Source organism: Microcoleus sp. S28C3, assembly GCF_036700785.1.
Classification (GTDB): domain Bacteria; phylum Cyanobacteriota; class Cyanobacteriia; order Cyanobacteriales; family Microcoleaceae; genus Microcoleus; species Microcoleus asticus.
Genome location: NZ_JAUBPO010000053.1, coordinates 13087 through 54295, shown reverse-complemented (window position 1 = coordinate 54295; position 41209 = coordinate 13087). Strand labels below are relative to the sequence as shown.

General features: G+C 45.2%; 39 protein-coding genes, 1 tRNA gene and 1 pseudogene. 13 read left to right on the top strand and 28 right to left on the bottom strand.

Translation table 11 applies throughout. The annotated features are described in order from the left end of the window. The 3 genes from QUA13_RS17120 to QUA13_RS17110 all read left to right on the top strand — a co-directional run. The coding region (locus QUA13_RS17120) for a hybrid sensor histidine kinase/response regulator (RefSeq protein ID WP_333200338.1) at positions 1-1948 on the top strand (1948 nt) is incomplete at its 5' end. Between the two features lie 193 nt (positions 1949-2141). Beyond that, the gene (locus QUA13_RS17115; RefSeq protein ID WP_333200337.1) at positions 2142-2618 is read left to right on the top strand and encodes a chemotaxis protein CheW; all 477 of its coding nucleotides are present in this window, start codon (positions 2142-2144) and stop codon (positions 2616-2618) included. A 62-nt stretch (positions 2619-2680) separates the two neighbouring features. Further along, a complete protein-coding gene (locus QUA13_RS17110) occupies positions 2681-3421 on the top strand; it encodes a pentapeptide repeat-containing protein (RefSeq protein WP_333200335.1) in 741 nt (246 codons plus the stop codon). A 5-nt stretch (positions 3422-3426) separates the two neighbouring features. Here QUA13_RS17110 and QUA13_RS17105 read toward each other — a convergent pair whose 3' ends face one another. The 7 genes from QUA13_RS17105 to QUA13_RS17075 all read right to left on the bottom strand — a co-directional run bounded on the left by QUA13_RS17105 (position 3427) and on the right by QUA13_RS17075 (position 8631). Continuing rightward, on the bottom strand, positions 3427-3651 hold the full coding sequence (locus tag QUA13_RS17105) for a hypothetical protein (protein WP_333200333.1): 225 nt from the start codon (positions 3649-3651) through the stop codon (positions 3427-3429). Further along, entirely contained in the window at positions 3648-4346 is a 699-nt protein-coding gene (urtE, locus tag QUA13_RS17100) for an urea ABC transporter ATP-binding subunit UrtE (RefSeq protein ID WP_333200331.1), read from the bottom strand. The genes QUA13_RS17105 and urtE overlap by 4 nt, the downstream gene beginning before the upstream one ends. A 4-nt stretch (positions 4347-4350) precedes the next feature. Beyond that, complete coding sequence (locus tag QUA13_RS17095; RefSeq protein WP_333200329.1) at positions 4351-4494, bottom strand: hypothetical protein; 144 nt, start codon at positions 4492-4494, stop codon at positions 4351-4353. A 23-nt stretch (positions 4495-4517) separates the two neighbouring features. Then, complete coding sequence (gene urtD, locus QUA13_RS17090) at positions 4518-5264, bottom strand: urea ABC transporter ATP-binding protein UrtD (protein ID WP_333191054.1); 747 nt, start codon at positions 5262-5264, stop codon at positions 4518-4520. A gap of 128 nt (positions 5265-5392) precedes the next feature. Continuing rightward, a complete protein-coding gene (locus QUA13_RS17085) occupies positions 5393-6121 on the bottom strand; it encodes a TIGR00266 family protein (protein ID WP_172188197.1) in 729 nt (242 codons plus the stop codon). A 185-nt stretch (positions 6122-6306) separates the two neighbouring features. Continuing rightward, positions 6307-7449: an urea ABC transporter permease subunit UrtC gene (urtC, locus tag QUA13_RS17080; protein WP_333200327.1), complete on the bottom strand. Its 1143-nt coding sequence runs from the start codon at positions 7447-7449 to the stop codon at positions 6307-6309. 27 nt (positions 7450-7476) lie between these two features. Beyond that, the gene (locus QUA13_RS17075; protein WP_333200342.1) at positions 7477-8631 is read right to left on the bottom strand and encodes an ABC transporter permease subunit; all 1155 of its coding nucleotides are present in this window, start codon (positions 8629-8631) and stop codon (positions 7477-7479) included. Positions 8632-8837: 206 nt separating this feature from the next. Here QUA13_RS17075 and QUA13_RS17070 point away from each other — a divergent pair, with 206 nt between their 5' ends. Beyond that, positions 8838-9032, top strand: a complete 195-nt coding sequence (locus tag QUA13_RS17070; RefSeq protein ID WP_333200325.1) for a hypothetical protein — start codon at positions 8838-8840, stop codon at positions 9030-9032. Positions 9033-9044: 12 nt separating this feature from the next. Here the strand turns inward: QUA13_RS17070 and urtA are convergent, their stop codons facing one another. The 14 genes from urtA to QUA13_RS17000 all read right to left on the bottom strand — a co-directional run bounded on the left by urtA (position 9045) and on the right by QUA13_RS17000 (position 23070). Beyond that, positions 9045-10364, bottom strand: coding sequence for an urea ABC transporter substrate-binding protein (gene urtA / locus QUA13_RS17065; protein WP_333200323.1), 1320 nt, complete (start codon positions 10362-10364; stop codon positions 9045-9047). 556 nt (positions 10365-10920) lie between these two features. Beyond that, positions 10921-10993: transfer RNA gene (locus QUA13_RS17060), tRNA-Ala, on the bottom strand. A gap of 120 nt (positions 10994-11113) precedes the next feature. After that, positions 11114-11842, bottom strand: a complete 729-nt coding sequence (locus tag QUA13_RS17055; RefSeq protein ID WP_333200321.1) for an HAD family phosphatase — start codon at positions 11840-11842, stop codon at positions 11114-11116. 230 nt (positions 11843-12072) lie between these two features. Further along, positions 12073-12972 (bottom strand): methyltransferase domain-containing protein, encoded by a 900-nt coding sequence (locus tag QUA13_RS17050; protein ID WP_333200320.1) that lies wholly within the window; start codon positions 12970-12972, stop codon positions 12073-12075. Between the two features lie 261 nt (positions 12973-13233). Then, complete coding sequence (locus tag QUA13_RS17045) at positions 13234-15657, bottom strand: ATP-binding protein (RefSeq protein ID WP_333200318.1); 2424 nt, start codon at positions 15655-15657, stop codon at positions 13234-13236. A gap of 440 nt (positions 15658-16097) precedes the next feature. Next, entirely contained in the window at positions 16098-16823 is a 726-nt protein-coding gene (locus QUA13_RS17040; protein WP_333200316.1) for a TVP38/TMEM64 family protein, read from the bottom strand. A 120-nt stretch (positions 16824-16943) separates the two neighbouring features. Next, positions 16944-17930 carry an arsenosugar biosynthesis radical SAM (seleno)protein ArsS gene (gene arsS, locus QUA13_RS17035; protein WP_333200314.1) on the bottom strand — a complete coding sequence of 329 codons (987 nt, stop codon included), beginning with the start codon at positions 17928-17930 and terminating at the stop codon, positions 16944-16946. 295 nt (positions 17931-18225) lie between these two features. Continuing rightward, the gene (gene arsC / locus QUA13_RS17030) at positions 18226-18621 is read right to left on the bottom strand and encodes an arsenate reductase, glutathione/glutaredoxin type (RefSeq protein WP_333200312.1); all 396 of its coding nucleotides are present in this window, start codon (positions 18619-18621) and stop codon (positions 18226-18228) included. 36 nt (positions 18622-18657) lie between these two features. Further along, entirely contained in the window at positions 18658-19314 is a 657-nt protein-coding gene (arsH, locus tag QUA13_RS17025) for an arsenical resistance protein ArsH (protein WP_333200310.1), read from the bottom strand. Positions 19315-19321: 7 nt separating this feature from the next. Continuing rightward, a complete protein-coding gene (locus QUA13_RS17020; RefSeq protein ID WP_333200307.1) occupies positions 19322-20026 on the bottom strand; it encodes an MIP/aquaporin family protein in 705 nt (234 codons plus the stop codon). 104 nt (positions 20027-20130) lie between these two features. After that, positions 20131-20472, bottom strand: coding sequence for a metalloregulator ArsR/SmtB family transcription factor (locus QUA13_RS17015; protein ID WP_333200306.1), 342 nt, complete (start codon positions 20470-20472; stop codon positions 20131-20133). Positions 20473-20610: 138 nt separating this feature from the next. After that, on the bottom strand, positions 20611-21726 hold the full coding sequence (locus QUA13_RS17010) for an inorganic phosphate transporter (protein ID WP_333200304.1): 1116 nt from the start codon (positions 21724-21726) through the stop codon (positions 20611-20613). 237 nt (positions 21727-21963) lie between these two features. Further along, positions 21964-22218: a hypothetical protein gene (locus QUA13_RS17005; protein WP_172188171.1), complete on the bottom strand. Its 255-nt coding sequence runs from the start codon at positions 22216-22218 to the stop codon at positions 21964-21966. A 177-nt stretch (positions 22219-22395) separates the two neighbouring features. Beyond that, positions 22396-23070, bottom strand: coding sequence for a HEAT repeat domain-containing protein (locus QUA13_RS17000; RefSeq protein WP_333200302.1), 675 nt, complete (start codon positions 23068-23070; stop codon positions 22396-22398). A 268-nt stretch (positions 23071-23338) separates the two neighbouring features. On the opposite strand from QUA13_RS17000, the gene QUA13_RS16995 reads away from it, so the two are divergent. Beyond that, positions 23339-25798 (top strand): CBS domain-containing protein, encoded by a 2460-nt coding sequence (locus QUA13_RS16995; RefSeq protein WP_333200300.1) that lies wholly within the window; start codon positions 23339-23341, stop codon positions 25796-25798. 229 nt (positions 25799-26027) lie between these two features. Here QUA13_RS16995 and QUA13_RS16990 read toward each other — a convergent pair whose 3' ends face one another. From QUA13_RS16990 to QUA13_RS16965, 6 genes and pseudogenes are all read right to left on the bottom strand, one after another. Then, positions 26028-28385 carry a polysaccharide biosynthesis tyrosine autokinase gene (locus tag QUA13_RS16990; RefSeq protein ID WP_333200298.1) on the bottom strand — a complete coding sequence of 786 codons (2358 nt, stop codon included), beginning with the start codon at positions 28383-28385 and terminating at the stop codon, positions 26028-26030. Positions 28386-29423: 1038 nt separating this feature from the next. Next, positions 29424-30848 (bottom strand): MFS transporter, encoded by a 1425-nt coding sequence (locus QUA13_RS16985; RefSeq protein WP_333200296.1) that lies wholly within the window; start codon positions 30846-30848, stop codon positions 29424-29426. Between the two features lie 246 nt (positions 30849-31094). Further along, positions 31095-31652: pseudogene (locus tag QUA13_RS16980) on the bottom strand (Uma2 family endonuclease). A 63-nt stretch (positions 31653-31715) separates the two neighbouring features. Further along, a complete protein-coding gene (locus tag QUA13_RS16975; RefSeq protein ID WP_333200294.1) occupies positions 31716-32267 on the bottom strand; it encodes a hypothetical protein in 552 nt (183 codons plus the stop codon). A gap of 118 nt (positions 32268-32385) precedes the next feature. Then, complete coding sequence (locus QUA13_RS16970; RefSeq protein WP_333200292.1) at positions 32386-33063, bottom strand: ATP-dependent Zn protease; 678 nt, start codon at positions 33061-33063, stop codon at positions 32386-32388. Positions 33064-33103: 40 nt separating this feature from the next. Next, positions 33104-33229: a hypothetical protein gene (locus tag QUA13_RS16965; protein ID WP_333200290.1), complete on the bottom strand. Its 126-nt coding sequence runs from the start codon at positions 33227-33229 to the stop codon at positions 33104-33106. Positions 33230-33289: 60 nt separating this feature from the next. Here QUA13_RS16965 and rseP point away from each other — a divergent pair, with 60 nt between their 5' ends. The 6 genes from rseP (at position 33290) to rpsN (ending at position 37289) form a co-directional block, all read left to right on the top strand. Beyond that, the gene (rseP, locus tag QUA13_RS16960; RefSeq protein ID WP_333191076.1) at positions 33290-34390 is read left to right on the top strand and encodes an RIP metalloprotease RseP; all 1101 of its coding nucleotides are present in this window, start codon (positions 33290-33292) and stop codon (positions 34388-34390) included. 223 nt (positions 34391-34613) lie between these two features. Beyond that, positions 34614-35372: a Uma2 family endonuclease gene (locus tag QUA13_RS16955; RefSeq protein ID WP_333200340.1), complete on the top strand. Its 759-nt coding sequence runs from the start codon at positions 34614-34616 to the stop codon at positions 35370-35372. 42 nt (positions 35373-35414) lie between these two features. Then, a complete protein-coding gene (nth, locus tag QUA13_RS16950) occupies positions 35415-36062 on the top strand; it encodes an endonuclease III (RefSeq protein ID WP_333200288.1) in 648 nt (215 codons plus the stop codon). A gap of 160 nt (positions 36063-36222) precedes the next feature. After that, positions 36223-36474 (top strand): hypothetical protein, encoded by a 252-nt coding sequence (locus tag QUA13_RS16945; protein WP_333200286.1) that lies wholly within the window; start codon positions 36223-36225, stop codon positions 36472-36474. After that, the gene (locus QUA13_RS16940) at positions 36474-36806 is read left to right on the top strand and encodes a type II toxin-antitoxin system RelE/ParE family toxin (protein WP_333200284.1); all 333 of its coding nucleotides are present in this window, start codon (positions 36474-36476) and stop codon (positions 36804-36806) included. Before QUA13_RS16945 ends, QUA13_RS16940 begins: the two co-directional genes overlap by 1 nt. A 180-nt stretch (positions 36807-36986) precedes the next feature. Further along, on the top strand, positions 36987-37289 hold the full coding sequence (rpsN, locus tag QUA13_RS16935) for a 30S ribosomal protein S14 (protein WP_006633844.1): 303 nt from the start codon (positions 36987-36989) through the stop codon (positions 37287-37289). A 139-nt stretch (positions 37290-37428) separates the two neighbouring features. Here rpsN and QUA13_RS16930 read toward each other — a convergent pair whose 3' ends face one another. Then, positions 37429-37758: a hypothetical protein gene (locus QUA13_RS16930; RefSeq protein ID WP_006633845.1), complete on the bottom strand. Its 330-nt coding sequence runs from the start codon at positions 37756-37758 to the stop codon at positions 37429-37431. A gap of 46 nt (positions 37759-37804) precedes the next feature. Between QUA13_RS16930 and aat the strand changes: the two genes are divergently transcribed. Both aat and QUA13_RS16920 read left to right on the top strand, forming a co-directional pair. Continuing rightward, positions 37805-38401, top strand: a complete 597-nt coding sequence (gene aat, locus QUA13_RS16925) for a leucyl/phenylalanyl-tRNA--protein transferase (RefSeq protein ID WP_425487376.1) — start codon at positions 37805-37807, stop codon at positions 38399-38401. 115 nt (positions 38402-38516) lie between these two features. Further along, on the top strand, positions 38517-41209 hold a 2693-nt coding region (locus tag QUA13_RS16920), incomplete at its 3' end, for a HEAT repeat domain-containing protein (RefSeq protein ID WP_333200281.1).

Here is a 41209-nt window from a genome sequence, read left to right as displayed (position 1 = left end):
CCCCTCTCCCCCAGCCCCCAACCCGCAAAGGCCGACAATCCGCGTAGACTTAGAACGCTTAAATGAATTGGTGAATCTAGTCGGAGAATTAGTCATCAACCGTACAAATTTAGAACTTCAAGAATCCGAACTGCGCGGCGAAGTCAAGCGCATCCGCCGCAGTATCCTAGATTTGAACCAATTCGGCGGTCAGTTGCGAGAAGAATACGACAGGCTGAGTTTTGCAGACTGGAGAGGGGGAAACGGTTCGTCTGGATTGGGAAAACTTGCAGCAGCAGAAACAGAATTCCCAATGATTGCTAACGGCAAATCCTCTGTACCCCATGCTCACTTCGATATCTTAGAGATGGATCGTTATACAGAGTTCCACTCGACAGCCGCAGAAGTCATCGAAACTGCCCAAGCAATTTCTCAATCCGCCACCAAATTAGACACCTTAGCCATGAAATTCGAGCGCAGTACGGACCAACTGCGCCGCATAACCGACCAACTGCGCAGCCGCGTCATGCAGTTGCGAGTCGTGAATTTCAGCCGCGCCGTCGATCACTTGCCCAGAGCGCTCCGGGATATGTGCCTCACATACGATAAAGATGTCAACCTGCTGCTAGTGGGAAGAGATACCAAAATAGACGAAAGTTTGCTCGACGCTTTGCGCGACCCCTTAATACACTTAGTGAGAAACGCTTTCGACCACGGCATCGAAATGCCCGAAGTTCGGCAAGCAACCGGCAAGCCCGCCAGCGGTCAAATTGAAATAGAAGCCCGCCACCAAGGCGGCCAAACTATTATTACTGTCGCCGATGACGGCAGAGGCATTGACCCGGAAATCATTCGCCGTAAAATTGTCACAAAGGGTTTGGCGACGGAGGAACAAGCTCAAGAATTTTCCATTGCCGAACTCTACGATTTTCTGTTTTGGCCGGGTTTCAGCACTGCAGAAGGGGTCAGCGACCTTTCGGGGCGGGGAGTCGGGCTCGACGTGGTGCGAACAAATTTGCGGACTGTGCGGGGGACTGTGAAGGTAGACTCTCGCCTGGGAAAAGGTACGAGTTTTATCATCAAACTGCCGCTGCTGCTGTCGATTACTGATGCTTTGATGGTGAAGACCGATCACAATAAAATAGCGGTGCCGCTGGATGCAGTCGAGGAAATTCTGCACATTAAAGCCTCGGAAGTTCACCTTGCCGGCAATCAGCCGATGCTTTGGTGGCGGGAGGAATTTATTCGTTTGGTGAGGATGCAAGATTTGCTCGAATACAGCGTCGTCGCCCCGGATGCCCCCTCTCCTGACCCTTTGACCCTAGAGGAAATTCCCGTCCTGGTTTTGGCTTCTACCGAAGGAATGCTGGCGGTGGCCGTGGAACGGCTGATCGGCCAGCAGGAAATTGTGGTTAAACCTTTGCCGCCACCTCTATCCAAGCCTCGCGGGGTTTTGGGGACTACGATTTTGGGGGACGGGCGCGTGGTGAATATTCTGGATGTGGACGATTTGGTGAGTCAACCTTCGGCAAATAGTTCGATCGCCGCTGTGTCCGGTAAAGTGCAGGAGATTGCGCCGAGTTCGAGTCAGTCACCGCTGATTTTGATAGTGGACGATTCCTATACAATTCGCCAGTTGCTGTCTCTGACGCTGACTCGTGCTCGCTACCGGGTGGTACAGGCTAAAGACGGAGTGGATGCCCTGGAACAGTTGCAAAATGGTCTTGATTGCAGTTTGGCGATCGTGGATATTGAAATGCCCCGGATGGATGGATTTGAATTGTTGCGATCGATCAGATCGACCCAGCAGTTTGCTAATATTCCCGTAGCCATGCTGACATCCCGCAGCGGCGAAAAACATCGGCAAATGGCAATGGAATTAGGCGCAAATCAATACTTCACCAAACCTTACAGCGAGGCCCAACTTTTACAAGCCATCCCCAAATTGCTCCACCACTCAATAATTTAATCCAAAATCTCAAATCTCCACTCAAAGAATCCCTAATCTCAAACAAAACTTATGCAAAAAGTAATTGAGTACGCGAATTATAGAGGGAAGCTACGCAGCAGACGCACCTACTAAAATCAAATAATCTTCAATCTTCAATCTTCAATCAAATAATTTTTCAATCTAAAATCTAAAATCTAAAATCTAAAATCGAATGACTCACGCCAATTACAATCGTCGCTTCCGGAGCCAGAAACAAGGCACTGTTAGAATTACTCCTAAAAAATTTGTTTCCTTTGAACTAGGAAATGTTTACTATGCTGTTCCTATTGAACGAGTGGAGCGGATTGTTAAAAACTTTAATCCCTACGGTCTTTTACCGGGCGGTAATAGTTTAGTGCGACATCAAGAAGAACTGATTACGCTGATTAATTTATCTAAAATATTTCCCAGTGACGGCTCTAGACAGGACTCGAACTACCTAATTGTTTGCATTTTAAATAAGAACGCTCTGTTGGGGATTCCCATTCCTGATATGCCAAAAATTTTGGAAATTTCCCAAGAAAGCTTCTGCGAGATTCCCCAATTGTACCGTCAACAGCAACTGCCTCCGGTAATAGAAAAGTTAATTCGCGCACCTGACGGTTCCGAAGTTTTTTATCTGAATGTGGATTTATTTAGCGAAATGTAGGGTGTTCACTTTTCCAGGTACTATACAATATAAATCGTATTTTAGCCAAAAGTTATTTATTTATGAAAAAACTCACAATAATGTCGATCGCCCTGCTAATTCTTGCAGCAACTGTTGAATTGCCGAAGGTGGGGCTACAACTAAGTGCGATCGGGCAAATAGAAACACCCCAACAAATCCCAACACCCCAACCCATCCAAACACCCCAACCCATCCCAACACCCCAACCAATCCCAACACCCCAACCACAAACACCCCAACCCATCCAAACACCCCAACAAATCCAAACACCCCCAATCCAAACACCCCAACCAAAAGCAGACGACCCCAAAAAGCTCGGCTACGTCTCCCCAGAATTTGCCGAAAATTTCTCCCAGCAACAAATCGACCTAATCAACGCCAACGTCGAAACCCTGCTGCTAACTCAAAGCTGCTCCCGCTGCGACCTCCGAGCCGTAAAATTAGTTAACATTAACTTAAAAAATCCCATCCTTACAGGAGCAGATTTATCAGATGCCAACCTCAGCGGTAGTCGCTTCGAGATATCAGATTTTGTCAACACCAATCTAGCTCGCACAAACTTAAGCGGAGCCGAATTAGTGGGAGCGAGAATCAGCAACGCTAACCTCAGAAAAGCTAACTTGACAAAGACAAATTTAGACGGTGCAGACCTGCGATTTTCCGACTTGAGGGATGCCAATCTTTCCGATGCCAACCTCCGCAATGCTAATATAGATGGCGCTAGTATCGATCGAGCAAGTATGGCCGGAACCACAATGCCCGACGGCCGGAAAAATCAGTAATAGCCTCATTTCCTGGGCGATTGAAATCGCTTCTTATCAAACAAAGTGCGGATGGTGCGCGGACTGAATCCCTTGTTCCCAGGCTCTGCCTCCTTGTTCCCAGGCTCTGCCTGGGAATCAATATCTAGAGGCTCTGCCTCGTTTCCTCGTTTCCTCGTTTCCTCGTTTCCAGTTTCCCTCTTCCGTCTTCCTTCTTCCGTCTTCCTTCTTCCGTCTTCCTTCTGAATCAAACAGCCAAAAACCTCTGAATCACCTCATCGCTTAATTCGCTAGTGCTTCCAGAAGCCACAATTCCGCCTTTTTGCATAGCATAATACCAGTCAGCCTGCCGCACAAAATGCAAATGTTGCTCCACCAACAAAACAGAAATTCCCCTAGTCGCAACTACGCGGCGTACCGCAGCTTCTATATCTAAAATAATAGACGGTTGAATCCCTTCCGTCGGTTCATCCAAAACCAGCAATTTCGGCTCTCCCATCAAAGCTCTAGCAATAGCTAACTGCTGCTGCTGTCCCCCGCTCAAATCACCTCCCAGACGATCGAGCATAGTTTTCAAAACAGGAAATAAATCAAAAATTTCATCAGGAACTTCAGGATTTTTGCTTTTGGTTGGTTTCGCTTCCAAACCTAACAAGAGATTTTCTTTTACCGTCAAACGGGGAATAATTTCGCGTCCTTGAGGCACGTAACCAATGCCCATTTTCGCCCGCTGGTGAGTCAACTTAGAAGCAATAGATTCGCCGCCAAAAGCAATAGTGCCGCCGCGCGGTTGCAGCAACCCCATAATCGTTTTTAGCATAGTAGTTTTGCCCACACCATTGCGACCGATCAAGCAAACCATTTGCCCTGCCATGACGCTTAAATCGACATCGCGCAAAATGTGACTTTCGCCGTAATAAACATTCAAATTAGAGACTTGCAGCATAGTTTTAAATTGGTAATGGGGCATGAGAATTGGTAGCAACTACCAAATAACTTCTTCCTTCTTCCTTCTTCCTGATATCCGTTACATCCGTTACACAATCCGTTGCCGAACTTCCTTCTTCCTGACATCCGTTACATCCGTTACACAATCCGTTGCCGAACTTCCTTCCTCTTACTCTTCCGGTTTTCCCAAATATACCTCAATTACCCGATCGTCATTTTGCACCTCATCCATAGTCCCCTCGCACAAAACCGCACCCTGATGCAACACCGTCACCTGCTGCGCAATTTGCCGCACAAACTCCATATCATGTTCAATTACCAACACCGAATGACTTTCGGCCAGCGAAATCAGCAAATCTCCAGTTAACACCGTTTCCTCATCCGTCAAACCCGCCACAGGTTCATCTACCAACAACAAATCAGGAGATTGAGCCACCAACATTCCAATTTCCAACCATTGCTTTTCCCCGTGAGAAAGCAAACCAGCCGAAACATCAGCTTTAGCAACTAAACCAATTGTTTCTAACAAACCGGCAACCGTGCGTTTTTCAGCAGTAGAAGCAGGCTTGAACAAAGTCGAAAAAACATTTTTAGGGCTGCTGCAAGACAATTCCAAATTTTCGCGTGGCGTTAAATTTAAGTAAACTCGCGGCGTCTGAAACTTGCGGCCAATTCCCAAGCGCGAAATCCTATCTTCCGACAACTTGCGCAAATTTTGTCCCTTAAATAACACCCTGCCCTCTGTTGGCTGCACCTTCCCGGTAATCGAATCGAGAAAAGTTGTTTTCCCCGCACCGTTGGGGCCAATGATAACTCGCAGTTCGCCCGCATCCATGCTGAAATTTAAACCGTTGATAGCTTTAAAACCATCAAAACTAACAGTCAAGTTTTCTATTTCTAATACTTTTCCATTCATAATTAGTAATTAACTCAGTAATGGACAACAACCGATACCCTTTGTAGGTGCGTAACGCAAATCTTCTCCTTATTAACCAGATTTTTTACCCTGCCGTGACACCATATTTTCTACTTTTTGCTGGCCGTTTACTCTAAACTAAAACTGCTAGAACTGCTCGAAATTGGAGGTGGAGTGGCAGCTAAAATGCGTTCAGCTAACTTCGAGAGTGGCAAACTTTGCACGTATACTTTTCCAGGCCCAGTCATCTTTGCCAAAAACAAGCCTTCACCTCCAAATAAAGCATTTTTAAACCCGCCAACAAATTGAATGTCGTAGTCTACTGTGGGAGCAAAAGCTACTAAACAGCCGGTGTCTACTCGCAACACTTCGCCAGCTCCCAAATTTTTCTCAACTATTGTTCCTCCCGCATGAACAAAAGCTAGCCCGTCACCCTGCAATTTTTGCAGAATAAAACCTTCTCCGCCAAAGAAACCGGCACCGAGCCGTTTGGTGAAAGCAACCTCAATTTCAATGCCGTTGGCCGCACAGAGAAATGAGTCTTTTTGACACAAAAATTTACCGCCAAGTTGACCTAAATCGAGGGGAATTACTTTACCTGGATAGGGGGCAGCAAAAGCGACGCGGGCTTTGCGATTTCCGGCGTTGACAAAGGTGGTAATGAAAAAACCCGCTCCTGTCAGCATCCGTTTGAAACCTTGAAATAAGCCGCCGCCTGTAGATGTTTGCATTTGGATGTCGCCTTCCATGTATGTCATGGTTCCAGCTTCAGCCCTGACGCCTTCTTTGGGGTCGAGTTCAATTTCGATGAGTTGCAAATCGTCGCCGTAAATTTTGTAGTCAATAATATCTGCCATATGTTTCCCCTCAAGTTAAAGAACGAAGCTGTTTGCTAAGGATATATAAGTAGGTGGACATATATATTGCGCCTCCTCAGAGAGAAACCCAGCTTTTCCTAAGTCTATTGCGATTGCTTCGTTCGTCGCTGGCTAGTGACATTTATGTATGTCCGCCTACTTATATATACACGATCTTTTTGCCCTCAATGTTCAAGTTCTTCTTTTTCGAGCTGCACTTCGGGGTCTTGTTCCAGCCTGGGGTAAGTAGAGGCGTACCTCGGTCTTCTGAACAGGATGCGGATTTGGTCAAAACCTTGATGTTGCAGCCATCCGACTAAGCCGTCGGGCAGCACTGTGACTACTATTAGGAATAGCGCACCTTGGAAAAATAGCCACACTTCGGGGAATTGTTCGCTCAAGAAACTCTTGCCAAAGTTGACTAGCAGCGCTCCCAGTATTGCTCCTGATAATGTGGCGCGACCTCCGACTGCGACCCAGATTACCATTTCAATTGAAAAGGCAATATCCATTGCTTTTGGTGAAATTATTCCGGTTTGTACGGTAAATAATGCGCCTGCAATCCCGGCTAAACCGGCGGAAATTGCAAAGACTAAAACTTTATATCCTGTGGGATTGTAACCTGAGAAACGCAGGCGCACTTCGTCGTCGCGAATTGCTACTAGCAGGCGGCCGAAGCGCCCGCTGGTCAGCCAGCGGCAGAGGGCGTAAGTTGCTGCTAGAAATAGTATGGTGAGAATATAGAAAATATATTGAGTATTTCGGTCATTTACTGTGGCTCCGAACAAGGTTTTAAAGTCTGTGAGTCCGTTGGTTCCGTTAATGAGTTTTTGCTGACCGTTAAAGAAGTTGAAAAATACTATGGTTGCTGCTTGGGTGAGAATTGAAAAGTAAACGCCTCGAATCCGATTTCGGAATACTAAATAACCCAAAAGTGCGCCCAAAATAGCGGGGATGAGAACTGTTGCTGCTGCTGAGAAGGGAAATGAATAAAATGGTTGCCAAAACCAGGGCAGTTCGGTGACGCCGTAGAGACCCATAAATTCGGGCAATTGGATGCTGGCGGTTGGGGGAATTTGCAGTTTTAGGTGCATGGCGAAGGCGTAGCCGCCGATCGCAAAAAATACGCCGTGTCCGAGACTCAGCAAACCCGTGTATCCCCAAATCAAGTCTATGCCGAGGGCTGCAATTGCTAGTGCTAAAAATCGCCCTAATTGATTGAGGCGAACGTCGGGGAGTATTCCTGGGATCAGCAATATGAATGTGAGGGCGATCGCGCTGACAATTGCCGCTTCTTTTAGCCAGGCTTTTTGATGTTTGTTCTGCATTTTTCGCTACCCTCGCAGGTGTAATTTTTAATTTTCTACCGTCCGCCCTTTTTGCGGGAAAATTCCTCCCGGCTTCACTTGCAGAAAAGCCATAATTAAGGCGAATACCATTACTTTTGCCATGCTGGTTGTGGCGAAAAATGTCAAGAAGTCGGCTAAAGGCTTGACAGGAGCGAACATTATTGCTAAGGTTCCCGAACCGATCAGGTAATTGGCAGTGCCGATCGCCATCGCAGCAACTACAGTCCCCACAATCTTGCCGACACCGCCCACAACCACCACCATAAAGGTATCGACTATATAATTTTGTCCGGTATTTGACCCTACCGAACCGATCAAACTAATCGCGCACCCAGCGACACCTGCCAGCCCCGAACCCAAAGCAAAAGTCAGCGCGTCTACTTGTTCCGTAGGAATGCCCAAACACGCGCTCATGCTGCGATTTTGCGTCACAGCGCGAATGCGAAGTCCCCACACAGAACGCTGCAAAAATAGGTAAATTCCCGCCAAACAAATTCCTGTCAGCGCAATAATAAAAAGTCGGGCGTAGGGCAACTGGAAATTGCCCAGCGGGATGCCGCCGCGCAGCCATGCAGGCGCAGTCACATCCACGTTTTGAGCGCCAAACCAAGGTTTAGTTACTGCGAGTTTGTAAGTTTGCCCTAAAAAGGCACTCACCGCCCAGGAAATACCCAAAGATAAAGGCAAAATTATGGCGATAATTTTGCTGCGAATGCGATCGAAATCCGGGCGCTGCTTCAGCAGTCGCAAACCGCCAAAAAACAGCAAACAAAACACCGCAATCCCAATTACCAGTACCCAACTGACGCTGCGGACAAACTGCTGCAAAATTAAACTTACGCCCCAAGTGGCCAGCAGAGTTTCTAGCGGCCGCCCGTAAAGATAGCGAATCACTCCGCGTTCGAGAATTAATCCTACCAATGCAGCTACTAAAAAAGCTAGGGGAATCGCAAATAAAATATAGGTTTCAAAAGCAAATCCTCCGATACCTTTGAAGACATTTTGCACCACGAAAGTTGTATAAGCCCCGAGCATCATCAACTCGCCATGAGCCATATTAATCACGCCCATCAGCCCGAAAATAATCGCTAGTCCCAGGGCGGCAATTAGTAAAACAGCGCCGATGCTAATGCCATTAAATAAACCGTCTAATAAGCCGATCGCCACTTTTTATCCTCCTATTTTCCTAGAATATTTGGTACAATTCTGTAATGGTAAGGTGGGCATTGCGCCACCAACAAACGCGAGTTTTTGTATAAGCGTAAGGTGGGCACCAGCGCACAGAGCGATGTTTTATGTGAGCTATTAAATCCGGTAAAGGTACGCATTGCGCACCCTAAAGATGCGAGTTTTTGTATGAGGGGAAGGTGCGCCCTAAGCACCAGGAGCGACGTTTTATAGCAGAAGGAAGAAGGAAGAAGGAAGTCGGAAGAAGGAAGAAGGAAGAAGCCGTAATAGCAATGGTTTCAGCGATTAAGAATGTCCTAACCGTCTTGGCGGTTGCTATATGTACACAGTTATGTAAGGGGAAAGGTGCGCGTTGCGCACCCGGAGAGAGTTGAAAATTTCCTTAATTATGTGCTCTTAAATTTGCCGCCTTTTGTGGGGTCTGACCAATCGCAAGAAAAGCCTTTTGTTTCAGCGACAAACTGATTCCAAGGAACCGGCTGCACTGCTTCTGGCGTAGCAAAAGCAATGTTAAACAAACCGTCGTCTCTCACTTCGCCCAAGCGCACAAATTTAGAGATGTGGTGGTTGTTTTCCATCGTAACTTTGCCCTCAGGCGCGTCAAAGGTTTGACCCAAAGCTGCTGCGCGCACTTTTTCCAAATCGTCGGCTGTCCCTGCTTTTTCGACCGCTTGCTTCCACAGGTAAACCATGATGTAAGCTGCTTCCATCGGGTCGTTAGTCACTCTATCGTTGCCGTATTTTGCTTTGAAAGCTTGCACAAATTTTGTATTGGCCGGAGATTCCACTGTCATGAAGTAATTCCAGGCGGCGTAATGACCTTTAAGATATTCTACGCCGATCGCCTTTACTTCTTCTTCAGCAATACTGACAGACATTGACGGATATTTGTCCGGTCCCAAACCTGCACCCTGCAACTGTTTGAAAAATGCTACGTTGCTGTCGCCGTTGAGGGAATTGAAAATGACGCCCCCGTCTGGCAAAGCTGCTTTTATTTTAGTAATAATTGGCGTGACTTCTGTCCCGCCCAAAGGAATGTAATCTTCCCCAACTAATTCGCCACCTTTGGCTGCTAGCTGTGCCTTGATAATGGTATTTGCCGTGCGGGGGAAAACATAGTCAGACCCGACTAAGAAGAATTTTTTGCCTTTATTTTCTAGCAGCCAGTCAACTGCTGGTTCGATTTGCTGGTTCGGCGCTGCCCCAGTATAAAAGATGTTCTTGGAACACTCTTGACCCTCGTATTGTACGGGATACCAGAGCATATGATTTTTTTCTTCAAATACTGGCAATACTGCTTTGCGGCTGGCGGATGTCCAGCATCCGAAGACGGTGACAACTTTATCTTGGTCGATCAATTTTTTGGCTTTTTCGGCAAAAGTCGGCCAGTCTGAGTTGCCATCTTCTACTACTGTTTCGATTTGTTTTCCTAGGACACCGCCAGCTTTATTAATTTCTTCGATCGCTAATTGTTCGGCATCGACAACGCTTTTTTCACTGATTGACATGGTGCCGCTCAAGGAATGCAAAATTCCTACTTTGATCGTGTTTCCACTGCCTGCTGCTGGTGTAGTTCCTGTTGATGTGGGAGAAGTGGCTGGAGTTGCGGTTGGAGTGGGAGTTCTACAAGCTTTGAGAAATAAACTTGATGTTAGGGTAGCAGAACCGTATAAAAGAAATTTCCGCCGATCGAATCGCTTTGCCATTTTTTCTGGTTACTCTTGAATAGATGAGTCAGATGATTGAGAATAATAACACATAGCGACTTGATATTAAGACTAGGCTCATAAGACTGTTGTATGTTTAGCTACAAAACTTATTGTTTTTTACAAAATGAATGCTTTGTGGGGATTGATGGCAACTGCGACAGAAACCCGGCTGATACCATGTTAGATGTAAGATTTTAGATTTGAGCTTCACTGATGAAATAAGGGTTTGGTGCACGGGCATACCGTTCCATTCTGTTCTGAAACCGGGTTTAGACACCAAAATACGTCTTTTCAGCAATTAGTGTGACATTAGAAAGCGGGTTTCTTTACATAAATTATCTTATTGATGCTACGAGTTAGTCAGAAACCGGGTCGATCGCACAACATAGAAACCCGGTTGCTCGCTCTCAACAGGTTATTGATGCTAGAACTTAGGCACCAACCGGGTCGATCATCGCCCAACATAGGCTTGTATCAAAGCAGGTGACGATCGCACTTCGCTTTGAGCTCAAAGCGAAGTGCGATCGTCACTTGTAGAAATGCCCCTGATTTATGGAGAATAGCGGACTCGAACCGCTGGCCTCTGCGGTGCGATCGCAGCGCTCTACCAACTGAGCTAATTCCCCTGATTGAGTTTTAATTTAGCATTCTAGATGCGGGATTGCCGAATCTAAAAGGCTTACAAGTTTTGCTCGCTCTCACGTTCGCAGACCGTCACCTACGTTAGCACGTAACTGCTAAAAACGTCAAGTGTTTTGCGCAGCCGGCTCAGTGGGGGCGATCGAGCAAAGTTCCGCCACTCTGTCCAACTCTAAATCAGCAAAATAGTCCACCGTCCAATTAGCTTGGCGCTGGATCATGTGAAATGGGTAAGTGTGAGTCACCCCCGCTACCTGAATCCCCGCTTTTTTCGCCGCTTCAATCCCTGCAAAAGTATCTTCTATCGCCAAACACTCGATCGGTTGCAGGTTAAATTCGGGATATTTCTGGTTGAGAAGTTCCACAGCCAATAGATAGCCGTCGGGTGCTGGTTTGCTCGCCTTCAAGTCGTCGCCTGCGACAATTAACTCAAAGTTTGCTGCCAAACCGGCCCGATCTAACACCAATTCTATATCCGATCGCATTGCCCCACTAACTACGGCCATTTTCAGTCCGGCGGCCCGAATTTTGGCAATAAATTCTGTCAAACCGGGATAAATCGGCAGTTTCTCCAAAGTATTTATTTGAACTTTGTAAGCTTCGGCCTTGCGCAGCAGCAGCCGAGCGAGGTATGTTTCTGTCAAAAATCGTCCCCGGCGCTCGAGCAGTGCGGTAATGCAAGCGCGATTGCTCCTTCCCAAACAAACTTCTCGAACCTCCCCACGTTTGAGCTGGAGATTTTCATCCAGCATCAATCGATCGATTATTTTCTCGTGAATCGGCTCGTCATTAACAATCACACCATTAAAATCAAATAAAACTGCTTTTAGAGTCATTAGAAGAGGGAAGAAGGAAGAAGGAAGAAGGAAGAAGGAAGAGGGAAGAAGGAGGAAGGAATAAATAAGTTCTACCAATTATTAAAAGTAACGTGACACATAAATTGTACGCGAGCATCTGTACGGACACGGCATTGCCGTGTCCTTACCGTCCGCTTCGACTGTTAATAATTGGTATAAGATTGAGGATTGTAGCAAGACTTTTTTAAATTGGTATTAGTAACAATAAATCAAGCGGGAGCTGGTATGCCTGGTAAATCGCCACCCAAATCAGGAGCTCGATCGATAGGATTCCACCCCGCCGCCACCCGCACCTGTTCCAAATCTTCCCCAGGCAAAGGTTTCACACCCTGCGTTACCTGATTTACCCACCAGTGTTCGTGAGTTTGCACCGCCGCGAATCCAGCCGCCCCCACCCAAGCATCGAGGCTGCCAGCGGCGTAAGACTTAATATAAGGCTCTTCAAAGATATCAGCCAGCCACTCTGTCTGGCGCAAAGTTTTTTGGTTTCCGTCCAAAATTGCCACTTGTCCCCCAACCTTCAGCAGTCGGAAGCTTTCTCGCAAAATTGCCCGCGATACAGCAGGTGGCGTTTCGTGAAACAGCAAGGAAGCTGCGACTAAATCGAAGCTGGCATCGGGAAAAGCAACGCTTTCGGCATTTCCGTGCAACCACTCGATTTTTAAGCCGGCTTTTTGGGCTTTAATTTCGGCAACTACCAGCATATAAGGCGACAAGTCCAGGCCGACAACTTCCGCTTCGGGAAAAGCCTGCTTGAGCATGAGTGTTGTCGAACCGGTGCCGCATCCCAAATCGATAATTCGGCGCGGTTTCACCCGCACAGCGTCTATTAAGCCTTGCCTGACTACTGTTTCGTGGGGAGGCAAAACATATTGCGTGATTGGATCGTAGGAAACGGCGGCACTGGGGTTGAGGTAGCCACCTTTAATGCCGTGAAAGTTTTGGCTGCTGTAATATTCGGGATAAACTAGGTCGGGTTGTCGGTAGCGATCGCCCGCTTTTTCCCAGTCGATACCTTCGTAGAGTCGTTTCAGTGCTTCTTCGTCGATCGCCAGTCGAATCAAGGGCGACAAAAAGCGCTCGAAAATTGTATCCTTGCCAACAGCCATAAAACTCCTTTAACAAAAACTATTCTAATTTTAGCCAAAGGCCGTCAACTTAGCATTCATTAAAACTGTTTGTCCCCTCTTCCCTCTTCCCTCGAACCTCTATCCCTTACCTCGGTTACAAACTCCGTGGGCTTCCCTTCCCACTTCCTCCTGATACCACTTTCCAAAAATAATGCAACTGTAGATAATATCCAAAACCTTGTATTATAGGCATTCTCAAATTTAAAATCTAAAATCTAAAATCTAAAATCTAAAATTATCTTACTTGCCGTTACTAATAGGAATTTTTACCAAAAACTCCGTGCCACCGCCCGGAGGTTTAGAAATTTCGATGCTGCCACCGTGTCCGTCCACTACAATTTTGTAGCTAATTGCTAACCCCAAACCAGTGCCTTTGCCCACGGGTTTGGTAGTAAAAAATGGGTTATAAATTTGGTCTTTAACGCTGTCTGGAATGCCGGGCCCGTTGTCTGCGATCGCCACTTTCAGAAATTTACCGCCATTTTCGCGAACTACTCCCGTGGAAATTGTAATGATTTTATCCAGGCGATCTATCTCGTTCAAGGCATCGATCGCATTGCTCAGCAAGTTCATAAACACCTGATTGAGCTGAGACGGATAGCACTCGACTAAAGGCACTTTTCCGTATTTCTTGACTATATAAATTCTATTTTTGAGGCGATTGGAGAGCAGCAACAAGGTATTTTCCATACCTTCGTTAATGTCCGCCAGCTTTTTGTCAGATTCATCGAGGCGAGAAAAGTTGCGCAAAGAAAGAACTATGCTGCGAATGCGTTCAGTTCCTATTTTCATAGAATCCAATATATGCGGCAAATCTTCCTCGATAAATTCTAACTCAATTTCTTCTACAAAATCTGCGATTTCCTGGGGAACCTCTGGGAAGGTTTGTTTGTATAAACTCACCAAGTCTAACAAATCTTTAGTATATTTGCTGGTGTGAGGCAAATTAGCGGAAATGAAGTTAACAGGGTTGTTGATTTCGTGGGCTATTCCGGCCACCATTTGACCTAATGATGACATTTTTTCGCTCTGCACTAAATGAGTTTGAGTTGTTTTCAGTTCATTTAAGGCACTATTGAGCCGTTTTATTTGGTCTTGGGTTTGACTGTAAAGGTGAGCTTGAGTAATTGCGATCGCCAATTGGTCTGCCACAGCTTTTAACAGTTGAATTTCCTCCTCGCTCCACAGCCAATGAGTAGCGTGGCTGCAAATTAAATAACCCTGCGGCTGGTTCTGAGTCTGAACAGGTACGGCTAAATAGCTATTAGCTTTAAATTCGATATGTTGAGCTGCACACTCCGCCAAAGTGTCGCTCGAAAGAATAATTGGTTCGCTTTGACCGCTCCGTACTAACACATTTTCGATAAAGTAAGGATCAAACTTTATGGCTGGTGTCGGAGAATCCGATTGGCAAGATTCCGACATAATTTTTAACATTTTGTTTTGCGGTTCGTACCAACCAAACGCCGCCCGTTCTAAATGCAGCAAACTTACTATTTCTTCGACTGTACTTTGCACGATTTTGTCTAATTCTAGGGAAGCCCGAATGCGTCCGGCAATCCGGTTGAGCATCGCTTCTCGCTCCGCTTGAGCGCGATTGTTTTCGGAAGAGTAAATTAGCCAAATTGCTGCTAGCATTGCCGGGCCGAGCAGTCCGGCGACTACAGATGTCAGCAAATTTAATGCTTGCAGTTGGGATTCAATATTTTCGCGGGGAATTACTAAAGCCATCGACCAGTTAACTTCCTTGAGGGGAGCATAGGCCACATACACCCATTTGTTATCTATTTTTACCAGTTCGATGTTCGTCTGGCGATCGATCATCTGCCGCGCAATTGTGGAGAGTGCGGGGTCTTGTGAGTGTAAAAAGCTTGGGGCCGGCCGATCGATATTTCCAATTAAGTTAGTGTTGGGATGAACAATTGGCACTCCTTGTGAATTTATCGCAAAAGCATAACTTTCGGAACCGTACTGCAAGCTGTTAGCCACAGATGCTACTCTGTCTAATTTTATAGCGCCTGCGAGCACTCCAATTACTTTATTGGAACCGGGAGGCAAGGGCCAAATAGGAGCTGAAATGATGATGGTCGAAACTTTTGTACTGCGGCCGATCAGCGGGTCGGAAACGTTGACATACCCTGCCATTGTTGTGCGAAAGTGTTGGCGGTCTTTGGTGTTTCCGCGGTTGCCTAAAGTGTTGATAAATGAGCCGTCGGATTGAGTTAATGACAGGATGAAATACTCTTTTAATCTGTATATTTCTCCTTGCAACCGGGGCTCGACTAATTGCCAATTGAGAGTCCGAACCGTAGGATCGTAAGCAATGGTTTCTATTTCTGCTTTGCGGCTGCTGAGCCAGCGGTCGATTTCGTCGGTGCCTTTTTCTAGTTTTAATAGTGCTATTTGCTTTAAATTGTCGAGGATTAGTCCGCGCACAAAAAAATAGCTGATGCAAGCAGTTGTGCTAATGGTTAAAGCCGTGGTGGCCAGAATTAGCAGGGTCAGCAAATGGCGGCGCTGCCGTCTGTGCTGCCAAAGACTGTGCGCTTGTTGCCACCCTGATTGAGCAGAACTGCTGATGTTGTCCCAAAAGCGGCGCAGCTTTTTTGTTGGGTGCGGCGGCGCAGACATAGATCTGGCTTGATTTGCTGGGTTTTGCATCATCAAATGTTCCCTCAGAGTCAAATTCATCAAACGGCATTCTTCCTTGGTCCTTCGGCAGAATTAATATCAGGCAAGTAGTGACACCAGTTTAAGAAAAGAATGCAACTGTAGCCGAGATAAAAACGCTAGTAGTGATTAGTTATTCCCAATTCTTCAATCCTTTAATCTCAAGTCTAAAATGGTATGATTTGCATTCCTGACTGCAAACTGTTTTTATTCTGGTAGGACACTCGCATTCTATTGTGGCATCAATTTTATATTTCGACCTTCGGTTTACCTACTTGAGGTGAGTGCTTTACGATATCTTTAATATCTATCTTGTTTGTATAACAAAATAATTGTAAATAACACAGAGAAAATACGGAGCTTTTTAAATTAGCAAGGTATTATAATGTATGGGCAAAACCCTCTTGACAATTTTACCAATTTGCGCTGCGGTTTTAAGGGGAAATTTTTTCCTCTAAAGCTTTTTTGGCGAAGCGGGTTGCATAAACGGTGAGGGCGATCGTTGCTAGCAAACCAATGCCGTAGAGAGTCCACTCAGCAGAAGTGCGCGATCGCCCTTGCGATCCGAGTGCAGCCAAACTCCCGGCCAGGGAACCGATATAAACATACATGACAGTTCCGGGAATCATGCCGATCCAAGATGCGAAAAAATAGTCTTTTAGAGATACCTGCGTGACTCCAAAAGCATAGTTAAGCAAATTAAACGGAAAAATTGGAGAAAGCCGCGTCAGCAAAACAATTTTCCATCCTTCAGAGGCAACTGCTGCATCGATCGCCTTAAATTTTTGATTGCCTTCGATCTGTTTGGAAACCCAGTCGCGAGTTAAATACCTTCCTGTTAAAAAAGCGCAAGTTGCACCTAAAACTGAGCCGATGGAAACGCAAACCGAACCGCCAACGACTCCGAACAAAACGCCAGAACCGAGAGTCAGCAAAGAACCGGGGATAAATAGAACCGTTGCTACAATGTAAATTAGAATAAAAGCTGCCGGGCCCCACGGGCCGAGACTCGCGATCGACTCCAGCGCATTTTTCACAATTCCTTGGAAGTTAAAAAACTTTGCCGCCACAATCAAAGCCACAGCTAAACCAATCCCTAAAATCAGCTTCCAACTGTTGGATGGCGGCGGATTTTCACCGGGCGATCGCGAATCATTCATTACCTAAACTCCCCAGTCTAAATTTCATACACCGTCGTTTCCAGAGTAGGGACACGGCACTGCCGTGTCCCTACTGTATTTCATCCGATTGATGATATAAAGCGCAACTTTTCCCTTAAATTAAATCAAACTACCGCCGCAGCTAGAACCTGAACCTGCCGTACAGCCGTAACAATAAGCAGCAGTTTGCACCTCTTGAATCAAATCTAAACTGCCAGATGCGAGCAATTTAGCAACAGTTATCTTTTCCCCGCTGCCAGTTTTTGCCGGCAGATTTTCCATCTGGTTAAAATCGCAGTCGTAGACATTGCCCAAATAGTCGATCGACAATTCGTTGCGGCACATTAAATGTTCCAGAGTACCGGGATTAAAATTATCCTCCAAAAACCCGAGATAAGGCTTGTGCAGTTTTTTATGTTCCAAATGAAACTTAGTCCGTCCCACCGGCAAATTAGTAATCGCGAACAATTGATTAAAACAAATCCCAAAATGTTCGGCTAAATAAACCTTGTAATCTTGCTCTAACTTGCCCTGTTCCGGTGTTAGCGAAAACTTGTCTGTTGCCGGCACTTGTGGATTGTACACCAAATCCAGAGTTAAATTTGGATTTTTCCCGTATCCCAACTGATTTAGCTTTTGCAGTGCCCGAATCGAACTGTCAAAAACACCGCTGCCGCGCATTTTATCCACATTGTCAGCTTGGTAGCAGGGAAGCGACGCCACAATTCTGAGTTGGTGTTCCGCGCAATATTCGGGAATATCTTCAAAACCTTTTTCAAAGTAAATCGTCAAATTAGAACGAACAATTACCTCTTTACCTGCCGCCCTGGCAGCTTCCGCCAGCGGTTTAAAACCGTAAAGTATTTCGGGAGCACCGCCAGTGAGGTCAACAGTTTGAATTTGAGGAAAACGGCGAATGATTTGAATTAATTGGTCGCAAATTTCCGGGGAAAGTTCTTCTGTTCGTGTCGGGCTAGCTTCTACGTGGCAGTGAGTGCAAGCGAGGTTGCAGCGTTTCCCTAGATTAATTTGTAAAACTGTAATCTGCTTTTTAGTTAAAGCTGAGTGAAGTTTGTTTTTGAAAGGCGTGAGTGCTGTCTGAATCATGTGCTAACCTTTTAGTCTCCGATCGCAACGAATGTAGAGGCGTTCGGCCGGAACGCCTCTCATAATTTAGCACTAATTATTTGGATGCGACAGCGACAAATTTTAACCGATCGCTACAAAGTTAATTGAACCTCACATCTTGCAACATTATTGAAAACAGGCAAGATGCCTGTTCTACAGGAGATTAATTTTTTTGTGGAACAGGCATCTTGCCTGTTCATAAAAGGCTTATTGACAATACTGCAAGAGCTGAGTTAAAACCGACAAGGCAAGAATTCTAATTTTGACACTAATCTTACTTTAGAGAGTCCACTAATTTCTCAACTCGTGCTTTAATTTCATCTCGAACGCGGTGAAAAGTTTCGATGGGTTGTCCGTCGGGATCGTCGAGTTGCCAATCTTGAAACACTTCTCGCAATACCCACGCTTCGGGTAAATTCACACCGCAGCCGCACAGAGAAATTACTGCGTCGTAGTCTTCTGCATTGAATTCGCTTAACGGGTTAGATGTTTGGTCGGTGATATCAATGCCGATTTCTGACATGACTTGAATTGCTGTTGGGTGAACTTTGCTTGATTCTAAACCGGAACTGGTGACTCCAATTTTGCCGTCTCCGATGGTTTTAGCGAATCCTTCTGCCATTTGCGATCGGCAGGAGTTTCTTTTGCAAACAAACATTACTTTTTTCATGGTTTTTGCTGGTTGTTGGTTGTTACTTATTAGTTGTTAGTTAGATGTTTCAAGGGCGCGATTTGCTACGTCGATCGCCTGTTTAGCGGCTTGTTCCTTGCGTTCGCTGTAGCGATCGGTCAAATAGTCCGTTTGCTCCCGCAACAGCAAGGTAAACTTGTACAGTTCCTCCATCACGTCGATCGCGCGATCGCGGTAAGGCGAATCCTTCATCGTCCCATCTTCATTAAATTCCTGATAAGCCTTAGCAACCGAAGACTGATTCGGAATCGTAAACATCCGCATCCAGCGACCCAAAATTCTCAAAGTATTGACAGCATTAAAAGACTGCGAACCGCCGCTGACTTGCATCACCGCCAAAGTTCGGCCTTGAGTCGGTCTGACAGCCCCAATACTTAAAGGAATCCAGTCAATTTGGTTTTTCAGAATACCCGTAATATTGCCGTGCATTTCTGGACTCGACCAGACTTGACCCTCCGACCACAGGCTCAATTCCCGTAATTCTTGAACCTTCGGATGCGTATCGGGAACGCTGCCGTAAATTGGCAATTCTAGAGGATTGAAAAATCGAACTTCGGCACCGAAACCCTCAATAATTCTCGCCGATTCTTCCGCCAACAAGCGGCTGTAAGAACGATCTCTTAAAGAGCCGTATAGAAACAAAATTCTCGGTTTGTGCGTAAAACTTGTCATGATACTTTTAATTAAAATCCCGAAATCCGTTAGATAGTTCTCGATAAACTGCGACTGCTAATTGCGCTCCCCAAATCGGAGCCACCCAGTAAACCCAATGGTCGTTCCAAATTCCGCCAACTAAAGCCGGGCCGAGCGATCGTGCCGGATTCATGCTCGCTCCGGTAATCGGCCCCATAAATGCAGCTTCTAAGCCGACAGTTAAGCCAATTGCTATCCCGGCAAAGCCGATGTGAGCGCGTCTATCTAATCCAGAACCGAGGATGACCAACATTAAGATAAAGGTCAAAACTGTTTCTAAAATTAGAGACTGCAACCAGTTACCTTTGAGAGGAATAGTTGCACCGAGATTTGCTACTTTACCTAGGGTAATTAGCAGCAATTGAGAAGCTGCGATCGCACCCGCACACTGCCCTAAAAGGTAAGGCAAAACTTTGTATTTTGGGAAAAAACCGCTCGCCCAAAACCCTAAAGTTACGGCCGGATTAAAGTGTGCGCCGCTGATGTGTCCTAGGGCGTAAATCATCGCACATACTACTGCCCCAAATACAAAACTGATGCCTAAATGAGTTACGGAACCAGCGCTAGTTTTGTTAACCATCACCGCACCGGTGCCTGCAAAAACCAAAATAAATGTACCTAGAAATTCCGCGATCGCCTCTCGCCTGCAATCGGGGCGAGCACAAGCTAACCTATGAGCTGTTGCATCCATCGCTCTGAACTAATTGTTGCCATCCCATCATATCAATAAAAATTGATATGTCAATTATCAAAAAAGCCATATCAGTATTTGAGTGATTAAGAAATATTGATGGGTTAACCCGCGTCGGAACAGGGGCGCGCCGGCAGGATCGGGCTGAAGCGCCGGTATTGGGCGAGATACTGTTCGAGGGCGACAAACTGGGTCAAATTGAGTCTGTAGTAAATCCAGCGGCTTTCTTGGCGGCTGCGGACTAAAGCTGCATCCTTCAAGGCTTTGAGGTGAAAAGAGAGTTTAGACTGAGGGACTCCAAGTCGATCGCACAAGTCGCACACGCACAACTCCTGTTCCCGCAGCAACTCCAAAATCTGAAGCCGCAGGGGGTCAGAAAGAGCGTGAAAGCCAGCAGCAATCAATTTATCTGCAACAGGTGGCGCGATCGGAGAATTTTTAACCATAAATTACCCTTAAAATTTTATTCAAAAACTCCCGGCGCGATTTCTTTTTTTACCGTTAGATTAGATCGGGTTATCCTTTGATGACAATCCCAAATCAACTGCCAACTCTTTCTCTTCTAGGACTAACGATTAATTCTCTTACCGATGCAACACCCAGTAAGCACAGCCGCTGATTAACGCAGCAATTGGCAAGGTCAAAATCCATGATAGTAGAATATGATAGAAAACGCGCACATTAGCTTTTTTTGAAATCAATCCGACACCAAAAATTGAACCTACCGAAACATGAGTAGTAGAAACTGGAAGTCCATAGCGACTGGCAGCAATAACTAAAAATCCCGTCACTAAGTTTGCCACCAGCCCTTGACCGGTATTCATTGCTGTCAGCTTTTTGCTCATTGTTTCGGCAACTTTTTTAGCATTCAATAAACCGCCGATCGCCATTCCCAAAGCTACTGCTAAACTTCCCCACTGAACTGATATTGATTGACCGACTAACATCAGCGAAACAATTTTCGGAGTATCGTTCAATCCTCTGGCAAAACTGACGATTCCCGCACTCATAAAATGGCAAACATCCACTAACTTTTGGCTGGGAATTTGTAAGAAATTTCCCAAGTACCTTTGCGTGCATTTATCTAGAGAATCGACCGCGACATCAGCGGTTGTAATGCACTTAAGTATGTTAGTTGCATCGGGCTGGGGAATGGGAATAATCTGTTGAGTTTGACCAGCGCAAATACACCATTCTTTCTGGATTCCTAAATAAACTCGCAGGTAGCGAGACAGCCCATAAATTAAAGCTGCTAATGGAATCGCAATCATGGGACTCAGCAACAAAGGCATTAGAAAAGTGTTCTGCAATGCTGTAAAATTAACTTCAGTAGCAATTGCTACTAAACCTGCACCAACAAGAGCACCTGTAAGACCGTGAGTTGTGGAAATAGGGAATCCAGTTAAGGTAGCAAGAATAACGGTTAAACCCGCAGCGATCGCGACTGCCAAATGAAAATCTGGGGCATTGGCGATCTCGTCTGGAACTAGCCCTTTTCCCGAAAAGCTTTTTACCAGCGTTTCTGCTAAAAAAATAGAAAATACTGAACCTGCAAAAGTTGTGATCGTTGCCCAAGTAATTGCTGTTTTATAGCTCGTCGTCTGACTGCCAAACAGTGTTGCCACGCCTTTAAAATTATCATTAGCACCATTGCAGTATGCTAAAAAAAACGTGGCGATAAATAGCGCAATAAGTAACATTTTATTACTCAGAACAAGTGTGGTTTTTTTGAAACAGTTTTTTGCCCAAGCCCCTACAGCCGCAAATTTGATTGTATAGACAGAGTTGCATCAAATAAAATAATTAAAATATTAAGATTTCTTTTGGGATTAGGCGAGCGATCGCGTCTTAATTTCGCGCAAGCAACATGGGCACGATATCGAACGATACTATAATTAAGGAGCGGCGATCGCTTCCGGTACATTCACCCCACCCATTCACTTAGGATTTTGTACCCTTGCTGGCACATCTGTCAATCCCGCCTTCTGCATCAGCGAAATCACCCCTATAGATAGAATTCCCCCAATAATTGCCCCGACAACTACCAGGATAATAAAGACTTTTTGCAGAGTTTTTTTAGTTGCCGGGTGGTACTGTCTCGGCAATGCTTCACCTTGCTCGTCAACTTCTTGCTCCAAGGGGTCTAGCGGATTGGAGGGATTTGAGTTAAAAGGATTGGGCGCTTGATTCATGGTTAGTTTGGGTTAAAGGAGATCGACAACTATTTTAACTTGCGATTTACCCTCGCAGCTTAAATAATACATTCTGGTTTTACTGAATACTCTATAAATTTTATTAAGCTTGCTAAAATAAGGATTAACCCGGTTTATTGAATAAACCGGGTTTCTCAACATACTAAAAGTTTTATGTCACGATTCTGCTTTTGACAAACGATCGAGAGAAATAGTTGCCGCCTCAGATACTTGAGAATTGCTATCTTTTTCTAAGTATTTTAAAGCCGAAACGCTCTTAACACTCGGCAGATTGCCCAAAGCTTCAGCCAGCCGCTGACGGATCAGCCAATCTTCCGACTGAGCAAAATCGAGGATGCGATCGATCGCCCCAAGATCTTTAATTTCCCCCAAAGCCGAAATTGCCGCCTGCTGGATCACCACTTGCTCGCTGTCGAGAGCTTTTAGCAGCACGTCGCGAGCCCGGGGATCTTTGAGATTCCCCAGAGAAACAGCAGCGCTGAAGCGCACCAGCCATTGAGTATCTTCGTAAAAAGCCCGCACCAAAGCCTCAAAAGCTCTGATATCTTCTAGATAGCCCAAAGCACCCGCAGCGTCAGCGCGAATGCCGTAATCAGGGTCAGTTTCTAGCAATTTGACTAGAATGGGATAGCACTCTGCTGTCGGTTTGACCCCAAGAGCAAACACAGCCATCGATCGCACTTGCAAACTTTCGTCGTTCAACACCTTTTTTATCAAAGGCACCGCCTCTGCAGCAGGCACGTTCCGCAAGTTGGCCAAAGCCACCATTCGATCCGCTGAATTTTGGCTTTCTAACTTGGCTGCAATTTGCTCTAAGCTTAAAGTTGTCATTATGAGTATATCTTGTAGTAAAACTTTACATTCGGGTTATTTTGATTATAGGGGAGTCTCAGGGGAAAAGCAGGCAGTAAAAACCGCCCAAGGATTTGAGATCGGTAAGATTGCGGATTAGTGAGACGATTAATCTAAAGCTCAGATTGCGTAAAAATAATTAATTAGAAAGTTTATTATTTAAATCCCAAGCACAGGCGAGGTGTTTCTGCCGTTCCCCAAGGCTTTGCCCGATAGTTAGCCGCCCTCTGACAACCTGCAATCAACTATGTCGTTTTACCACCCGCCCTTTTACTCCTCAGCCTTAGAACAAGCGATCGATCGCTACCCTCTCACTGCTGGGCCAGAAACTTCCTTAGCAGTGGCGATCGCCTTGATGAGTCAGTTGCAAAACAGTTGTCCCCTAGTCAAAACACCTTTACCCTCAGACCGGGGATCTGTGACCGAAACGTCCGCGCCGGACAAGGTGCGGGCCCGCTGCGTGTTCGTCGTGGAGAATCAGCAGACTTTGACCACAGGCAATTTATCCGAGAACCCCAGCCGCGGACTGTTAATCGGCATATTAACTCCCGCCGACCTTGTGAGGCTGATAGCTTCTGGCAAAATAGACAGTCAGCATAAAGTAGCCCTGCACAAAATACCAATTTCCGAAGTGATGTCCCCGGTGTCGGTCTCCCTCACAGAATCCGATGACCAAGACGTGTTTACTGCTTTATCCTTATTTCGCCAGCACAAGATTCGCTATTTGCCGATCGTCAATCAAGGGGGCCACTTGGTAGGAGTGCTGACGCGGGAAAGAATTCGCCAAGTATTGCAGCCTTCAAATATTCTCAAATTACGGCGAGTAGCAGAATTGATGACTACGCCAATTACAGCGCCCCACACCGCCTCGCTGAAGAGCATAACCGAACTGATGTCAGAGCATCAAGTCAGTTGTGTAGTCATTACAAAAAACAAAGAATTAACAATGGAGAAGCCCAAAGATGAGTATACCTCCATTTTTCACTATTCGTTTCACCAACCCCGGGGAATTCTCACCGAATATGACATCGTGCAGGCACAGTTTCTAGAACTAAATTTCGAGCAAACCCCAGCTCAAAAAGTCATGAGAACTCCCCTGCAATTTCTTCAACCTTCCGATTCCCTGTGGACGGCGCACAAAGAAATGCAGCAGCAACAAGTGCAGCGGTTGGTCGTGTGCGGGGGGCGCGGAGAACTGTTGGGAATTATTACTCAGACCAGCTTGCTCAGAGTCCTCGACCCCACCGAAATGTACCGAGTTGTCAAACAGTTGCAGCAGTCGGTTTATCAACTGCAAGCCGAAAAAGTGGAACTGCTGCAAAGCCGCAACGCCAAACTAGAACAGCAGGTGCGGGAACGGACTGCAAAACTCCACGAACAATTGCAGCGCGATCGGCTGTTAACTCACATTTCCTTGCGGATTCACCAATCCTTAAACCTCGAAGAAATTCTCCACGCCAGCGTCGATGAAGTCCGCCAAGTTTTGCAAGCCGATCGAGTAGCAATCCTGCATTTAGAGTCCAGCAATTACGGCATTGTAGTGGCCGAATCCGTTGCCGAAAATTGGCCTTCAATCTTGGGAGAAATCCTGCCAGATAATATTTGGCAAGAATCTGCTTCGGTGATTGAACAGGAAATTTATGCCGTCCCTGACATCGACCAAGCCCGTTTGAGCCCCGAAAAATATGCGCGGTTCCAGCAAGCGCAAATCAAAGCTTATTTGATTGTACCAATTTTGGAAGACGGCAATTTATGGGGAATGATGTGCGTCCATCAGTGCTCCGAATCCCGGCAGTGGCAGCCTTCGGAAGTGGATTTGCTGCAGCAACTGGCAACTCAAATCGCGATCGCGATTCAGCAAGCCCAACTCTATCAGCAAGTGCAAAATCTGAACACCGACCTCGAACGTCAAGTCCAAGAACGCACCGCCGAATTGCAGCAAAAAGTTCACGAACTCCAGCATTTAAACGTCCTCAAAGATGAATTTCTCAGCACAGTTTCTCACGAACTGCGGACGCCTTTAGCTAATATAAAAATGGCTATTCATATGCTGAGAATTTCTCCCACACCAGACAGGCGCCAGATTTATTTAGAAATTTTAGAAACAGAATGTACTAGAGAAACAGATTTGATTAATGATTTGCTAGATTTGCAGCGGCTCGAAGCCGCAACTTGTCCGATCGACCTCGAACCAGTAAACTTAGAAGCCTGGCTGCCTACTATTATCGACCCGTTTTACACCCGGGCCCATGACCGCCACCAGGATTTGCGAGTAGAGTGCGATCGCCACCTTCCCACGATCAGTTCCAACCGAGCTAGTTTGGGACGAATTTTAGCAGAGCTCCTCAACAATGCCTGCAAATATACTGCCAATGACGGCGAAATTTCTCTAAAAGTTGAGTGCAAAAACGAATACTGCGAACAACGAGGACAAAGAAAGAATTCGCGACAAGCAATTGCTCTAGCTTCAGAAATCCAATTTAAACTCAGCAATCAATCTTCCATTTCTATAGAGGAATTGCCTCGAATTTTTGAGAAATTTTATCGAGTTCCCAACGCCGATCCTTGGAAACAAGGAGGTACAGGTTTGGGTTTAGCTTTGGTTCAAAAACTTGTCGAACAGTTGCAGGGAAAAATTGAGGTTGAAAGCAGCAATGGCTGGACTAATTTTACCGTCACATTTCCCACCAATCCTGATGAAAATTAGTCCGCCATCAATCAATTTTAGATTTTAGATTTTAGATTTTAGATTTTAGACTTCGGCCTGAGAGGTTCGCCGAGCGCTTAGTCAAGTCGCGCTCAGTCGAACGATTTTAGATTTTCGATTTACTCCACAGACGAATCTGGGAGCTTGAACAAGAGTCTAAAATTTTGGGAGTTCCATGACTCCTGTCGGGGGCTTGTATCCTTTTTTTGGGTGCCAGCTTTTTTGGGGGTCACTCTTTTTTTGAAGCTAGTTTGCGGATGCCAGACGGTGCTGGTGAAAAATTCAAATATTCATTTTTCTCTTCAACAACTGATGATTTAGATGGTTGATACTTCTTGCCTTTGGTGGCATGATTCGCAACTGTACCCAAGCAGGGTATGCCAAAATTTTCTAATTGACTGAAAACTTTTTGGACTACAGAAAATTTGACTTGGCGAATTGCTATAACCATCAGTATTCCATCGGTGCGCGCCGCTAAAAAATTCGCATCTTTACTGTCAACGAGCGGCGGCGTATCGTAGATCACTAAGTCAAATGTTGCCTGAAGTTCTTCCATTAAATACTGCATCTGAGATGAGGCAAGGCGTCTGGCAGTACCGGGAATAGGGAGACCGGCAGTTAATACAAAAAGATTATCTGCTAGATGCGATCGCTGGATAATTTCATTTGGTTCATTTTTATTGTCGAGCAAGTTGCTCAATCCCTTAACATTCGGCAGTTCCAACAACAAGTGCAGGCTGGGCGAATGCAAGTTCGCGTCTACTAACAGCACGCGCTGACCCGCCAGCGCTGCCACGTGAGCTAAGTTTAAAGCAACGGTAGATTTGCCTTCGCCAACTGTAGCTGAACCAACTGCCAAAGAGCTAATCGTTCGATTTGAAGAAAGAAAGCGGATATTAGTATAAAGAGAGTCAAAAGCTTCTATAAATTCCGAAGCATTTTTCTTATTACCCTCTTTTCCTTCAAGATAAGCATAGGCATTAGCAATAGAAGGCGGAAATTTTTTAGCATTTTTGTCAAGAGGAATTGCTCCCAATAAAGGTGCTTCCACCCCATCTTTAACGTCATCAACACTGTAGAAAATATTGCGAATTTTTTCAATGAGGATAGCAGATCCCAGACCCAACACTAGCCCCCCAATCACTGCCATCATAAATTTGTTTTTATTTTTTGATGCAACTGGAATCAGCTTGCCCTTAATATCTCGCGGTATCCGGGGTTCAGAAATTATTTCCCAAGGTACTTGGCTTTGAGCTGCTTGGATGCGCAGACTTTCCCGCTGACTTAAAAGTTGATCGCGGGTGCGGGCGGCGATGTCTAATTGCTGTTGCAGTTCGTTGTAGCGGCGGGCTATACTGGGAAATTCTCTGGCTTGTCGGCCCAAATCGTTTTTAGTTTGGGCGATCGCCTGACTGCGAGCTTCTAAGACTTGAACTTGGTTGGCAGTATCAACCAATTGTTTAATCAAGCCTATGCGAATTGAATTTTGAAAATTCTGAACTTTAGAATTGGCTTGGCTTCCTACTAAATTTTGCCCCAAAATTCGGTCAGTTTGCTGGTTGAGCAAAGCTACTAAATTTGTCCGCTTGCGCTCTAAAGCTTCCACTATCGGGTTAGCCGATTTAAAACGAGCTGTTTCTACAGCAATCTGACCTTCTACTTCCTTAACCTTGGTCAGCAACTCTTTATATTGAGGTTCTTCGCTTAAAGCTGAAGCAGCAATAGCTTCATTTGGTGTAAAATCTAATTGTTTTTGCAAGTTCGCGTACAGCGTTTTCTGTTCCTGCAGCAGCCTTTGAGTTTCTAACTCTAAAGTTTCTACGGTGCGAATTTGCTGGATCAATTGCGCCCCTTGTTCTTTAGGATCGGTAATCTTTTGTTGCTGCTGTATCACCTGTAACTCCGACTTCAGGTCATTTACGCGCTTATTGAGTCCCGGAAGCTGGTCTTCAATAAAATTAACACCTTCACCAATGCGAGTCTTGCGTTCGTCAAGACTATATTTTAAATATTTCTTTTTAATTTCTTGTAAAACGAACTCAACTAATTGAGAGTCAGTCCCCATGAAGCGAACTTCCAAAATTTTAGTGAGAGTCATCTCATTTTCTCCCATCCGCAAAACGACTAAATTTTTTTGAAGAATTGCCTCGGTAAATTGTGGATATCGTTTTTGGACTTGTTTAACAATAGCCGACAGCATCTGAGGACTCTGGAGAATTTGAAGTTGAGTTGCGTAGTCCAAACTAAAAAATTCTCGACTAGGCACTGCCCCGCCCTCGCCGCGATTGGCTAGGGCAGCGGGGTCAACAATTCTTGCCTCCGTTGTCACGGGTTCCACTAGCATCCGAAAATCGCCTTGATATGTTTGCTTACTTCCCTTGATCTGATAAGTAACTCCACCGCCTATTAGACCTATAATCCCAATAATGATTAGGGCTTTGCGCTGAAAAGTCCTCAACAACGGCTTTAGATTCAATCCTTTCTGAGGCTGCGCGCTTAATTCTTCTCCCTCCTCAACGGAAAATTGCTGCACCTGTCGGCTCTGGTTGCTAATGGGTACGATATGAGCGTCCTGTTCTCTTTCCATGTAGACCTCTTTAAAATTTTGTTGGTAAAATCAGCTTTGTTCTGCAAGCCTTTTGGTTGATACTTTGAGCATTGGCTTAAGGATATCACAGGAGATTCTTGCTTGGTCGATCCCACTTCCTTCTAATAGTTCTCACTACTTTCACATAATATACAAAAATAACTAAATCCCTATGCTTTGCCGGGTGCAAAAGTTTTTTTACAACTGCTTGAGAGTTGTATCCGACTGCATTTCGGTCGGCTGCATTGTGCATCTATTTAGGGTTTCGGGGGGGGCGAAGCAAACTTTTTCTGGTGTCGCTCAGCTTCGCCGCAGGGGCGCAATAACTTTACCAAACTTTTACAATTGACCGTAACACCTCAGCCAGAGGTTGCGCCGGTTGCCTAGTCATCTATGCCATTTTTGTGTTCGCCTACAGCGGCAGCAGCACCTGTTAACTTATTCGCTAACTCACTGGCTAAAAAATTTTCCATTTTTCATGTAGATATAATTAGGAGCATTCAGCAGATTTTTGGAACGGCAACTAATCGAATCAATTTCCGATAAAAATCTGTCTCTTCTTTTAATTATAAACTTTTTGAGGAGCTGGAGGACTGCTTAAGTCTATATAATTCCTCACCTCCCCCATAATATCACAAATTTCTCTCAAAAGTCCGCGACCGACATAAAATTTAATAATGTGCGATCTCAAACTCGATCGACATCTCGAACAACTCAAGCATTCGGAGTTTTTCTACCGGGGCGGATGGCGCTGCGCGATTTATGTATTTTAGTAAAAAAACTAGGTTTCTGCGTTTCGGGGCTATTACTAAAACTATCGCTTTGATTCGCCCTCCGAGCAAGCTATAGCAATCCTTTCGGGAAACGCGCAACAGGCTTTTTTTGAATTAACCGATACAATAAGAAGATGACACATTGTTAAAGAAAAAAAAAGAGCTAGCACAGGATGGGAGGATTGCTATCTATCTCGATCGGATTAGCTCTTGGTAGTTGTTACTTTTCAATTTTACTAATTGCCAACTCCTCCTTATTAGCTTACTAATTTTGTGCTTTTCTTTCTCGGAGTTTCAACAATATTTCTGCATGAACTTCGCGGGTTATGGGATAAAAATATGTAAGAATCATGCCAGCAATTAAAGCAATTGTGGGCAGCGGCCCGATCGCAACTCGAATAGCAAACAGTGCAGACTCCGGCTGTACGGGTGCAGCCTGTCCCTGAATTGTGGCGAGAAATCCAGCTCCTTCTAATGCTTGTCCCACAAACCACAAACCGAGCGCCAAACCAATTTTTTGCAACAATACCATAAACGAATAGAACACGCCTTCGCGTCTTTCTCCTGTTTGGAGTTCGTCGAGTTCAATGACATCCGGTATCATCGACCAAGGTATGAGATAAGCAGTGGAAACTCCGACACCTGCCATGACGGCTAGCAAGTACATCTGGACTACTTGTCCCGGTTGCAAGAAAAACAGTCCGGCTTGGGCGATAATCCACAAACTCATGCCCATAAAATATACGGCTTTTTTGCCGTATCTCTCGCTGACTTTACTCCAAACAAATAACATGGCGAGTGCAGTTCCTTGAACTGCGATCGCAGTTTGGGTAAAAGTTGCAGCCGGCAGTTTCATCCAGTCGATTACAAAGTAGGGCAAAATAGAAGCAGTTAATTGCACTCCCAGCCAAGAACAGAGGTAAATTCCAATTACGTACAAAAAAGGGCGATTGTTAAATGCAATCCGCAACTGTTCTTTCAGTGGCAAGGAAGTTGAACTGTCCTCTACGGGATTTTCTTGCAATTGAGAGATAACGTGTTTCCGGGTTCCTAAAAAGCACCAGTACAAAGGCAACACTGAAATCACTGCACAGATTGCGCCTAATACTAAGTATTTTTGGGTGTCATCTTTAACTATTGCAAAGATAATTTGCGCTAAAATTAACGACAAAATGCTGCCGCCGATCGAGAAAGAAAACCGGAAACTGTTAAGGCTAGTGCGTTCGTTGTAGTCTTGGGTTAATTCTGGAGTGAGGGCGGTGTAAGGCAGGTTGACGGCGGTGTAGGCCGTGTTAAACAAAATGGCGATCGCCACATAGTACCAAAATAGTATCGTTGGATCTTTGCTGGGAACAATCCACTGCAAAAAGAAGAAGATGCCGAAAGGAATTGCCCCGTAAACGATCCAAGGATATCGGCGCCCCCAGCGGTGAGATGTGCGATCGCTCAAAACCCCCACAATCGGGTCATTTACGGCATCCCAAACCTTGCCTATCAGCAAAATGTTGCTAGCAGTACCCGCAGCCAAACCGGCGACGTTGGTAAAGAAATACAGCAGAAAAAATACCAAAACATTCGCAGTAATTGCGGGGCCGAGGTCGCCGGCACCGTATGCTAATTTTGTTGAGAAACTGAGTTTTTTTGTTTCGGCGTTGTCGGCGGCTGGGTGAGGCGGGGAAGTGTTGCTCATAAACTTTGATTTCGGGATTTTTTGGCAGTCACAGTCTTTCCAGTAGGAGTATAACTCGCGCTACGCCCTGATACTAAGTTTTTTGTAGCGATCGGGATTATTCTGAAGAATGAGTAATTGGTAATTGATAATTGGACTTATGCACCCAGACCTCAGAAACCCGGTTTCTTCGTAGATTTCTCGTTGCTGTTCGGAAATTATTCGTAGAAACCGGGTTTCTAGCCCCCATGCGTTCAAGACTGTACGTTAAGGAAACAATCGCCCTACCTGAACTTCTATTTCTGGAAATGCCAGCATTGATAAAATTTCATCTTCATCAAATATAGTTTCTTGCCTGTAATTTCCCCCCACCGGTTCGCGAAAAACATAAACTTGCCGCCTGTTAACATCAAGTATCCAATAATCAGGAATTCCCGCCTTAGCATAAGCCGCTGCTTTTCGCTTGCGGTCTGTTTCTAAAGTGGTATCAGCTATTTATGCTAATCAGAAAATGTTGGCGGGTGCGGGATGAAAATCTTGGTACAGCCGGGGGTCGATTTGCACTAAAGCAATATCCGGTTCTGGTTCTGAATTATCACTTAGAGCGATCGGGTCTTGGATGCGAATTAAAGCAAATCCTGCCAGCAGATTTCTCAGAGAGTCGGCAGCACAGAGGTTAGTTGCTGCGTGGCGAGGATTTTTTGCACTTATTGAGATAATTTGCCCGTCAATTAATTCGATTCGTTCATCGGGATTGACAATGCCAGTTGCCGTCATGTGGCGATATTCCTCTACAGTCCACAAGCGTAAATCTGTTACAGTCATGGCACAATTTCCTTTAGCGATATTATCTATTATCCATTCACATTTTAGTTCTGTATTAAATTGCTATGTCAGCAATTTAGATTTTGCTGTAATTGCTCCCACACACCACAAAATAGCATTGACCATCTCCGAACGGTGGATGTCCTCTTCAGCTAAAAAACTCGCAAACTCTCGATCAATATTTAGGTGGTCTGCAAAAGCATAAAGCACGGGCTTGTACTCTGTGGGCATCGGTGTTAATGTGGCTTTAACTAAATTTAACAGCGCGTTCAAACAGTTAAGAATAGTCCCTGATTCGTCCATATCTTCTGCATCGAGCAAGTACAGCGTTTCTGCAATGTCACAAATAGCATCTATTTGTGTGGGTGGCTTTCCCAGTTTGCTGACATCGATATTGCACAATTGGAGAGCGTTAATCGCTAATTCTGGACGGGTAAAAAATACAAGTTGACCGCCGGCTACTAAAGGCTGCTCTTGTTCTCCGTAGACAATTAGAGTATATAGATTTGGTACTTCGGTGTCGGGGTCAATGCGGAAACCGAACAGCCACAGCAATTTTTCTGTATTTTGGTTCGCTGTTTGCAGTGTTGTTGCAGCATTTTTTTGTTCTGACATTAATTTTTAATCCCTATAAAATTTATGCAGAAAAACCCGGTTTTTACGCAAAATATGGGTTTAGTGAGAAATTTATAAATAAACCGGGTTGATCGAGGCAATAATGCGTAATTTTTGTTTATAAATTTTGCTGGATAATGTCGCAGCATTCGGCGACGGTTGCTCTTTCTTCCATTGCTGCGACTAGGGCTTCGTAAGCTGATTTGTGGCTTTCGATCAGGTTTTTTGCTCGCAGCGAACCCCAGTTTTGTTTGAGTTGAATTTCCGAACTGGGACGGCGCAGTTGTGTTAAAATTGCGCTGATTTTTGTACGGTCTTCTGATCCTCCTTGTGCGCTGCCGTAAACAAATTTTTCGGCGACTATTCCGGCCATCCACACGGTGCAGTATTGGTCTAAAAGTTGGGAGGAAAGAGTGCCGTTTTGAAGTTGAGATGCTAATTGTTCGTCTTCAAATCGGACGCCGCCTTGGGCTGTTTGGCCTTGTTTAAATGCTTCCCAAGCGCTGAGGGCGTAGCTGGTTACGGGAATTCCCAATAGGTGGGCGACTAGGAAGTGTCCGGCTTCGTGGTGAAGGATACGATCGCGCTTTTGTTTGGAAGTTCCTCCCAGCCAATCTAATAAAATGGTACCGCCTTGACATTGCCACTGGAAACTGTCGAGAGTAGCTAGCCCCAACAGGCAAAAAGTGGCGATCGCAGGTACGGCTTCTGGCAAGTTGAATGCGGGGCCCAACAATATTGAAACGGTGATGGCAAAGATAGAAATAGCGATAATATTCAAAGAAGTGTCTTTCATAATGGGGAATTAGTAATGGGGAATTGCTAATGAGGAATTGCTAATGAGGTAAACTCAGGTACGATCGCGCGATCGGTTTGGCAGCATCGGTTCGATCGCAGCGCCCGGGACTTCCGACAAAAACACCACCTTCCAGTTTGACTGAAAATTGTCGCTCCGAAGCCACCGATATTAAAAAGATATTAAAATAAATCAAAGTCCAGTAAAAGTGTTAGTGGAATCCTTCATGTCAGTTTTGGCAGCGATCGCAGTTTTAGGTATCTTGATTGTCGTTCACGAACTCGGCCACTTCCTGGCGGCGAGACTTCAACACATCCACGTCAACCGCTTCTCTATCGGTTTCGGGCCCATCCTCTGGAAGTACCAAGGCCCGGAAACTGAATATGCCCTCCGCGCCTTTCCCCTGGGAGGTTTCGTGGGTTTCCCAGACGACGATCCAGACAGTACAATTCCCCCTAATGACCCGAATTTGCTCAAAAATCGCCCCGTGCTCGATCGGGCGATCGTCATTAGTGCAGGGGTAATTGCCAACTTGATTTTTGCTTACTTCCTGTTGGTGGTGCAATTGGGCACTGTCGGCGCTGCAGAAATGAACTACTTACCGGGAGTTAAAGTCCCGGAAGTCGCCGCGGAAGTCAGTTCGGCCGCGAAACAAGCCGGAATTCGATCGGGCGACGTTGTTCTGTCTGTTGACGGCAAGGAATTGGGCGCTTCCCGCGAAGCAATCAAATTATTGGTCGCAGCAATCCAAGATCATCCCAACCAACCCCTAGCGTTGGAAATTCAGCGCCAAGAACAAAAATTTGTGGTGACAGTAACTCCCGAAGAGTCGCCCGACGGCAAAGGTCGCATTGGCGTGCAGCTAACTTCTAACGGCACTGTCGTGCGGCAGAGGGCAGGAATTGTAGAGGCGTTTAGTAAGGCCGCCAAAGAATTTGAGCGGATTGTGGTGCTGACGGTTCAAGGTTTCGGGCAGTTACTTAGCAATTTCAGCCAGACTGCCGACAAGTTGTCCGGGCCTGTAGCGATTGTGGCGATTGGTGCAGGGATTGCAAAATCGGATGCTGCGAGTTTGTTTCAGTATGCTGTGCTAATTAGCATCAATTTGGCTGTGATTAATATCTTGCCTTTACCTGCTTTAGACGGCGGTCAGCTAGCTTTTCTGTTGATAGAAGGACTGCGGGGCAAGCCTCTGCCGAACCGCATTCAGGAAAATGTTATGCAGACTGGTTTGATGCTGTTGCTGGGTTTGGGAATTTTCTTGATTATTCGGGATACAGCTAATTTGGCTGGGTTCGATTTGATGGGCAATCTTCGGCAACAATAGTCAGTAGTCAGTAGTCAGTAGTCAGTAGTCAGTAGTTGGTTGTTATTGGTTATTGATTATTGATTATTGGTTATTGATTATTGGTTATTGGTTATTTATTATTTGTTGGTTGCCACTAATAACCTATAAGATTAGTCAACAGTTAAAAATTAACAGTCATTAGTCATTACAGCAATTTTGACTAATGACTAATATTCGATCATTAAATTTGGGGAAAAAAGCAATGATTACACAACTGCAATCTCCTGAGAAATCAAAAATCGTCTACCCAGATGACAACGGAGAGCCCATGTCAGATAATACCGAACAGTTTCGATTAATCGTCTGGATTAAAGAAAATTTAGAACTTTTATTTGCGACCGTTGCTGATGTTTTTGTGGCGGGTAACTTACTGTGGTATCCAGTAGAAGGAAATAATAAACTTGCTCAAGCACCAGATGTGCTGGTAGCCTTTGGCAGACCGAAAAGATATCGAGGTTCCTACCAACAGTGGAACGAAGATAACATTCCGCCGCAAGTCGTGTTTGAAATTTTGTCGCCGGGAAACCGTCTAACTCCGATGATTCAAAAATTCAAATTTTACGAACGCTACGGCGTGGAAGAATATTACTTGTACAACCCTGAACAAGTGGATTTAACTATATGGCAGCGTCGAGACCAAGAATTAGAAGCTGTAGAATCGGCGGACGGTTGGGTAAGTCCCAGACTAGGAGTGCGGTTTCAACTATCAGAAACCGCACTACAAATATTCGGGCCTAACGGATCGCCATTTGTAAGTTTTGTCGAACTTGCTCAACTGCGAGAGCAAGCAGAATCAAGAGCTGAACAAGAACAGCAAAGGGCCGAACAAGAACAGCAAAGGGCCGAACAAGAACGCCAAAGAGCCGAACAAGCCGAAACTTTGCTGGAACAAGAACGATCGCGATCGGAAGCTTTAGAAGCTAGACTCCGCGAAATGGGAATCGACCCCAATCTTTTGTAAATCACTAATGGCTAATGACTAATGACTGATGACTAATGACTAATGACTAAAAAGTTAAGTTTAAAACAACGATCGCTCGAAATTCTGATTCGCCTCAAACGCCTCTATCCAGAAGCTCCTTGTACTCTCAACTACGAAACTCCCGTGCAGTTGCTGGTGGCGACGATTCTCTCGGCTCAGTGTACGGACGATCGAGTAAATCTGGTAACGCCCGCTTTGTTTGAGCGTTTTCCCGATGCGGTGGCTTTGGCAAATGCTGATTTAGAAGAACTCGAAAGTCTGGTGCGATCGACTGGTTTCTACCGGAATAAGTCTAACAATATTAAAGGCGCTTGTCAGGCGATCGTCAATAAATTTAACAATCAAGTACCGCAGCGGATGGAACTGCTGCTAGAATTGCCCGGAGTTGCCCGCAAAACAGCTAATGTCGTTCTCGCCCACGCTTTTGGTATTAATATGGGCGTGACGGTAGACACTCACGTCAAACGTTTGACTCAGCGCTTGGGATTGACCGAACATACCGATCCTATAAGGATCGAGCGGGATTTGATGGTATTGTTGCCGCAGCCGGATTGGGAAAATTGGTCGATTCGGTTGGTTTATCACGGCAGGGCAGTTTGTAATGCGAGAAATCCGGCTTGCAATATTTGCGAACTTGCAGATTTGTGCCCTTCTGCTAATATTTCGTAGGGTGCGCCAGTGCCGAGGCTAGCAACTAGCATTAAAATATAGAATCTGACGCACCTTACAATTGCTGAAATGAAGAGTTTATAAATGAACTCGATCGGTCGCTCGTTTTTTGAGTTTGCTATAATTCTTGTCAACAGCTTAATACTAAGGAAGTAAGTATATGAGTATTGCGATTTCCCTCAGTCCAGAAATAGAGGCACTACTTCGTGAAAAAGCCGATCGGGAAGGACAAGATATTAACCTTGTTGCTGCCCAATTGCTAACTCGGATATTAGAATGGGAAGCCCGAGACTCTGAAGAAGCTATTGAGGGTATTCAGGAGGGGTTAAATGATTTTGAGTTAGGACGGTTCCGTTCTTTTGATGAATTTGCTAAATCACAGCGCACCAAGTACAATTTTCCAGCGAATTGATGACATATATCATTGAAATTTCTAGCGTTGCAGAAGCACAAGCTGATAGTGCATTCCTGCTCTTATCTCAGATGACATCACCAGAGAAAGCAAGGGAGTGGTATGAGGGATTGTTGAAAGCGATCGAATCTTTATCGGCGATGCCAAAACGCTGTCCTATAGCCAGGGAGAATCAATACTTCAGTAAAGAAATTCGGCAATTACTTTACGGTAAAGGGCGCACCTCATACCGAATTCTTTTCACTATTGCCGAAAGTGAAGATGTGCCCGCAGTTCGCATCCTCCACATTCGACACGCTGCACAACAAACTCTTGGCGAGAACCAGGAGTAGTTGCTAGGGTGCGTCAGCTCGAATTCGAGCAACTGTCGATCGCACAATATTACCTGATGCACCCTACAAATGAGATAAGTTGTTGTGTGTAAATAAAAATATTTCAAACTAAAGTTATCCAAAAAGACAAAAATATAGTAAAATAGTAGATTGTGATTTATCTAAGGATATCAACAGATTATGGCTAAAAAGAGCATGGTCGAGCGCGAGAAAAAGCGCCAAAGACTCGTAGACAAGTACGCCGACAAGCGGGAAGACCTGAAAGACCAGTTTGACCAAGCTAACAATCAGATGGACAAAATGGCGATTCACCGCCAACTGCAACAGCTACCCCGCAGCAGTTCGCGGACTCGCTTGCGGAACCGCTGCTGGGCAACTGGACGGCCCAGAGGTTACTATCGTGACTTCGGACTGTCTCGCAACATGATGCGAGAAATGGCTCACGAAGGTCTTTTGCCCGGTGTTGTGAAGTCTAGCTGGTAGCACGAAGGAAGAAGGAAGAAGGGAGAAGGAAGAAGGAAGAAGGAAGAAAGAAGAAAAAAACTCACGATTAATCGGCAGGATTATGTTTGGGGTTGATTTTTGTTTCAGACTTATGAGTTAAATTTTCCTCCTTCTTGCTTCACTGACCGCAGCATTTATCGATACCGAGACTTTCGAGTAACAAGTCGCTGACGGCATTGGCGATCGCAAATTCGCCGTAGAAGCTTTTAGAAAAATCATAAGCCTGCATTTCGGTGACGATCGCAATTACGAGGCTGCCCAAGTCATTTTCGCCTTCCATGCGCTGGCGGACATAGATTTGGGCAGCTCTTTTAGCTATTTGCTGGTTGGCTGCTTCTGGGATAAACTCGGAGTCTAGCCATGCCAGCAGCGTTTGTTGGAGCCATTGGCCTTCTTGTTCGGGGTTTTTGGCGGGCGGTAAGGTAATAGGTTCGATGGTTTCAGACATGATTATTCCTAATTGCTAATGTTGACTTTGAAAAGTTAACTGACAAATGAGAACTGATAAATATATGCAATATGATATACCGACAATTATACAAGGATATGCGCAAGGCTACTTCTTGATGGCAAATGACGGCGAGGAAAGTTTGGGGTGGTATTCCAGCCGACAGCGGGCGCTGATTCCCCTGGATGAAAGATTTACCTATCCGAAATCCCTGCGCCGCCAAATCAATCAAAATCGGTTTTCGGTGGCTGTGAACCGCGATTTTGGGGCGGTGGTTGAGGGTTGTGCCGATCGCGAAACTACTTGGATTTCTAGGGAACTCAAACAGATTTACTGGGGTTTGTATGAGGCCGGTTGGGCTTACAGCTTCGAGACTTGGTGCGGCGACGAATTGGCGGGCGGTATTTTAGGATTGTCGATCGGCGGTGCGTTTATTGGGGAGTCGATGTTTTACCGAATTCCCGAGGGTTCTAAGGTGGCGATGGTGAAGTTGGTGGAGAGATTGCGCGATCGATCTTATCTACTTTTCGACGCTCAAATGAACAATCCGCACTTGGAAAGATTCGGCGCTTATACTGTTAAGGAAAAACTGTACAATACTCTTTTGCAAGCAGCTTTGAAGCGCCGCTGCTCGCTATTTTGAATATTTTGTCAGTAGGGAAACGGCACTGCCGTGTCCTCTGCCTTATCCTCACCCCTAGCTAAACTTTTCAGCCCCAGTATAATGTTCCTCAAGTATACAAATCGAGAAAAAAGCAATGATAGATCCAGTCAGCGCGAGTTTGGGTTGGTTATTGGTGCAACCTATTTTGACGGAATTGGCTAAAGCAGCTTTAGACGACTACGTTAAAGATTTTTTTAAAGGTTGTATTAAAGATGTTGAAGGACTTGCAAAAAAGTCTTTTGCTAAAAATGCTGTTCGCGATGCCCTGAAATCCTTTATTATATTGTTCGAGCAGGAATTAGAGCAATCTGGTTTAGATAAAAAACAAATTAAACAATACCTGGAACCTTTAAAACAATTTATTAAACAACCTCCAGTCCGGCAAGTTTTGGGAAGTGCGTTTCAAGGGAATTGTCGGGTTTTAAATACTGCTATCTTAGCTCAGTCTTGGCAAATTTTGACCTTACAACATCCGGTGCGACGGAATTTGCCCACGTTGACCCGAATCGTACCTTCTAATTTTTTTAATGAGCGACCAGTTGCCTCGCTTCCCGATGCGTTTAAGTGGGAAGGAGTGGCCGAAAAATATCTGGAAAGTGTTAAATTAATTAGACAGCAAAATGCGGAACTACGAGAAATTCTGAATGCTCAAAATTTAGATTGTATCTTGGGACGTTTGACAGATAGTAGTCCAATTCCGGCTGATTTTAACTTAGAAAGTTATCAAGAAGGACTGGGAGAACAATATGAATATTTGGATTTAGGTAATTTAGATACTAGGTCTGGAGAGTACGAACGACAACTGACAGTTAAAGAAATATTTATTCCCCAAAATGCGCGATCGTGTCAGGAATATTTGCCGAAAGATTATGAATTACCCAAGGAGATTCAAAAGCTATTGCGGGAACGGGGAGACATAGCCGCCGAAGTCCGTCCAGAAGATTTGGAACGCTACGCAAAAGCTTATACTCAACAGCAAACGCGATCGGTTTTGGAAGTAATTGATGATGTCAATTACCGTTATCTAGTAATTCTCGGCGATCCGGGTTCAGGCAAATCAACGCTCTTAAAATACCTGGCGCTTCAGTGGTCAAAAATACTTCCTAATCAGTTGTCATCCCAACCGATTCACTTACTGATTGAATTGCGAAAGTACAATCGCAGCAAAGATGAAAAAGAATGCAGTAATTTCCTAGAGTTTATGGAGCGCGGTTCTAGTTGGCTCGGGCATTTAAACAAATCTATCCTGCACGAATTGCTGCAAGCTGGCCGCGCTGTTGTCATGTTTGACGGGCTAGATGAAGTTTTTGAGGTGCAAAAACGCAATCGTATTGTTGACCAAATTCACAACTTCACTCAAACCTATCCAACCGTGAAAGTGATTGTCACTTCTCGCGTGATTGGCTACCAGCAGCAACGGCTGAAAAATGCCGATTTTCATCACTTCATGCTGCAAGATTTTGAACCGGAACAGATTCAAGAATTTATTCATAAGTGGCACAATTTGACGTTTACAGACCGCTTGAAAAAAGCGGCGAGTTTAGAACGATTGGATAAAGCCATTGGGGAATCGAGGGCGATTCGAGAGTTGGCTGGAAATCCGCTGTTGCTGACAATGATGGCAATTCTGAATCGCAATCAGGAGTTACCCCGCTTTCGAGCTAAACTCTATGAAGAAGCCTCAAAAGTGCTGCTGCATAAATGGGATTTTGAGGTTAAGGAAAAATTAGGTCATGACAAAATTGACTCTTACTTAATCGATGAAGAAGTCAAACAAAGTATCTGCGGGCGCATTGCCTACAAAATGCAATCCAGCGGCAAAGGATTGGCCGGAAATATTATCAGTCGCGATGATTTGCGGCCAACTATTACTGACTCATTGAGCGGCTTGATGGGAGTTGAGGCAACTGCTTGTGCTAAGTTGATGGTAGAGCAACTGCGCGATCGCAATTTTATTTTGTGCTTCTTGGGTGGATACAATGAGGATTATTATGCTTTTGTCCACCGCACGTTTTTGGAATATTTTTGTGCTTGGGAGTTTGTCCGGCAATTTGAGAAACAAAAAACGCTTGATTTAGATTGTTTAATTGAAGTTTTTCGAGAGCATTGGCGAGATGAGTCTTGGCATGAAGTGTTGCGTTTAATGGCGGGAATGCTGGCTGCTAAATTTACAGGTGATATTCTGGAATTTTTGATTGGTGAAGATGGGAAAGCGGACAAGTTTAGCAATCTGTTTTTGGCGGCGCATTGTGTTTCTGAAGTTAAGAATAGAAATGAGATTGCTGATGTTGCTGGTAGGTTGCGCGATCGAGTTAAAGAGTTAGCTAAAAACAAAAAAATAACTCGTTTTCCACCTCTCGAATATCACAACCTAGTTTCTCAAATTTTCTATTATGAAGAAAATTATAACATAATAGAAAATCCCCACCTATTTTTTCAAATTGACAGACAAGCAGTAGCAACAGTTGCAGCCACTTGGAAAGATGACCCAGAAACCTTACCTTGGCTCAAACAACGCGCTCAATCTCACGATAATTCGGCTGTGCGACAAGCAGCAGTTCAAGAATTAGCATGGGGGTGGAAAGATGACCCGGAAACCTTACCTTGGCTCAAACAACGCGCTCAATCAGACGATGATTCGGCTGTGCGAGAAGCAGCAGTACAAGAATTAGCACGGGGGTGGAAAGATGACCCGGAAACCTTACCTATCCTCAAACAACGCGCTCAATCAGACGATGATTCGGCTGTGCGAGAAGCAGCAGTACAAGAATTAGCACGGGGGTGGAA

What these genes read in the sequence shown, in the direction of transcription:
- QUA13_RS17115 (WP_333200337.1), top strand. Translation starts at nt 2,142, where the DNA reads ATGACTCACGCCAATTACAATCGTCGCTTCCGGAGCCAGAAACAAGGC.
- QUA13_RS17110 (WP_333200335.1), top strand. Translation starts at nt 2,681, where the DNA reads ATGAAAAAACTCACAATAATGTCGATCGCCCTGCTAATTCTTGCAGCA.
- urtE (WP_333200331.1), bottom strand. Translation starts at nt 4,346, where the DNA reads ATGCTGCAAGTCTCTAATTTGAATGTTTATTACGGCGAAAGTCACATT.
- urtD (WP_333191054.1), bottom strand. Translation starts at nt 5,264, where the DNA reads ATGAATGGAAAAGTATTAGAAATAGAAAACTTGACTGTTAGTTTTGAT.
- QUA13_RS17085 (WP_172188197.1), bottom strand. Translation starts at nt 6,121, where the DNA reads ATGGCAGATATTATTGACTACAAAATTTACGGCGACGATTTGCAACTC.
- urtC (WP_333200327.1), bottom strand. Translation starts at nt 7,449, where the DNA reads ATGCAGAACAAACATCAAAAAGCCTGGCTAAAAGAAGCGGCAATTGTC.
- urtA (WP_333200323.1), bottom strand. Translation starts at nt 10,364, where the DNA reads ATGGCAAAGCGATTCGATCGGCGGAAATTTCTTTTATACGGTTCTGCT.
- QUA13_RS17055 (WP_333200321.1), bottom strand. Translation starts at nt 11,842, where the DNA reads ATGACTCTAAAAGCAGTTTTATTTGATTTTAATGGTGTGATTGTTAAT.
- QUA13_RS17050 (WP_333200320.1), bottom strand. Translation starts at nt 12,972, where the DNA reads ATGGCTGTTGGCAAGGATACAATTTTCGAGCGCTTTTTGTCGCCCTTG.
- QUA13_RS17045 (WP_333200318.1), bottom strand. Translation starts at nt 15,657, where the DNA reads ATGATGCAAAACCCAGCAAATCAAGCCAGATCTATGTCTGCGCCGCCG.
- QUA13_RS17040 (WP_333200316.1), bottom strand. Translation starts at nt 16,823, where the DNA reads ATGAATGATTCGCGATCGCCCGGTGAAAATCCGCCGCCATCCAACAGT.
- arsS (WP_333200314.1), bottom strand. Translation starts at nt 17,930, where the DNA reads ATGATTCAGACAGCACTCACGCCTTTCAAAAACAAACTTCACTCAGCT.
- arsC (WP_333200312.1), bottom strand. Translation starts at nt 18,621, where the DNA reads ATGAAAAAAGTAATGTTTGTTTGCAAAAGAAACTCCTGCCGATCGCAA.
- arsH (WP_333200310.1), bottom strand. Translation starts at nt 19,314, where the DNA reads ATGACAAGTTTTACGCACAAACCGAGAATTTTGTTTCTATACGGCTCT.
- QUA13_RS17020 (WP_333200307.1), bottom strand. Translation starts at nt 20,026, where the DNA reads ATGGATGCAACAGCTCATAGGTTAGCTTGTGCTCGCCCCGATTGCAGG.
- QUA13_RS17015 (WP_333200306.1), bottom strand. Translation starts at nt 20,472, where the DNA reads ATGGTTAAAAATTCTCCGATCGCGCCACCTGTTGCAGATAAATTGATT.
- QUA13_RS17010 (WP_333200304.1), bottom strand. Translation starts at nt 21,726, where the DNA reads ATGTTACTTATTGCGCTATTTATCGCCACGTTTTTTTTAGCATACTGC.
- QUA13_RS17005 (WP_172188171.1), bottom strand. Translation starts at nt 22,218, where the DNA reads ATGAATCAAGCGCCCAATCCTTTTAACTCAAATCCCTCCAATCCGCTA.
- QUA13_RS17000 (WP_333200302.1), bottom strand. Translation starts at nt 23,070, where the DNA reads ATGACAACTTTAAGCTTAGAGCAAATTGCAGCCAAGTTAGAAAGCCAA.
- QUA13_RS16995 (WP_333200300.1), top strand. Translation starts at nt 23,339, where the DNA reads ATGTCGTTTTACCACCCGCCCTTTTACTCCTCAGCCTTAGAACAAGCG.
- QUA13_RS16990 (WP_333200298.1), bottom strand. Translation starts at nt 28,385, where the DNA reads ATGGAAAGAGAACAGGACGCTCATATCGTACCCATTAGCAACCAGAGC.
- QUA13_RS16985 (WP_333200296.1), bottom strand. Translation starts at nt 30,848, where the DNA reads ATGAGCAACACTTCCCCGCCTCACCCAGCCGCCGACAACGCCGAAACA.
- QUA13_RS16975 (WP_333200294.1), bottom strand. Translation starts at nt 32,267, where the DNA reads ATGTCAGAACAAAAAAATGCTGCAACAACACTGCAAACAGCGAACCAA.
- QUA13_RS16970 (WP_333200292.1), bottom strand. Translation starts at nt 33,063, where the DNA reads ATGAAAGACACTTCTTTGAATATTATCGCTATTTCTATCTTTGCCATC.
- rseP (WP_333191076.1), top strand. Translation starts at nt 33,290, where the DNA reads ATGTCAGTTTTGGCAGCGATCGCAGTTTTAGGTATCTTGATTGTCGTT.
- QUA13_RS16955 (WP_333200340.1), top strand. Translation starts at nt 34,614, where the DNA reads ATGATTACACAACTGCAATCTCCTGAGAAATCAAAAATCGTCTACCCA.
- nth (WP_333200288.1), top strand. Translation starts at nt 35,415, where the DNA reads ATGACTAAAAAGTTAAGTTTAAAACAACGATCGCTCGAAATTCTGATT.
- QUA13_RS16945 (WP_333200286.1), top strand. Translation starts at nt 36,223, where the DNA reads ATGAGTATTGCGATTTCCCTCAGTCCAGAAATAGAGGCACTACTTCGT.
- QUA13_RS16940 (WP_333200284.1), top strand. Translation starts at nt 36,474, where the DNA reads ATGACATATATCATTGAAATTTCTAGCGTTGCAGAAGCACAAGCTGAT.
- rpsN (WP_006633844.1), top strand. Translation starts at nt 36,987, where the DNA reads ATGGCTAAAAAGAGCATGGTCGAGCGCGAGAAAAAGCGCCAAAGACTC.
- QUA13_RS16930 (WP_006633845.1), bottom strand. Translation starts at nt 37,758, where the DNA reads ATGTCTGAAACCATCGAACCTATTACCTTACCGCCCGCCAAAAACCCC.
- aat (WP_425487376.1), top strand. Translation starts at nt 37,805, where the DNA reads ATGAGAACTGATAAATATATGCAATATGATATACCGACAATTATACAA.